This window comes from Streptomyces canus, assembly GCF_001514145.1.
In the GTDB taxonomy this organism is placed as follows: domain Bacteria; phylum Actinomycetota; class Actinomycetes; order Streptomycetales; family Streptomycetaceae; genus Streptomyces; species Streptomyces canus.
This window is the reverse complement of record NZ_KQ948676.1, coordinates 125,963-172,369: the sequence shown is the minus strand read 5'-3', so window position 1 is coordinate 172,369 and position 46,407 is coordinate 125,963. Positions and strand designations below refer to the sequence as shown.

Genomic DNA, 46,407 nt, shown 5'->3' with positions numbered 1-46,407 from the left:
CCGCCTCCTTCGACGCTGCCTTCGGAGGTGCCGACAACTAGGCGCTCCGCAACAGGAGGCGGAAGCCGGAACCGCCCACTCCCGGTGGGAGTGCTGACGAACTGTAACGGGAGAGCCGCCGGGCCCATCCGGGCTGCCCGAACACGGCTTTGTCCTGGATCTGGAAGAAGTTCGTTGTTTCGCTGCGCAAGGGGTTCCGGTCGAGGACGAACGGGGCTACGGTCCAGTTCGTGCACAGGCACCACACAGCGGTCCGGGACTGACGGCCCCTCAAGGCCGTACGGCGCACCCTTCGTTCGACCGACCAACCGAGGACGACCCTGCACAGCGCAGGGCCAAGAACCCCTCAGGCACCGCGCATTTCTCAGCGGCGGCCCGTTGCCGCCCCTCGCACGCCGCAACCGCGCGCATCACGGAGCAGCTCTCCGTGCCGCGGCCAAAGCCGTCCCAACGCCGACGGTGGGCGGGAGGCCCTCGAGCCCCTGCCACCGTCCTCCAACCACATCGGAACCTCGACATGGCAGGGAGGCAGCCCGTGGACCACGACGGGAACGCATCGGAGCCCCAGACCGGCGGGCGGACCGCACGCACCGGTGTCTGGTTCGTCGGAGCCCGCGGATCGGTCGCCACCACAGCCGTCGCCGGATGTGCGGCGATCACCGCAGGGCTGCAGCCGCCGACGGGCATGGTCACCGAGACCGCACACTTCGACGGCACAGGCCTGCCGCCCCTGCCCTCACTCGTCTTCGGCGGCCATGACACCGCCCACTGCCCGCTGCCCAAGCGGGCCGAACACCTCACCGACGCGGGCGTCCTGCCGCACGGGCTCGTCCCCGCCGTGCGCGCCGAACTCCAGGCCGCGGACGAGGAGACACGGCTCGGCGGCCCGCTCCCCGGCGACACGCGAAGCGACGAGGAACTCATCGCGGACTTCGCGGCCGACCTCACCTCGTTCCGCGTGCGCAACGCACTGGCACGGGTGGTGGTCGTCAACGTCTCCTCCACCGAGCCGCTGCCCGCCCCCGACGCCTTACGACTGCCACCCAGTTCCCTCTACGCGGCCGCCGCCGTGCGAGCGGGCTGCCCCTACGTCAACTTCACGCCGTCCACCGGGTTGCGCACCCCGGCCCTCACGGCTGCCGCCGCGGCGGGCGCACTGCCCTACGCGGGCCGTGACGGCAAGACCGGCCAGACCCTGTTGCGAGCTGTGCTCGCCCCGATGTTCGTCCAGCGTGCCCTCGAGGTCCGCGCCTGGTCCGGCACCAATCTGCTGGGTGGTGGTGACGGGGCGGCCCTGGCCGACCCGGGTGCGGCCGCGGCGAAGAACGCCGGCAAGGAGCGCGTCCTGGCCGACATCCTCGGGCACACACCGCAGGGCGAGGTGCACATCGACGACGTCCCGGTGCTCGGCGACTGGAAGACCGCCTGGGATCACATCGCCTTCGAGGGCTTCCTCGGCTCGCGCATGATCCTGCAGACCATCTGGCAGGGCTGCGACTCGGCCCTGGCCGCACCGCTCGTCCTGGACCTGGCCCGCCTGGTCGCCCGCGCCCACGAGGCGGGCCTGTCCGGCCCGCTCACGGAGCTGGGCTTCTACTTCAAGGACCCCGACGCGGGCCCGTCGGGTCTCTCGGAGCAGTTCACCGCGCTGCTGTCGTTCGCCGACCGCCTGCGGGAGGCGCGGTGATGCGGTTCCTCCTGGCCATCCTCGCCCCATCCGCAGCGGCACGCACCCAGAAGTCCGCCCGACCCGGCGACGACCAGAACCCCGCAGCCCCCCTTGCCGGGCGCGGACGACGGGCACGGTTGCTGGACCGGCCTGAACTGATGTGCATCTCCGCGCCGTTGGCCATGCGCGGCGACGCGCTCGCCGATGCCGCCGCCACCGGTCTGCGGCCCGACCGGGGCACGGGGATTCGCGCCATGATCCCGCTCCAGGCGACGCTCGCCGCCCGATCCGGTGCGAGCCTCACCCCTCCGGCCGTGCTGGGACTGGTACCCATGGCCCGCGCGCTCGCCCGGAAGGGCAGCCCCACATGAGCGGCCGGCGGCGGCTCCACCTCGGTCACGGCACCTACGGCGTCACCGGCCTCCGTCTCGACGACGCCCTCGGCCTGCTCGCGGACCTGGGCTACGGCGGCGCCGGACTCACGTTCGACCACATGCACCTCGACCCGCTCGCCCCCGGTCTCGCGGCCGGCTTCCGCGAGCGCGGCGACGTACCGCTGTGGCGGCAGCGCAAGGGCCCGGTCGCCGGCGGCAAGCTCCCGGACGCCACGACCCGATCGAACCGTTCATGGACCCGCTCGACCCCTGCTTCTGGATCCAGTAGGTCCAGGCAGGCGGCTCCCGCGCCGGCCCGCAAGAAGCACCGCCTGCCTTGTCGCATGGCGGTCGTACTCCCCGGCCCGTCACCCGTTCGCGGCAGCCACGGCCGCCTCCCCACGAGCGACGACAACCGTCCGCTCGTCCTGCTCTCCACCCCCCGCGCAGTATCCGGCCGCGGAGCGGCCGCCGAAGTGAAGTCCCTTCGCCTGCGGCTCGCCGGCCTCGCCGGAGGCGAAAGCCGTAAGGCACCCGCAGCACCGCGACGACGAAAGAGAGAACCACTGTGACCGCGTTCAACGACGAAGCCGTCACCGGCGATGCCCTGCGCCGCACACTCGGCGTCAGCCGCCGCCGCTTCCTCAGCACCTGCACGGCCGTCACCGGGGCGGCGATCGCAGCCCCGGTCTTCGGCGCCGCGCCCGCACTGGCGCAGAACAGATCGGAATCCGCCGGTCATGACCGTGGCCGTTCCGCCCTGGTCCCACCGCACAAGCGCGGCATCATTCTCTACACCGTCCGGGACGCCATCGGCCGCGACCCGCTGGCCTCAGACCTGCCCTCCGGCTTCCGCGAGGTGTTCAAGCAGCTGTCGCGCTTCGGCTATCGCCAGGTGGAGTTCGCCGGCTACGGCCAGCACGCCAACGCGCCCGGTGGCGCCGATCTGGGCACGGTTCAGGGCGCGAAGCTCCTGCGCTCCTGGCTCGACGAGTACGGACTGCGGGCGCAGGGCAGCCACGGTTACATCCCGCCCTCCTGGCCGCTGACGTCGTCCGACCGGGACACCTTCAAGCGCTGGCTGGAGATCGCCAACCTCCTCGGCATGGAGCACATGGGGACCGGCGCCGACCCCACCAACACCCCCTACCGGGCCGACTGGGACGTCGCCGCGCAGAAGTGGAACACCCTGGGCGCCCTCGCCTGCCGCGAGGGCATCAAGCTCTACACCCACAACCACGACAGCGCCTACGACTTCCTGCTCGACGGTGGCCCGCTCGACTCCCAGGGCCGGCCGACCCGCAGTTCCGGCATCAGGAAGCTGGAGTACTTCCTGAAGGTGACGGACCGCAGGAGCGTCTATCTGGAGCTGGACGTCTTCTGGGCGCACGTGGCGCAGTACAAGTTCCACACGTACACCGCCCACGACGGCTCGCAGCGCGAGCGCGTCTTCGACCCGGCCGCACTCGTGGAGCGCAACAGCACCCGCTTCCCGCTCTTCCACGCCAAGGACGGTGTCGTCAACCTCCAGAGCGGCCTGGGCTACGACATGGTGCCGTTCGGCACGGGTGACATCGACTACCGGCGGTTCTTCACCCGGGTAGGGGCGAAGAACTACCGCAACCCGATGGTCGAGCAGGACAACGCGCCCAGCGAGAGCGTGCCCGGCCAGTCCCTGGACTTCGCCCGCATCGGCTACGAGAACCTCGCGGCCCTGCGCGCCCGCCACTGACGGAGCGTCATCCGCGGTTGCCCGCCCGGCGTCCTGGCGTCGGGCGGGTCCCCGGGCATGCCCGAAAGGACGGGAAACAACCAGGACAAACTTTCCTTGGGATTATTGAAACTTTGTCCTTGACGAGTTGAAAGTGGGCGTCCTAGCGTCCAACTCACGCATTCCGCCTGGCTTTTCACCCGCCGGCCAGACCAAAGGAGTTCTGAATGCGCAACAGACGGATCGTCACCCTCGTGGGGGCGGCTGCGTTGGCAGGAGCCGTCGGGCTCCTGCCCCTCTCCCCAGCGCAGGCCGCCAAACCGGACCCCGCACCGCCGGCTTCGTCAAACTTCCAGAAGGTCACCCTCAACGACCGCCCGGGCGAGCCCATGGCCCTCGCCGTCCTCCCCGACCGGCGGGTGCTGCACACGGCGCGCACGGGAGAGGTCCGCATCCACGACCCCAAGAGCGGTGTGAACTTCCTTGCCGCCGACATGAAGAAGAGCCCCGCAGGGCTCTACCAGCACGACGAAGAAGGCGTACAGGGCATCGCCGTCGATCCCGGCTTCGCCAAGAACCACTGGGTCTACCTCTACTACTCGCCCCGCCTCGCCACCCCCATGGACGACCCGGCCACGCCGGGAGTCAACGAAGGGGACGCACCGCAGTTCGGCACGGCCGAGGACTTCGCCAAGTACAAGGGCGTCACCCGCCTGTCGCGGTTCAAACTCGCGGGCGACAAGCTCGACTTCGCCACCGAGCAGAAGGTCATCGACGTACCGGCCGACCGCGGCATCTGCTGCCATGTCGGCGGCAAGATCGACTTCGACCGCAAGGGCAACCTCTTCCTGTCGACCGGCGACGACTCCAACCCGTTCTCCTCCGACGGCTACGCCCCGCTCGACGACCGCCCCGACCGCAACCCGGCCTACGACGCGCGGCGCACCGCGGGCAACACCAACGACCTGCGCGGCAAGGTCCTGCGCATCCAGGTCAAGCCCGGCGGCGGATACCAGATACCGCGTGGCAACCTCTTCGCGCCGGGCACCGCGAAGACCCGTCCCGAGATCTACGCCATGGGTCTGCGCAACCCGTTCCGCTTCGGAGTGGACGACAAGACCGGCGAGGTCTACGTCGGCGACTACTCGCCCGACGCCAACAACGCCAATCCCGACCGCGGCCCCGCAGGCCACGGGCGCTGGATGGTCATCGACCGCCCCGCCAACTACGGCTGGCCCTTCTGCGTGACCCAGGACATGCCGTACCAGGACTACGACTTCGCCACCCAGAAGTCGAGCGGCGCCTTCAACTGCGCCAAGCCCGTCAACGACTCGCGCCACAACACCGGCCGCAGCGAGCTGCCGCCGGTCACCGACGCGGAAATCGTGTACGGCTACGGGGCCTCGGCGGAGTTCCCGGAACTCGGCACGGGCGGCATCGGCCCCATGGGCGGCCCGGTGTACCAGTACGACCAGCGCAACAAGGCCCAGAACCGCTGGCCCCAGTACTTCGACGGCAAACCGCTCTTCTACGAGTGGACCCGCGACCAGATGAAGGCCATCACCCTCGGCAAGAAGAACCAGGTCCTCAAGATCGAGGACGCGATCCCCACGATCACGACGGACGGCCCGATCGACGCCGAGTTCGGCCCAGACGGCGCCTTGTACGTCCTGGAGTACGGCACCGGGTACTTCGCGGAGCTGCCCGAGGCCCAGCTCTCCCGCATCGACTTCACCCGGGGCAACCGCACCCCGGAGCCCAAGGTCGCCGCGGACCTGGTCAACGGCACCAGCCCGCTCACCGTCCAGTTCTCCAGCGCCGGCACGAAGGACGCCGACGGCGACGCCCTCCGCTACGCCTGGGACTTCGACGCCGACGGCACCGTGGACTCCAGGGAGGCGAACCCGAAGCACACGTTCACCAAGAACGGCGTCTACGACGCCACGCTGAAGGTCACCGACAGCACCGGGCGTTCGGCCTCCGCGTCCGTTCCCGTCGTCGTCGGCAACAAGGCGCCGGTCGTCTCGCTCACCACCGACCCGGCCCCGCACGGCGGCACTGCGTTCCACTGGGGTGACACGGTCACCTGGCAGGTCACCGTCACCGACGACCAGCCGGTGGACTGCGCGAAGGTCAGCGTCTCGTTCATCCTGGGCCACGACTCGCACGGACACCCGCTGTCGACGAGCAACGGCTGCTCCGGATCGTTCAAGACGTTCGTGGACGGCGGTCACTCCGGTTCGGACAACCTCAAGGCGGTCTTCAACGCCACCTACACCGACACGCCCCCGGACGGCCTGCCGTCCCTCTCGGGCAGCGCCGAGGTCGCCCTGACGCCGGCCGACTGACCGGCGACGACGACACCGCGACGGGGCGCCACTTCGCGGCGCCCCGTTGTCGCACGAAGACATGGCAACCGGTGCCGGTGCACAGGCGCATGGTGGCACCGCCAGAAGCCGTCGTTTTGGGAAGGAGATCCTCACCGTCACCAGCAGCGGCACCAAGGCCCGCGCGATGCTGACCGTGGCATTCCCCGGCTCGCCGCCCGGCCCACCGCGCAGCGGATCCTGCTACGTCTGCAGCGGCTTTCCAAGCCGTTCGGCACGGAGATCACCATCCGGGAGGGCATCGGACACCTCGGCCTCTGATCCGTCGATGTGACCTGGGACTGGTGAACCGGTCCTTTACACGGCGTAGTTCGTTGGCCGGGTCCGTGAAGTAGGAGCGCGGCTCCTGCAGTTCGGAACGTCCACCTGTCGGGAGTGCACCGGCCGTGAAGCGCTTCGGGTCTGATGGAGGCTCCGGACGGTCCCGAGTTGGGTGGGGCGGAGTGGGGACGGCCCGCCGCGATCGGCTGCAGCGGCAGTCCGGCCGCGTCCGGGCCGCGCTCCCGGCCGGAGTGCGGCCCTTCGCCTCACGGGGCCGCAGCGGCTATACCCAGCCGCGTTGAGAAGCCCGCATCCCCAGCTGGAACCTGCTCGTCGCCCCCAGCCGCTCCTGCAACTCGCTCACCCGCCGCCGCAGGGTCCGCAGACTCACTCCCAGATGGCGAGCCACCGCTTCGTCCTTCATTCCGGCCGCCAGCAGCCGGGTCAACGTTCTGTCGCTCTCCGAGAGTTCACCGTCGTCGGCCGCCTGGCCCAGCGGAATCGCCTGCTGCCAGGCCATCTCGAACAGCTTCTGCAGGGCCTCGGTCACCGCGGAGTGCCACACCACGACGGCACAGTAGCCGCCGGCCACGGAAGCGGTCAGCGGCAGCAGCGCCCGGCACCCGTCAACCACCAGCAGCTTGAGCGGGACAGACGGCAACACCCGGGCCTGCTCACCGAGTTCGACCATCCTCAAGGCGCGGGACAGGGCGTTGGGATCCTCCAGGGCGGACGCCGCGTAGATCCCGCGGGAGACGATCCCGCGGCGGAGCAGATCGGCCTGGAGGTCCACCTGCGGACCGGCCGGGGCGAGATACGGCGGTGTGTCGAAAAGGCACACCTCGTGCTCCGCGCGCGCGTACATCTCCTCCAGACGTGCCGCGATGGCGCCCTCGCCGGAGGCCACCTCGACCAGCCGGGACGGTTCCTCGCGCAGCAGCCCCGCCTCGTACGCGGTCGCCATCTCCTCGGCGGTGGCGGCCAGCAGCTCGGACTCGGTCTCGCGCCGCCGGATCAGCGCGCGGATCGCCACCCGGGGGTCGACGGCTCGTAACCCGCCCATGGAGTCCGGTGGTTGCAGCAGCCCGAGCGTGAGCAGCCGGTTGCAGGCCTCACGGACCCGGCCCGGGGAGGCACCGGTCAGCAACGCCCAGCCGGCCGCGCCGGCGTCGGGTTGGTTGAGGATGGCCTGGTACAGCAGCTCGTCGAACGCGGAGACCCCCACCGCGGCCCAGGGGCTCGCGGCAGGGGTCTGGTCTGCCGTGTCGTACGCCGTGTTCACCATGGCTCGGCACGGTAGGCGATCTTTGTTAAGGCCGTTTGTCCCGGCCTGGGACGCCGTTCACTTCAGGCCGTCTCCTTCAGGCCATCCACGTCGGTCCGTCTACCTCAGGCCGAACGCCCGCAGCACGGTCTGGTCGACCGCGTTGCCGTTCCGGTCGGCGGCCCGCACGCGCAGCGACACGAACCCGGCGCCCTTCGGGTGCTTGAGTTCCGCCTCGCCGCGCTTCACCTTCACCTCCTTCCAGGACGTGCCGTCGTCGTAGGAGACCCAGGCCTGCAGGGAACTGGCGGTGACGCTGCCCGACTGGTTCCGGACGGAGAGCCCGAGCTTCGACGTGTGTCGCACTTCGGCACGGCCCAGGAGGTCGAGCCCGTCCACGTCGTAGTCGACCGAGAGCAGCGGCAGCGCCGTCCGCTGGTCCGTGTGCGCCGAGGCGAAGGACCACTCGGTGTGGGTGCCGGTGGAGTACGCGGCCCAGTCGGCCGTGCGCCGGGCGTCGAGCACGAGGCGGTACGAGGCCTTCGCCGCCGGGACGTCGAAGGTGCCGAGGCCGCCGAGCGCGGTGTCGCCGACCAGCTGTCCGTCCGCGTACAGCGTGCCCTTCGCGGTGTCCTGGACGTTGTCCACCGAGCCGTAGTGACCCGGCGTGGAGTCACTCAACTCCGGGATCGAGAAGGTGAGTTTGTCGCCGGTGCGCTGGGAGAGGCCGTAGTTCTCACTGGCCGCCGGGCGGACGACCGGGCGCAGCCAGTCCTCGGTGGGCAGCCTGCCCGCCTTGTCGAAGGTCTGCAGGGAATCCCACTGGGACTTGGTCGCGTTCGAGTCGGGATAGACCGTGTGCCAGATCCGAGTGTCGGAGACGTTGTAGTACTCGGTGCGCTTCGTGCCGAGCCGCACGTTGTTGGTGGTCGCGATGTCGGCTTTCTGCCAGGGACGGTACCGGTACACGGCGTCCTTGCCGACCTGGCCGGCCCGGCCCGCGTGGTAGCGAACCGTCTGCTTCACCGTGTTGGAGCCGTTCAGGTTGTACGTCTGGTTGGCCGAGACGGCGCCCGTCTGCGGGAACATCACGCTGTACACGTACGGGCTGACCGCGGTGCCCTTCAGCCTCAGGTTGACCTTCTTCCCGCTCTTGAGCAGGGCACCGAGCTTTGCGCCGTCCTCGCCGGTGGCCGTCATCAGCGGGATGGTCGCGCTCTTCACCCAGGAGATCCAGTACCCGGGCGTCTCGTGGTAGGCGAGGACGTAACCGGCCCCGGCCGCGGTGGCGTTGGCCAGTGCCTCGTCCGCCGTCGCGCCGGCGCCCACCCGGACGACCGCCACCTTGCCCTTGACGTCGAGTCCGTCGAAGTCGGCCGCGGTGCCGCTGCCCGCGTCCACCGCCCGGACCGTGCGGTCACCGTTGATCTTCACCGGGAAGCCGGTGGACGTCTGCGCGTAGTCGAGGGGCAGGGCGTACTTCTCGGGGCTGGTGACGCTCGCCGTCAGCTCCTTCGCGTACAGCCGGAACTTCGGGGCGAACTCGAACATGCCCTGGGTGACCTTCTTGGTGGGCGCCACGTAGAGGTGGTCGGTCCACCAGCCCTGGCTGTAGGTCAGCCCCCAGGCACCGCCCGGGCCCTCCCGGTGCCAGTTGGTGCTGAAGCCCTGGAACTCGGAGTCCTCCTTGGTCTTCGGCTTGATCTCCACCGCCGTACGGGCGTCGAGGACGACCGCGGTGTCGCCGTCGACCTTGATCTCCGGATCGCCGACGACCGAGGTGGCGACCTCCAGTCCGGCCGCGTCCCGCTGCGAGATCCAGGACGCCATGCTGTACGTACCGGCCGGCACCTTGAAGGTGTAGCCGCTGCCCAGGAACCCGTACGTGTCCGGGTACGCGCCGTTCAGTTCCTGGAGCATGAAGATCGACGCCCCGGTGGACGGCTTGCCGTCCCGGCCCACCAGCGACACCTTCAGGTCGTAGGTCTTCGCCAGCTTCTCGAAGCCGATGGCGGTGGTGACCTGGACGCCGTCGGCGCTTGCGGTGACGTGGCCCGTGTACCGGCCCGTCGCCTCCTGGGCCGGGTCGACCGTGACGCCGACGGTGGCGGTGCCCTTCGCCGGGACGGTCACGGTGTCCGCGTTCAGGGCGACGTCCGGGAGCGACGAGGAGACCTTCAACTCCACCGCTTTGTCGGTGGTGTTGGTGTAGGTGATGTCCTTGCTGTCGGTCTCGGTGTCGCTCTCCTCGAACGTGCCGAAGCTCAGCGCCGGTGTCGCGAAGACGCCCTGGTTGACGGCCCGTACGGCGTCGACCCGGCCGTCGCCCTGCTCGAACACGGAGTTGACGGTGTTCGTCTTCGCGGTGGTCGCCAGCGCCTGCTTGAGCTGCTGTCCCGTCCAGTCCGGATGGGCCTGGGCGACCAGCGCGGCGGCGCCCGCGACGTGCGGGGTGGCCATCGAGGTGCCGCTCGACGTCGTGTAGTAGTCGTCGACCGGCGTGCCCATGGTGGTGCCCGCCGCGCGGGCTGCGGTGATGGCCGCGCCCGGTGCGGTGATCTCGGGCTTGACCGCGGAGTCGCCGAGGCGCGGGCCTCGGCTGGAGAACGAGGCGAGCTTGTCGGACTTGTCGACCGCGCCGACCGTCAGCGCCGAGTCGGCGATGCCCGGGGTGCCGATGGTCTGCTCGGACGGGCCGGAGTTGCCTGCCGCGATCACGAAAAGGGTGCCGGTGGACGCGGACAGCTCGTCGACGGTCTCACTCAGCACGTCCGAGGGGCCGGACGCGTCACCGCCCAGCGACATCGACACGATCTTCGCGCCGGAGTGCGCGGCCCACTCCATGCCTGCGATGATCCAGGAGTCCTGGCCGCGGCCGTCGTTGCCCAGCACCTTGCCGACCAGCAGCTCCGCGCCCGGTGCCACACCCTTGCGCCTGCCGTCCGAGGCCGCGCCCGAGCCGACGATCGTGGACGCCACATGGGTGCCGTGACCGTGGCCGTCCTGCACTGCCTGGCCCGGCACGAAGCTCGTCGACTCGGCGATCCTCCCCGCGAGATCCGGATGACCGGCGTCCACGCCCGTGTCCAGGACGGCGACCTTGACGCCCTTGCCGTCGTAGCCCGACTTCCACACCTCGGGCGCGCCGATCTGCGGCACGCTCACGTCCAGGGATGCCTCGACCCTGCCGTCGAGCCAGATCTTGTCGATGCCCTCGCCGAGTTGCTTCGCGGCCTTCGTGGTGGGTCCGGTGCCGAGCGCGGGGGCGATGTCCGCCCAGAAGGCGGTCGACTTCCGGGCGCTGAGCGCGGCGCCGTCGATTGTGGGCAGCTTGAGTATCCGGCGAGCGCCGTCGGGGGTCGCGTTGCCCTTCGTGTACGTCGCGATCACCGGGGTGTCGCCGGTCTTCGCGTCGGCGTACCCCTGCTTCACCAGCTGGGTGACGTTGAAGAGGGCCGGGTCGAGACGGCCCGCGTTCACGAGCGGGACCGCGTCCGACGGTAGGACACTGACCTCGCCGTCCTTCTCGCTGGACAGGAAGGTGGCGGCCTCGCGGCCCTTGCCGCGCCGGACGTCGACGGCGTACTTGCCGTCCGGTCCGGCGCTGAGGGACACGGTGTCACCGGTGATGAGGGTGACGGTCTGCGTACTCGTCGCACCGGTCCCGGCGCCGCTCCGCACGGGCGTGGATTCCGGTGCGGTGACCTGCGATCCGGAACCGGCCGCGGCGGGCGTGATCGCGCCCGTGAGCAGTCCGGCCGCTCCTGCCACGGCCCAGAAGGCGTGGTGTCTTCGCATGGGTGGCGTCCTCCCCTTGAACACTGACGACGCTTCCGGCCTGGTGAGCGGAAGCCAGTGATCAGAGTGAGCGTTGCGCGGAAAGCGGTTCAAGGGAATCCTGTGGCCGGGGAGTGCCAATGCCCCCTTCGGCCACGGGAATAGGCGGTTTCCGCAGGCCGGACTCACCGAGCCGCGCACCGTCGGCCTCACCGTGCACGGGACGGGGAGACGGCCGCGGACCGCGGTCAGGGCGCTGTCCGGACCGGCCGCCGAGGGCGTGGACCCGAGACGGTTGCGTGGGTGCCTCCGCGACACGGTCCGGCAGGCAAGGGCGCGGCACCGCGGCGGCCTGGGTTCCGCACCGTGCGCGCCCTGCGGCTTCCGGACAGAACGTCCCCCATGGAAAGGTCTGGTGAGATCGTTTCGCCCCGTACAGTGTTACCGGGCGTCCACCCCGAATTCATAGGCGACTTCCCAGCGGGCGTCGGGGACGGTGATGTCGGCGGTCTCCACTGCGCGGCCGTCGCCGTCGTAGTAGGTCCGCTCGATGACGAGGACCGGATCCCCGCGGCTGACACCGAGCAGATTGGCCTGCTCCTGGGTGGCCCGGCCTGGGCGGGGGACTTCCGGGGCCTCCCAGCGCGCGATCTACGCGAAGCTCAAGGTGGCCCCCAACACGTGGCGCGAACGCGATGCAGATGACGGTCAGCGGCCGCCACACGGCGGAGCAGCTCCTGGCCATCCACGGCACTGACCAAGCCGCCGACGCCAGCCCCGTTCATTGCGGTCGCCGATAGTGGTGCGGGAAGACCCGCACCACAGGGTGCGGGTCTTGGTATTCGCGCCAGGTCCCTCGGCTCAAAGCTTGAGGGCCGCAGAGCAGTTTCCGATTCCGGTCCGGCATATGCGGACGGACCAGCCCGATTGCACGATACTTACCCACTGTTCCGTGGACGTGCAGACCATGTCGTCGTACCAGCGCCAACTGGTGTCGTCCCAGTCTTTCACCTGAAAGCGAGCACAGTGGCCGTCGGTGAGAGTGTCGCGGGCGTAGATGTCCCACGTACCGTTGGCAGAGTAGTCAACTGCACCCGCCGCGCCGGTTGTGCTCAGGTTGTAGGTATGAGCCTCGGCCGGAGCGGCCGTGAGGCCAATGAGGGCAGCGGCGCTCGATACGGCGAGTACTGCCAGCCTCTTCGGCCTTGAGGCCCGAGTTTTGATCTTCAAAATCCCTCCCCGTTGCGTTGAACACTCCCTCGCCTGTCCAGGCGAGGGCCGGTGGTTAGCCCCGGGCCACATCGGGGCCGGGCCTTGGTGCGATCAGCTCGACGGCCAGGTCTCGAAGATGCCGCTGCACTTAGCCGGCGTGGACCGGATTCGGATCGCCGTTACCGTGACAGATGCGTCGTTGTCCACGGCGCCGTTCGGGTTGAGGCAGATGGCGTTGTTTGTGCTGCCGACCCGGAGAAGGACCGTGTCGTCGTTGCGCGAGTTGTAGACAACGTCCGCCCCTTTGCTGTTGGAGCCGAGCGTCTGGTTGTAATCCGCATCCTGGTAGGCGGCCGTCGGGCTGTTGGCGTTCCATTGGGCTTCCGTCAGGTAGAAGCACACCCGCGGATAGGCACACCCGTGCACAGCCGGCTCGGCAGCCGCAGATGGGGCACTGGCCACGACGATGCCTATCGCTGCGAACGCCGACCATCCGGACACGATCTTCCGTATCGTCATGCTGGCTCCTTCCGGCCGCGGGCCGGGTTCCCCGTTGGGCCCCCCGAACAGCCCGCGGACCGTGTGGCTCCGCTGGTCGGGCGGTGCCGGTATGCCATGACGGTAGAGGCGGCGGCGCAGCTGTCGCGTCGCACGCCAGGTGGAACTCCCGCTCCACCGTGCGCGGTAGCCGCGTAGTGCCTGCAACTTCCGCGGTAGCCGTTCCTTCAACTTTCGTGGTACTGCGGAGGGTTGACGCCGCGGGGTGAGTACCGGCGTTACGCTGCGGTGATGCGCATGCGTACGCCCCGGCCGGTGGTCGTCGACTCACTGATCGCGCTCGCCATGGCTGCGGCGGCCGTCCGGCTGGGACAGGGGTCGGTGACGCAGGGCTGGCCGGAACCCGACACGACCGCTTATGCGCTGCTCATCCTGGCGCAGTTGCCCGTCGCCCTGCGGCGCAGGGCACCGCTGGTGGTCTTCGTGGCCGTACAGATGGTCGGCGTCGTCTATATCGGCCTGGGGTACTGGCCGGTGGCGTCCGCGTTCGGCTCGCTGCTCGCCCTGTACACGGTGGCGTCGGTGTACTCGGTGCGGATCGCCGTCGGCTGCGCGGCGGGGATGACCGCCAAGTGGGTGTACGCCGGTGTGGTCAGTGACCAGCTGTCCTTGGGGGTGGTCGTGGGTCAGGCACTGCTGTACTGCTCGGTGCTGGTGTGGTCCGGCACGCTTGCCCGCCGCTCCCAAGAACTGGCCGAGCAGTTGCGGGCCGAGCAGGCTGAGCGGGCCCGCCAGGAGGTCGCCGCCGAACGCGGGCGCATAGCGCGGGAACTGCACGACATTGTCGCTCACCACATGTCGGTGATCTCCGTGCAGGCGGGCCTGGCCCGGTTCGTCCTCGACTCCGATGCCGCAACGGCCCGGGGCGCGCTGGGCACCATCGAGGACACCAGCACGGAGGCGCTCGAGGAGTTGCGGCGCATGCTGAAGGTCCTGCGGGAAGACGACCTGGGCGGCGCCGAGTCGGCCGCGCCCATGCCCACCCTCGCCCGGCTCGACGATCTCGTGCAGCGCGTCCGGGCCGGCGGTGTCCCCGTCGAGCTGAGCGTCGAGGGCATTGTGCGTCCGCTGCCGCCCGGCGTCGAGTTGTGCGCCTACCGCGTCGTCCAGGAGGCCCTGACCAACGTCCTCAAACACACCCGCCATGCCGGCGCGCAGGTGCAACTCCGCTACACCCAGCACGGACTGACCGTCAGCGTCACCAACGACGGAGAGGGGGTCATTCCGGCCAGAGTGTCGGAGGGTGGCGGCCAGGGCTTGATCGGCATGCGGGAGCGAGCCAAGCTCTACGGCGGGACGATCCGCGTCGGCCCACGCGCCGAGGGGGGTTTCGCGGTCCGCCTGACCCTGCCGACGTCGGCGACTGCCGCACGGTGGAGGGGCGAACTCAAGGGATGACCAGAGTCCTAGTCGTCGACGATCAGTTCCTCATCCGCGCCGGGCTCGTCGGCCTGCTCGATGCCGCGCCCGGTTTCGAGGCCGTCGGCGAGGCGGGAGACGGCCAGGAAGCGGTGCGACTGGCCGCCAAGACGCGGCCCGACGTGATCCTGATGGACATCCGCATGCCCGGCATGAACGGCATCGAGGCCACTCGGCGCATCCTCGCCGAGTTGGCCGCCCCCGTACCCCGGGTGCTGGTCCTGACCACCTTCGACCTCGACGAGTATGTGTACGGGGCGTTGCGGGCCGGAGCGTCGGGGTTTCTGATCAAGGACTCAGGTCCCGAGCGGCTGCTGGCCGCGGTGGCCGCGGTTGCCGCCGGCGACGCCCTGTTCGCGCCCACCGTGACCCGGCGACTGGTCGAAGCCTTCGCCTACCGGGCCTCCTCCGAGCCGCGCGCCCAACCTCCGCCGGACCTGGGCGCATTGACCACCCGGGAGGTCGAGGTCCTCGAACTCATCGCACGCGGCCTGTCCAACCCGGAGATCGCCGACCGGCTCTGCATCAGCGAGGCGACGGTCAAGACCCACCTCAACCGCACCATGGCCAAGCTGGACCTGAACAGCCGGGCCCAGGCCGTGGTGGTGGCTTACGAGACAGGGCTCGTGACACCGGGACGGTAGGTGCTCCAACCGACGTTTCGAGGTGCCAACGATGTACTCGGGAAAGAGGGTTGGCCGAGATCTTTCTGTCGTCACCGACCGCAGATGCGGGAACAGATGCTCCTGCAGGCAAAGAAGAGCAAAGACGTCATGATCCCTGGTTCAACGCGCGGGTCAACTCCCGGTTCGCTGCCCGTGCTGCATCAACTTTCTCCGTCCGCTCTTCGAGCTCGCCCCGCTTCTCAGCGAGGTCCTGTTCACGGCGGGCGATCCGCCGTTGGAGCTGGTCGATGTCGACCGCTGCGGGCGCGCTCCATGGCCGGCTGTCCCGGCGATCGCCTGCCCGACCGCACCCGCCGAACGGCGGTGGCCCGGGAGGCAGGGCGGCAGTCGTGGAGGGCCCGATCAGCTCCCCAAGCTGAGGTCTGACAGCTGACCGGGCCCGTCAGTCCAACCAGACGAGCATCGCGGCGTCCGCCCTGGCAGCAGCCTCGAAGAACTGTGTGAGGCCGTCGTACCAGGGACGTCCCCATTCCAGTCAGCTGAGCTCAGACGCCATCCGCTGGTGAGCACCCATTCGTCGCCCGCCTCAACCCGCCGCTGTCACGCGGGATACGGCTCCTGACAGGCTCTTGACACTGAATCGATGGAGGATCAGCATGCAGAAACCTCCCCGTCTTCGACTCGGTAGCCCCACGTCAGGACGGATGTTTACGTAAACATCGAGCAATCGAACAATGGAGTTCGTGTGAATCGCCTCCGCTCTCGCGCCCGTCTGCGGGCCTTCCTGATCGCAGCACTCCTCGCGCCACTGCTGACGGTTTCCCATGGCGCATCCGCCGCCACCAACTCCTTCCGCGGAGTCAACTGGGCGGACAGCCGCGACAATTACGTGGACGGCTGGGTGATCCCGACCGGCCTCACGGCCGGCGACAGCTACGACAGCGTCCGCTCCAAGGCCGACGGCATCATCAGCGGCTTCCAGCAGCAGCTCGGCGCGAACACCGTGCGGCTGCCGATCAACCCGCAGAGCGTCAACTCGGACTGGTGGGGGCGGTACAAGGGCGCCGCCGACTCGGCCCTGTCCCACGGCATGAAGGTCATCTTCGGCTACTGGGAAGCGAACAAGGACGGCAAAGTCGATGACATGAACGCGTGGAACACCATGTGGGACAAGGTCATCAGCGACTACGGCAGCAACGGCAACGTTTACTTCGAACCGATGAACGAGCCGTTCGGTTACAGCCTGAACGACTGGGTGTCGCTCTGCTCGTCGTGGCTGTCCCGGCATTCGAGCACCCCCCGCGGGCGGGTCCTCATCAGCGGCACCGGTTACAACGACAACGTCACGGGCGTCGGAGCGGCCAGCGCCCTGAACGGCACGCTGCTGTCGCTGCACTTCTACGGATACTGGGCCTCGGACACGACCCGCTCGGCGTGGACCACCAACCTGAGCAACCGGCTCGGCTCGTACTCGTCCCGCACCATCATCGACGAGGCCGGTGCCCCGATGACGACCGGGCTGAACTACTACGGCGGGAACCAGGACGGCAACACCTTCACCGCGTACTTCGCCGCCACCACGGACCTGACGAGGTCCCGTCAGATGGGCGTCGTCTACTGGCCCGGCCTGCGCTCGGGCGACAGCTATTCGATCACCCGGCAGAGCGGCAGCGGACTGGCGGTGAACAACTCCTCGGGCGTGGCACAACTGCGTTGGGGCTGGGGCCTGTAACCGGACAGACGGCCGAGGGGGCTTTCGGCTCCACCTTGACGTTCTTCGTCACGACCGTGCGCCCCGACGGATGCCTGCACTCGGCAGCCGTCGGGGCCGTGACTTCCTCCTGGTGCCACCGGCGCGGCACGGCGGGCGTCTCCCGCCCCGGCTCGGCGACCCGCATCGCCGCCGCGTCGTCCCGCTCGCGCAGCGAACCGTCGTCCAGACAGCGCCGGGGGAGGGCGGCGGCTGCCCGCTCCAGCGCCGTGGACAGGTCCGGGGCATGGTCGGCGAGCACGGTCAGTCCCTCGTGCAGATAGCGGTAGGCGGTGGCCACCGAGATCTGGTTGGCCCGGGCGAGTTGGGCCAAGCGGGTCCCGTCGACGAACCACCGCAGGACGAGGATGCCCTGCTTGAAGACGCCCAAGGCCCGGTGTTCTTGCGGGTGCCGAGCCGGTCGTGGTGCTCGCGCACGAGCCGGGTCAGAGCCTCGGCGGTCTCCCTGCCGACATCGAGCACGGCGGTGTAGGTGATGCTGGTCAACGCGTGAAGCCGCTGGCTGTACGGAACTTGATCTTCGCAGACCTGTTCCTACTGGGGCTTCACCCCTATCTGACGCCAGGTCACCCGGCTCGGAGCGCATCGACCGCACGCATCGCAACCGTCACGTTGCCGGGAAGAATTCAATGGTTCCCAGCCTCGTACGAGTTGGCCACCAGGCAGGTGGCACTGGCCTTCCTCTCCCTGGCCTCGCGGAGCAGCGTCTTCACCGATCGCGGTCTGCGCCGGCTGAGAAAGATGGTTGCTGAGTAGATCTTCTTGCTCGTATTGACCGGTCAATTATCTGATTGTACGGTCTAGAGAAGGTTGCTGGTCGCGTGTAGATCGGGCGGGAGACCGACATGACGAATCAGGCAAGGGTCCAGCCCTCCGGGGCTCGATTACCGGCTGAAAAGGATCTCCACCGTGGGAACGGCGCCGGCCGTGACGGCGCCCGGCGTATCTTCAGCGAATCGGTGAAGGCGGGGCCGATCGCCCGTCATTGGCGGTCCGGCAGGCTCCAGGCGCAGCCGCGCCGGCACCGTCGTCGGCTCGGCTCCGTGGTCACCGTCGAACCCGCCCGGCACCTCTGCGGGGCAGATCGGGAACAGCACCCCGCCCATGAGGCTCGGACGCTGAAGGCTGGGCTGGTCAGCTCACTCTTACCAGTCAATCGAGTGAATGTACGGTCTAGCCATGACCGTGCCACTCTATGTACAGATCAGGCGAGAGTTCGAAGCGAAGATCCTGTCCGGGGCCCTCCCGCCTGGCTCGCGTCTGCCAAGCGAGATGGACATCTCCGCCGAGTACGGCGTCAGTCGTGCCACCGCCCAACGGGTCCTCAACGACCTGGCCGAGGCGGGGCTGGCAATCCGCCGGCGGCGCCACGGATCGTTCGTGGCGGACGTGACGCGGCAGATCAATCTGCTTAACTTCGTCACTCCTGCGGCAGCCGCAAAGGGTGCGCCGGGCAGACACGAAGTGGTTTCCGCGCGGATCGTCAGGGCCGCCGACGCCATCCTGACCCTCCCTGGCGCCTCCGCCGACACAGCCGTAGTGGAACTGGTCCGCCGCAAACTGAACGTACGCGAGGAGCCGCAGTCGGTCGAGCGGCACGTCGTCCTCTTCGCGGCCGCCCCCGACCTGCTGAACGAGAACCTCGAAGACCTCGTCACCCTCCCGTATCTGCAGCGCAGGGGAGTACCGATCGACTCGATCCGGCTCTTCCTCGACCCGGTCGCCCTCGACGAGCACGACGCCGCATGGCTGCACAGCGAGACCGGAACGCCCGCGCTGATGAGGCGCAGGGAGTTGCGTGCCGATGACGGCAGCACCGTGGAGGTGGTGACGACCCTCGTCCGTCCGGGAACCGCCGAGTTCTTCCTGGAGTTGCCGGTCCCCGCCATGTGAGCAGCATGCCGCTGCCAGAAAGGAAGCGCACACCATGAAGGTCATCATCGTCGGTGCCGGCGTGCTGGGCGTGAGCGTCGCGAGGCAGGTTGCCGTCGCCGGCGAGGACGTTCTCCTGCTCGATCAGCGGGGAGCCGGCACCGGCACGACCGCGACCACCTTCGCCTGGACCAACTCCAGCCGGAAGCCCGACCCGGACTACCACCGGCTGAACCTCGCGGGGATGGAGGAGCACGCGAGGCTCGCCGGGCAACTGCGCGGCGCGCCGTCGTACTTCCCCAGCGGAGCGCTGCAGTGGGCGGACGCCGCAAACGAGCAGCGGCTCGCCGACAACGTGGAACGACTGCAGGCACTCGGCTACCCCGCACACTGGGTCACCCCCGACGAAGCGGCGCGTACCGCAGGCGGCCTCCGCATCCCGGCGACCATCACGTCCATCGCACACTTCCCCAGCGAGGGATACGTTCTCCCGGACCGTTTGGTGAACAGCCTGCTGGCGGACGCCGAGCAGCACGGAGCCACGTTCGCGATCGGCGAGGTCGTAGCCATCAACGACGGGCCTGACCGAGTATCCGTCACCCTGGCCGGGGGCGAGGTCCGCACAGGCGATCGAGTCGTCCTGGCGGCAGGCCGTTGGACAGAACGTCTCGCCGCACGGGCCGGGATCGACGTTCCCATGGTCACGGATGCCGGTCGCGGAGCGCAGACCGTCGGCCTGCTCGGGTACGCCAGGTCACCACAACTCGACCTGCGCTGCGTGATCCACAGTCCCGGCCTCAACCTCCGCCCCGAGGCCGGCGGGCATACCGTCCTGCAGGCTCTCGATCTGAACGCCCACGTCGATCCGGCAGACCCCCCGTCCGCGGACGGGGACATCGCAAGCACCCTCGCCCGACGGTTCTCCACACTGCTGCCCGACCCGGGCCGGGCACCGGAGATCGACCTGCGCATCGGCCTGCGGTCACTGCCCGCGGACGGCCACACCGTCGCCGGCTATGCCTCCGCGCAGTCCCGCGTCTACTGCCTCGTCTCGCACAGCGGGGTCACCCTGGCGCCGATTCTGGGACGCCTGGTCGCGGCCGAGATCACAACCGATCAGGAGCAGGACCTCCTCGGGGCCTTCCGGCCCACACGATTCACCGGCGTACAGCGCTCGGACATCGAGGTGGATCAACACGCCACCAGTCTGGGCGAGCAGTAGCCGACCCGATGTGTGCTGGCCCGGACGTTGGCGTCGTGCACGCATTCACATGATGCAGACCCGCCACCCGTGTGCGGCCGGGCTTTGCGCTCGGCGGGGCGGTAGTCGGACCTCTCATCGGCGTCACCGCCGATGTCGACTTGGCGCAGCACGACACCGACCTCACCACCCTTGCGCACACCGGTGGTGGGACAGCCCCTGGGCGTACTCGACGAGGCCGGGCACCCCCTCGCCGTAGGGGCACAGCACCATCCCGCAGCCCCGCGCCTTCACTTCGCCGGATACACCAATCCCCTCACGGGCGTCCTTCGCCAGGCGGGCATCGAAGCGCGCGCCATCGCCCACGCGTTACAACGTGGGAACACGCGGGCCACCCTTCGCACCCCCCAGCTCGGCGACCGCACGGCCGACGCACTCAACAAAGGGCACGCTCCGAGCTGACGGGGCTTCGGAACCATGACCCTTCAGCGGTGTGCCCTGCAGGGCGATGGGACGCCGCGATGACGGACGGAGACAGGCGTGGCCGCCTCGGCGGAGAACAGCGCAAGGGCGTGGTTGGGGTGGCCACGTCGATCGGGGTTGCCCGCTTGTGTCGCTTCGGTGTGACGGCGGAGTGAGGGGCGGCTTGCGTGATGACCCACTTGGAGGCACATGCTCTGGTGGCGGAACACCGGACATGTCTGACCGATGTAGCCGTGATCGGCCCGAGGACGGTCCGCACCATGCTGCCCGCCACAGCGGCGGGCAGCACGGTATATGCAGAGCGTGGGTTCATCGGGTGATCGGCGTGGCGCCGGTCACGGCGAGAGACAGGGCCCAGGGCCGGGCCGCCTCGTCGGGGTCGATGGCGTATGCGCGGACGCCCCCGTCATCCATGGGGGTGCCGGGTGCGGAGACATGCGCAACGTCGCAGTCCTCCAGATAGAGGCCGCCGCAGCCGGCGAGGAGCGGGGACGTGGCGGCCCACAGGCCGGTGGCGGCTCCCTGGGAGGCGGTCTTGAAACCATCGCCGATGACGTTGCCGTGCTCGTCCACCCAGCCGCGGTCGATCTGCTCCTGGAAGGGCATCTCCCGCTGGAGCCCAGTGATGATTTTGCCGGGATGGAGGGCGAGTGCCCGGACGCCGTCGTCTTTCCCGAGGGCGTCGAGGTGCACGGCCCAGAACCTTGATCTATCATGCCCGCGGCACCGCCGCCCTATGGGGCGAACAGGAGAGCGTCCCCAGACCGGATGCCCTGACCGCTCTCGTCGGCCGGGCCCGAGCCCGGCTGCTGTTGGCGTTGGACGCCCCGGCCAGTACCAGCCACCTCGCCCGAAGCCTCGCCATGGCACCCGGCGCGGTAGGAGACCACCTCGCCATCCTGCGAGGCGCGGGACTGCTCGTCCGCGCCCGGTCCGGACGGTCCGTGCTCTACCGCCGCACCCCGCTCGGCGAGGCACTGGTCGCTGGTTCGGGCTGAGGGCTGTGCGGACTTGAGGGGAGGGGACTGTCAGTGCACGACGCGGACCAGGCCTGGCGCCAGGCTGTTTGCCTGGGTCATGCCCCCAGATCCTCCGTCACGGGCAGGCACTCGGCGAGCAGGTCGACGACGTCGCGCCAGGCTCGCTGCGCGTGCTGTGGGTGGTAGCCGACGCCGGGGACCACGGGGTGGTCGACCGGCGGGTGATGAAAGGCGTGCAAGGCGCCGCCGTAGACAGCGAGGCGCCAGTCGACGCCCGCGGCCTGCATCTCGGCGGTGAACGCGTTCCGTTGCGCGGGCGACATGATCGGGTCTTCCGACCCGACCCCGGCCCACACCGGGCAGCGAATGCGCGCTGCCTCGCCCGGTCGACCCGTGGTCAGTGCGTTGACAGTTCCGATCGCGCGCAGGTTGACGCCGCCGCGCCCGAGTTCCAGCCCGATGGCGCCCCCGGTGCCGTAGCCGACGGCGGCGATCCGGTCGGGGTCGGCCCGCGATTCGGCGCGCAACACCTCGAGCGCCGCATGACCGATGCCGCGCATCCGGTCGGGATCAGCGAGCAGCGGCAGGCAACGGGCCAGCATCTCTTCGGGGTCGCCCACATAGCGCCCGCCGTGAAGGTCGAAGGCCAGCGCTACGTATCCCAGCTCGGCGAGAGCATCGGCCCGGCGGCGCTCGACGTCGCTAAGCCCCATGCCCTCTGGTCCGAGCAGCACCGCGGGCCGGCGGTCGACACCGGCCGGGAGCGCGAGGTGCCCGATCATCGTCAAACCGTCCGCCGGGTACTCGACCGTACGCGTCGTAATCGCCGTCATGAGACTGGACTGTAGTGATCGTCGAGCCCGGCCAGGCCGCTGTTCTGCCGCTGGCAGATCAGCGCGCGTGTCCCTCCGAAATGCGGGGGCCGAGCCCTTGCTGGAGCTGTCCGGGCGTCTGCGGGCGCCCGACAGTCGACAATCCGTCGATCATGGCGACGAGCCGCTTGGCGTCGTTGTCGGCGGCGCCTGACCCCGCCAGCTCGATCCGGAAGCGGTCTTGCCCCGGCTGACCCGGCCCGACCGCGAACGTGCCGACTGGATTGGAGCCGCAGTGCAGCGCGTAGATCTCCCGCGGCGCGGTCCGCTCCAGGACCCCGTCCTCGATCATCGCCCGGGCGCCCTCGCCCGTCTCCTCGGCCGGCTGGAAGGCGAAGACGACCCGGCCGTTCAGCTGCTTCCGCAGCCGTGCGAGGACCAAGGCGATACCCACCCCGATCGCCGTGTGCAGGTCGTGGCCGCACAGGTGGGCTGCCCCCGGGACCTGCGAGGCGAAGGCAAAGTCGAACAGTTCGTCGTCGACCGCGTCCATGTCGGCCCGGTAGGCGACGGTCGGGCCCTCACCTGCACCGTCGAGCACCCACCACACCATGGCCGCCCACGCGCGCCGCTCCTCACCGGCAAGATCGGGCGGCCGGTGGATGTCGCGGCGCATCCCGATCAGCTCATCGTCGATCTCGGCCGCAATCTTGTCGATCATCGCGCGGTCCAGCGCGGAAGACATGCGCCGGAGGCTACACGAGCCGATCTCCAACCCGGCCTTGAAGTTGGTAAGGCTCATTGTCGAATTCCGCGAGATCCGGAATCCCGCCCGTGGCGTCATTGCGGATCACCACCGGTTCCTCGCCGTTGGCCTCGGCGATCAGCTGAAACAGGTTGTATGTGTACGAGTCGTAATTGTTGATGAGCAGGGTCTTCACCCGCCCACCTCCCTTGGCTCGCACCGAACCTATGCGGTCCCTCTTTCATATCGTCCACGGAATGCCTGAAGCGGCGGGTACAGCCATTTCTTGAGGAAACGCTGGAGCCGCGGCATGAGAATCCAGGTGACGAGAGCCGTCACACACAGGCACAACAGAAACGTGCGGACGAGCGGATTGAGACCGCCCAGATAAGGAAGAATGATCAGATGGAACAGGAGAACCGGCGGAAACACCGCGCTCGTGTTCACAAACCACAGTTGCCACTTAGCCGGCGGAGTGTCTTCGGTGTGGCGGTCTGCGAGTCGAACCACACCTTGGAACCCCGCATGCTCCTGTGCCCGGTCTGCCGGGCGAAGTCCGCGGCCTGTACGTCCCACTGGGCCCGCGCGGTGGAGTCCTCCCAGGACCGGACGGTTCCCTCACTGGCGAAGCGATGGACGACATGCCACTCCGCCTCTCCGTCGACAAGTACGCCGCCTCCCGGAAAACCTCGTTGCTGGGCACTCGCGTTCGACATCCCCCACGCCCACGGTGGGAAGTCGGGCCCGCGGCCCGGCGCCACTTGAAAGGCCACGGTGACGGTGACGTGATTACTGGTCACACGGACAGGTACGCAAAGTCTTCACGGCACGTTCAAATCTTCAACGAAGTTTTTCGATTGTCCGTATCGTGGCTTTTATCTATTTTTGGTTGCCTTGGTGCAGTCTGTTGAGCCGTACTCGAGGTAGCACTTCCCGAATTCCGGAAAGTGCTTGCAGGGTGGTCTTCAAGGGCTGCAGGATCGTTCTCCCGACAGAAGGAGAATCATGTCCAGGTACGACTGGGATATGCGGCACGAGGGAATCGACAGGGCTCGTTCGGTGATCGAATCCGCGCGGAAAGAAGTGACCGCGCACCCGATTTACCAGCGCATCGACAGCCGCGAGAACATGGCGACGTTCATGACTCACCATGTCTTCGCGGTATGGGACTTCATGTCCTTGCTGAAGTCCCTGCAACGCGAACTGACCTGTGTCGACGTCCCCTGGGTGCCGCGCGGCTCGGAGGTCAGCCGGCGGCTCATCAACGACATCGTGCTGGTCGAGGAGAGCGACGAACTGAACGGTGGTTTCACGAGTCACTTCGAGCTGTACCGTGCCGGCATGACCGAGGCCGGCGCCGACATCACCCGGATCGACGCATTCCTCGCCCTGCTGGCCGAGGGACACGGTGTGCAGGCGGCGCTGCGCGGGGCCCAAGTCCCGGACCCCGCCGCCGAGTTCGTCCGCACCACCTTCGGCATCATCGAGAAACGTCCGCTGCACTGCCGCGCCGCCGCCTTCGCCTTCTCCCGCGAGGACCTGATCCCGGACATGTTCGACCAGGTGATCAAGAAGGAGGGCACGGAACGCTTCCCGCTCTTCTGCGACTACCTCGCCCGACACATCGAGGTCGACGGCGAGGAACACACCCCCATGGCCATGCAGATGGTCGCCGACCTCTGCGGCACGGACGACAAGCGCTGGGAGGAGGCAGTAGAGACGGCGACGCAGGCGCTGGAGGCACGGTCACGTCTGTGGGACGGCATTCTGGGGGCTATGGAGTGAGGGGGAGGTCGGAAGTCGGAGCCGGTCCAGGCCGGGAGTTGCCGGGCTCCAAGGTGGGAGGTCCATCGCTCGGGAGCGTCTCACCCAACTCTGGTGAGGCCGCTACCAGAAACGTTCCGCAGCCAAGCCGAGGGCTGGCCGCCGTGCTCGCCGAGGCTGATTGCCGGCGCCCGATCACGCCTGCCCCAGTCTGGCGCGACACCCTCCGGGCGGCCGCGTGAACTCCGCATCATGCGGAGGGTGTTGGGATCCCTGAACCGGCTCCGAAAAGCCCCTGACCCGCGGTTCCGCGCGTGCGCATGATGTGCGTTACGGACGGTATCGTGATGAGTGGTGACATAGAAGCCTCCAACTCATAGGCCTCCGTTAGGTTGCGTTGGCTCTTGGGTTTGGGCTGACCCCGGCCGGTCGCACCCGCAGGGACAACAAATGCGAACGCATCGGCCCGCGGGAGCCTTCCCGCCAGGTCACCTCAGTGAAGGCCTGCCGCCCCTGGTCCGCCCCGAGCGCGGCCACCGGGGACGGCTTGTCGCGGTAGCGGGGCCGGGGCTTGCGGCCGTTGCCGGACCAGGGCGGGGCAGTGGGCACGGCATCGTGCGGGTGGACGGTCACATCCGAGCGGATCGCCATCACGTAGCCGATGCTCCGACGTTCCAGCCCGTCGCGGAAGTCGGCGTTCTGCCCGTAGCCGGCGTCGGCCACCACCACCGGCGGCACCAGACCCCAACTGGCCGGCTCGTCCAGGACATCCAAGGCCAGGCGCCACTTCTCCCGGTGCCCGAACTCCTCAGGGACCCCCGTCTCGCGTCGGCGGGCCGGGTCGTCCGCCCACTCCTGGGGCACGAACAGGCGCCACTGCAGCGGACAGGACGCGGTGTCGGAGACCGCGTGCACGCTCACCGCGACCTGGCAATTGGCCTGCTTGCCCAAGGCTCCGCAGTACTGGGGCGCGACCGCCACCGATATCTTCCCGTCCTTGGGGAACGACATGTAGTCGATGGCCCAGGCATCCGGGCCGATTCGCGGCACCATCCGCTCCGCGATCCGCCGCCGCACCGGCACCGGATCCCACGTCGACTGGTTCACGAACTGCTGCAGGTTTTCTGCTCGTTGCCGTCCGCCAGCCGCTCCGCCATGGCCTGGATGGACTTGCGCCACCCATCCACCATCAGTCCCCGCAGATAGCAGTCGCTCTTCGCCCGTGCATCAGGTTGGTGTGCCGGGCCTGTTCGACGTAGGGGCAGGATCCTCTTGCGCAGCCAGCTGCCGTCGCGGTCGGCCCGGTCCCGGCTCGCGGACCTCGCAGCCGCAACCGGATCTCATCCCCCGCCTGTTGACACCCTTTCAGTCGTCTACTGTCGCACCAGAGGCAGGCCGGCTGCAGTGGCCGCCACCATGCGTTTCAGCGTGGGGCGGAACGGCGGGAACGCCCGCGCGATCTCCGGCTCGCGCGCGTACAGTTCACGCAGCGCCTCAGGCGGACGGGTGATGGGAAACAGCTTCGCGACGAAAGCGCTGGCTGTCATCACGAGTGCGGCGCCATCGGCGGGGGTCAGTTCCGGGCAGGCGGCGGAGATGTGCCGGCCGATCGCCCAGTAGGTGTCGATGGCCCACCTCTTGAAGACCTTTAGCACCTCCACGGACACATTGTGCTCGAGCATCGTCTCCGCGTGCGTGGTCAAATCACAGTAGAACGGACGGTCCACGAAGGCATCCGCGAGAACGCCGGCTGTTGCCTCGGTCCCACTCACTTCTTGCAACCGGGCACTGACCACGCTCGCCCACTCAGAACCCGCGCTCATCAGCAGATGCAGGTAGATCTCCTCACGCGTGCCGAAGTAGCGCAACACGTTGGACTTGGCGAGTCCGACCGCGGTGGCGATGTCCTGCAGGCTGACCCTGGCCACGCCGGAACGCTCGGCGAGCTCCCGAGCGGCGGTGAGGATGGCCTCACGGCGCTGGTCCTTCTGATCAGGGCGTCGAGCCCGCTGGAATGGCGCTGACATGACCGTTCATCCTAGTCCAGATCTAACAGAACACCCATCTCTTGTTAAGGGACGAGTGTTCTGTTAATGTCCCGGCATCCGACAACCCCATCGCGCTCCGGGAGTGAAAGACCATCTCCGTCACCTCGACCAACCTCAGTCAGACCATTGACGACTTCGTTGCCGCCTTCAACGAGCCGAGCCCCGATCTTGACAAGGTCATGTCCTTCTTCGCCGACGACGCCGTGTACCTGCCCGGCCACCTTCCGGAGCGACGTGGCATCGCGGCGATCCGCAAAGAATTCGAGCCGCACTTCGCCGGGCGCTACGGCGCCATGCACTTCGCCGTGTACGACAAGATCATCGACGAGCCGAACCGGCGCGCCACGATCCGCTGGGCCTGCCGGCTCGACATGAGCGGAGAGTCCGGCCAGCATGTCCCGTTGCCGCTGCGCCTGTTCGCTCGTGCGCGCTACGGCGGCCGCATGCAATGGCACGGTGTGGACGTGTTCCACTTCGACACCGCAGGGCGTATCAGCGGCAAGTTCACCTACGCCATGTTCCGGTTGCCGCTGTGGGAGCGAGGCTGACAGGGCTCCCCGACGGTCCGAACCACCCGCCCGTCATACCTCCCCTGGGGAAAACCGTCTGCGAGTTCTGCGGGGTAACAGGACGCCGCCGACGACGCGATGACACCCCGCACGGCTGGATCAAGGCCGTGTGCAAGTCCTGTCACGCCGATTGGTCCCGCCACACCATCATGATCGTCAACGGTGCCGTGCGCCGCCGTAGGCCATGGCGGCCCCGCCGCCAGGCGGCGGCACATCCGGTGGGGACAACGCGCCGACGCGCTGACGAGAGTGCGGTGCTGCGCCTACAAGTGGTGCTACCGCGACTGCTGCTCCAGCCGGTCCAGTTCACGCTCGGAAATGGATGAGTCCCGGGAATGTCTCCGAGAGTATCTTCGACCGCTACGCTCAGGCCGGCCGTCCCATCCCGCACTATCGCCGCGCTACCGACTGGACAGCGGAGACCGGCGCGAGATCGCCACCGGCGCTGTGATCGACGGCAGCGCATTGTTCACCGAGTACGGCCTGGTCCGCGGCAGATGGAGCCCGGGCGACGGCGCCTCCCTGACCACCTACTTCGTCGGTGCCACACTGCGCTCGTTCCGCCCGGTCTGCAATCGCTGGTATGACGACCGTGTCCTGCGGTATACCGAACTGCATCGGGCACCAGGACGTAACGCCCGGGAGACGCCCTGACGCAGATCCCCGTCCAGCCCGGCACGGACCCCGTCAACGCTGCGGCTGTGCACGACGAATGCCTGCGGCTGCTGGAGCAGATCCACGATCCACAGGTCCGCGAGGCACTGTGCTTGCGCGCGATGGGATACACCCAACGCGAGGCGGCACAACGCGTAGGACTCACCGAGAAAACCTTGGAACGTAGGACCAGCCGGATCCGTATCCGGCTGACGAAGACCTCTGCACAGCCCATCCAGCGGAAGGGAGAAACGCGATGACCGCTCGGAGGTACGACACGGAGGTCCAGCCCGCGGACTCCATGCCGACCGACGACTTCGACGCACTCCTGCGGGCCTCCAGCCTGGGCGCCCCCCCACGTGCTGGCCCGAATGGGCCGACGCCATGCCGTTCTCAACCACACGGAGCTGACCGCGCCGCGGGTGGTCCCAGCGCAAGCCAATTCCCGGGGCCACTTCAGGACGTCGGGAAGCTACACAACCTTCACCAACTGGGGCCGCTCGAAGTCAACATGCCTGGGCCGCTGAACGACGTCGCAGCCACCTGGCCTGGCCATCGGCTCGATCGGCGGCGGGCCTGATCTATGTCGCGGGGCCCGATGGGGCCGTTTGCCGGACGCGGACGGCGTCGCTGGACGAACCGGAGCTCGACAAGGTGGCCGATGACCTAAGGCAGTTTCTGAGCTGCTGGAGCGCTCCCTGACAGGGTCCAACGCCGACGGCGATCCGGGATACCTGTAAGCGCAGGCCCCAGCGCCCCTTCTGTTAGCCGCTGTAAGTCCTGTGTGCGCCAGCCCTGTAGGCCCTCAGCGGGGCCGGGCTTCTGGGATGTTCCGGCGCATGACGTCGGTAATTGGGCATACCCAGGCCGCTCCTGGCGTCTCGGGTTCGATCAGCGTCAATCCGCACGCTTGGAAAAACGCACGTCGGCCGAGCACATCGGTGCCGTCCTGAGGAGCCAGAGCGAGGAACGTGCGGCCGGCTTCCTGAGCCCGCTGGGCAACTTCGGTCGGCAACGCCCGTCCGAGACCGCCGCGCCGCTCAGAGGCAGCAACCATGACGCTGTAGATCCACGCCTGCTCTCCGAGATGACCGGCCCGTCCCTGTTCCCGCCCGAAGTCGCAGGTAAGGTCGTACTCCACCACTCCCATGATCCGACCGTTGTTGTGGGCCACGAGGACGTCTATTCCATCGGCGCTGAAGAAGTCGCCATCGGGCCCAAGGCCCTCCGATGCCAGAAGGTCCGCGGTCATCGAGCGGTCGGCCCCGGACATCCTGCGGATAAGCGCCATGCGCTGAGTATCTCAACACAGCCGGGTGCACTCACCAGTCATTGGGAGCGCTGCCCACCCACGCGATCGGCTCGCCGCCGCCGTTGTGTCCCCAGTGCGGATCCTCCAGTGAGGTGCGCCACACTCAGAAAGTTGACGGTCGCGATGCGCTATCCGGCCGCCCGGCCGCCCGGTTTCCCTGAATGTGGTCACATGAGTGGTTTCTGGAAAATCTCCAGTGTTCAGCCGGGAAGACAGCACGGAACCGGCCGCCCGGCCGGGTAACGCTGTGCTGATCGCAGTCCCAACCCAGCGTTCCCAAACGGCCCATGAGAGTCACTGACGCCATGTAAGTTGGTCCTGCTTCCAAGAGAAGAACCTTCGGAGGGGACCGCACTGGCGGGCTGCCCGGCCGGGGGTCCGACAACAGGTGTCGGTCCCACCGTCCCGAGGGGAATTCAATGGGGAAGCACGCACGGCCAAGGCCGGTGAACTGGAAGAAGATGCGCAGACGCGTCCGACTCTGGATGGCGCCGGTGTCGGCCACTGCGTTCTGGGTCGGGCAGATGGTTCACACATGGGCCTGGCCTTACAACTGACGCCGCCCCCAGCTCATTCTCACTGAGCTGGGAACGGCGTCTGAATATGCGGGGCCTCTGCCGTTGCTGCGGCGGGGGCCCCGTTTTCTAGGCACAGACCCGATTGAAAACAAAGCCTGCAACTAAGCCTGCGACCCCACCCTAACGCACCCGTAGATGCAGAAGGGTGGGGTTTCGCGTACGCAGTTGCGTACGCAGATGACCGGCATCCACGAGGACAACGCCGTCTTGGCGCCGCTGCGCCGCTGCCCCATGGAGGCTGCCGTCGGCACCGGTCCGCGGTCCCGGCGAGGGCCGTCCGCAGGTGTTACTGGGCGTAGAACGTGGCGTCCGCCCGGTCCGTGGCCGTGCTCGGCGTCTGCACGTACAGCAGGTAGTTGAAGTGGCGGACGTAGCGGCCTGGTGAGCCGTAGGACTCGTAGGAGACGCCGGCGGAGTCGGACAGACCCGCCCGCTTGGAGAAGGTGGCGTCGGACGCGAACTGCGCCGTGCTGTCGTTCTTCTCCAGCCGGACCTCGAAACTCGCGTTGCTCCGTAGGTAGTAGCCGGGGAAGTTGGCCGACTCGAGCGACACGGTGCCGCTGCCGGTCAGGCCCGTGACCACGCGGAACTGCGAGTCCGCCAGCGGGCTGACGTTGGCGTCGATGCGGCCGCGGTAGTCGAAGTGGCGGATGAAGCGGTCCGCGAAGTTGTACGACGAGAAGCGCAGCGGGGTGACTCCGTCGGCGACCGGGATGCCGAAGTCGGGGGTGCCGTCGGCCTTCCAGGACACCTTCTGCACGCGGGTGCGGCGGTTGGGGTCGTTCAGCGGGTCTCCGGTGATGTCCTTGTAGTTGCGGTCGTGGTAGACGAGGATGTCGGACTTGCCGTCCTCGGAGACGGTGAAGGAGTTGTGGCCCGGTCCGTACTGCGAGGTCGCCTCGCTCGTCCTGAGCACCGGCTGGGAGCCCTTGGTCCAGGACGCCGGGCTGGTCAGGTCGGCCGTCGCGGAGGCGGTCAGCATGCCGAGGCAGTAGTTGGCGTCGGTCGCGCTGGCCGAGTAGGTCATGAAGACCTTGCCACCGTGCTGGATCACCGCGGGGCCCTCGTTGACTTTGTAGCCGATCGTCTCCCAGGACAGGGTCGGCTGGGAGATCTCCGCCGGAGTGCCGGTGATCGTCCAGGGGTTGGCCAGCTTCGCGATGAACAGGCTGGTGTTGTTGTTCTCGGCCGGGTTGCGCTGGGCCCAGGCGAGGTAGCGGACGCCGCCCACGGCGAAGGTGGTGGCGTCGAGGGAGAAGCTCTCCCACGTCGTCTTGATCTGGCCCTTCTCGGCCCAGGCCGCGGTGAGCGGGTTGGCTCCGGTGCCCTCCAGGACGTACATGCGGATCGCCCACTGGTCACTGGTGGAACCGGCGGCGAAGTACACGTACCACTTGCCGTCGATGTAGTGGATCTCCGGCGCCCAGATGTGGTTGCCCATCACGCCGCTGGCGTGCTTGGTCCAGATCGTGGTCTCGGGGGCCGTCGACAGGCCCTGGATGGTGGTGGCGCGGCGCAGCACGATGCGGTCGTACTCGGGGACGGTCGCGGTGAAGTAGTAGTAGCCGTCGGTGTGCTTGAAGATGTGCGGGTCGGCGCGCTTCTCGGCGATCGGGTTGGTGTAGGTCACGGCGGGCGAGTCGGGCCCGGCCGCGTGGGCGGCGGTGCCGGGCCCGGCGAGACAGCCCACCAGGGCGAAGAGGACGGCCGTGAGCAGCCGTACGGCGTTGCGTCTCAAGGAGTTTCTCCAGATCACGGGGTGCGGAGGGAGGTCAGGTCGTGGGGACGAGGCGCCACTGCTGGCAGTTGTTGTTCAGCCAGGTCCACAGCCGTACGTCGGTCCCGTTCGTGGTGCCGCAGTTCGCGACGTCGGCGACCTTGCCGCTGTTCTCGTTCACGATCCGCACGTAGTCGCCGGTGGCCGTGTAGACCAGTCGGAACTTCTGGCAGTTGTTGTTCAGCCAGGACCACTGGGCGATGTCCGTGCCGTCGGCCGTCGCGCAGCTCGCGGTGTCCATGACCTTGCCGGTGGCGACATTGACCAGCCGGCTGGTGTCGTTGCCGAGGTCCTCGACGCGCCACTTCTGGTTGGCTCCGCCGGTGCAGCTCCACTGGAAGATGTTGGTGCCGTCCGTGGCGTTGCCGCCCTCGACGTCCAGGCACTTGCCGCTGTTGCGGTTCACCAGGGTGTACGCGGTCGGGGTCGTCGCCGTCTCGCCCGAGGGGCCGGGCAGCGTGGTGCCGAGCGCGACCGGGGTGCCGAAGTTCGGCGTGCCGTCCGCGTTCCAGGTGAACTTCTGCGCCCGCGTCGTACGGCCGTTGCCGCAGCCGCCGTTCGCGGAGTCGTTGGCGTGGTAGACGATCCAGTTCTCGGTGCCGTCCGGCGAGGTGAAGAAGCCGTTGTGGCCGGGGCCGTAGACACCCGCCGCGTCATTGCGCTGGAAGACCGGCGTGGACTTCTTCGACCAGGAGGCGGGGCTGAGCGGGTCGGTGCCGGTGAGCTCCAGCTGGCCCAGCTTGTAGTCCGCGGTCTGGCAGTGGCTGGCGGAGAAGGTGAGGAAGGTGCGGCCGTCGTGGTAGAGCGGCTCGGGTCCCTCGTTGACCGCGCCGCCCGATGTCTCCCAGCTCGCGGTGGGGCTGGAGATGATGGTGAAGGTGCTGCTGGCCAGCGTGTACGGGTTGCTCATCGGCGCGATGACCAGGCTCTGCTTGCTGCCGTTGATGAAGCCGCTGCCGATCAGGTACAGGTTGTTGTTGTTCTCGAGGACGGTGGCGTCGATGAGCCAGCCGCCGGGGGTCAGGTTGGAGCCGCTGAGCTGGTTCTTGTAGGTGTACGGGCCCATCGGGTCGGTGCCCGCGCTCTCCAGGACGTGGGTGCGCTGGGAGTCGCAACAGGCGACACCGCTCTGCCCGGCGGAGTAGTACAGGTACCAGTGGCCGTCGAGGAAGTGCAGCTCGGGCGCCCAGATGTTGGTGTTGCGGGTGGGGGTGGTGTCACTCCAGACCTGGACGCTGGCGGCGGTGGAGAGTCCGGCCAGGGTCGGTGACTTCCGCATGGTCAGCACACCGGTGAAGGACGTGGTGACCAGGTAGTAGTTGCCGTTGTAGTACTCGAGCCAGGGGTCGGCCCCCTTGGCCGACTTGACCGGGTTGGTGTACGGGCGGCCCTCGGCGGCGGTGGCCGGGGTCGTCGCCGACACCATGGCGATCAGTACGGCGAGCACGCAGAGGATCAGGGATCTGTGGCGCCTGGAGGGGAGCTGCTCTGACATCTTAGGCATGCGGGACCGTCCCTGTCCGTAATTTCGAACCTTGTTCGCAGATTCGATCAGAAGATAAGCAGGGGCAATGATTCCGTCAACGGCTTCGTCACATGCACTTCACCTGCGTGACTTCATCCCGTGAACTGGACCGGCCCATCAGCGCTCCGAGGAGGAAGCCGCGACGTTCGACAGGTGGCAGACCGAACTGAACGGCGCTGCGCCCGCCACGGCGCAGTTTCCCGCGGAGACCGACGGCGCCGCCGGGTCCGACGGGGCCGCCGCCCATGGGTCCAGTGACGCCAACGGGCCGGACGCTGCGGAACGGGCCCGCTTCGTCAAGGGCATGGCCGAATGGCAGATCCGGCCGCTCGACTGGGTCTGCCCGGTCGTCTTCATAGACGCTATCAACGTCAAGATTCGCGATGGCCAAGTGGCACACAGGCCGATCTACGTGGCCCTGGCGGTCACTGCCGAGGGGCACAGCGACATTCTCGGCCTGTGTGGCATCAACGGTCTGATGTGGCCCCACTCTTCCGGCTTGGGTTCTAGAGGTGGTTGCAACACCTGACCCTCGGGGTTGTTGCGATGACCAAGCCGCGTCGGATGCCGAAGAAGCCCGGACCTGCGCCGTTGGCGGACAAGCGTGATCAATACCTTCGCCTCATGGCGCAGGGGATGAGCAACTCGGCCGCGTGCCGAGAGGTGGGAATCAACCGTAAGACCGGGAACCGCTGGAGGTACGGAAGGAAGGTCGTCGACCGGGCCGGCAACGTGCGCGTCTACCTGCCGATCACCGAGGTAAGGGAGTCCGACGCGGTCTCCGAGCGGTTCTTGTCGGAGGACGAGCGGATCGTCATCGCCGACCTGTTGCGGGCCAAGAAGTCCTTGCGCGCCATCGCCCGGGAACTTGGCCGGGACCCGGCCACGATCAGCCGGGAGGTGCGCCGTAACCGCGACCCGCGTACCGGTATGTACCACCCCTTCCAGGCCCAGCGTCGGGCGTCCGTACGCCGCGCCCGTTCCAAGGAGGGGAAGGTACGGCGTGATCCGGAGCTGAAGGAGTTCATCCAGCAGCGCCTGGACCGGCGTTGGAGCCCGGAGCAGATCTGCCAGGCCCTGCGCGCAGCCTTCCCGGACGAACCCGACCGTCACCTGGTGCACGAGACCATCTACCAGGCCGTCTACCTGCCGCACCGCGGCGGCCTGGAGCGCACGGCCGGCACCTTGCGCACCGGCCGGCCCGCGCGTCGGCGTCGTCGGCGTGCTGCCCAGCGCGCCACTCGGTTCATCGACCCGGGAACGCTGATCAGCCATCGGCCGGCGGAAGTTGACGACCGAGCGGTCGCCGGGCACTGGGAAGGCGACCTGATCGTCGGCACGGCCAACCGCTCCGCGATCGGAACCCTGGTCGACCGCACCACCCGCTACGTCAAGCTCCTCCATCTCCCCGACAACCGCTCCGCCGAGAACGTCCGCGATGCGCTCCTGCACGCCTTCGCGGACCTGCCCGCCGGACTCGCCCACTCGTTGACCTGGGATCAGGGCAGCGAGATGAGCCGTCACGACGAGGTCACCCGCGCCACCGGCATTCCCGTCTGCTTCTGCGAGCCTGCCAGCCCCTGGCAGCGCGGCTCGAACGAGAACACCAACGGCCTGCTGCGCCAGTACTTCCCGAAGAGCACCGACCTGTCCATCGTCAGCGCCGAGGACCTCGCCTTCGTCGCCGCCGAACTCAACAGCCGCCCCCGCCGGACTCTCGGCTGGCAGACCCCCGCAGACCTCTTCGCTAAGCTCGTCGCAACACTGGAATGATCACCGTGTTGCGATGATCGCTGGAATCCGCCCAGGTCCCGGGCACCCTGCGGCCGCAGCGGAGCAGGACATCACTGCTACTGATGTCCTGAAGACAGGCCCGTGGCGATGTAGGCAATCTGCTCCCGCAGCCAGCGGTGGCCCGGGGCATTGTTGAACTGCCGCGGCCAGTACAGGTTCTCGTGCAGTCCATTCAGCCGCACAGCGGGCTGCACGATCCGGGCTTCGGTCATCTGCACCACCTTCTCCGCCAGCCGGCGCTGGATCATTGCGAACAACCTGGTGCCGGAAGCAGGAAGGGCGCCGCGAGCATGCTGGTCGTCGACACTTCGGTGTTGCGTTTGATGCCGTGGTCGTCCATCTGTTTCTCCACGATGGACACCTGTCCAGGCGGGTCGAACATGACGTATGGCAGCTCGCTCATCTGCTGACGCGTCAGGCGCTCTCCCACCTCGGGATGCTCGGCCCGGGCCGGCGCGACATAGCTGTCCTCGAACAGCGGCATGGCGGAGAACTCGAACGTCGAGTCCATGACCTCCTGCGGCATCACGGCGAGCGTGGCCTCCGCCCTCCGCAGGTGATCGGCATAGTGGGCACTGACCGAGGTGATGTTGATCCGAATGCCCAGGGCGCGTCGATGGAGATGCGCCATGCCTGAACCCGGACGACCGTGTCGGTCACCTCGACCGACTCCAGCAACACGCCCTCGACCGAGGAGAACAACAGCTCCTCCAGCTGTGGCAGCACTTTGTTCACAGCAAAGGACTGTCGACCACATCACCGTCCAGCCTGGCGATTTCGGACGAGCTCAACCGGCTCCGCGCGAAGATCAACGGTCACCCTGCGTAAGCGACCACACGAAGTGGACCAGAGCCCGCTGTCACCTACGAAGCCACCTCAACCCTTGCCCGGACACACGTCCCGATACGACGCGTCCGGAATGTACGTATACCACTCGGCCACTGACAACCTCGTGTCCGTGTGGGCGCAGATCCAGGTGGCTGCGTAAGCAGGGGTCACCCGGTAGCGCTGGACGGGGGAGTGGAGGCTGGTGGCGTAGAGCGAGGTGCCGTCCGCCGTGAAGGCGAGGGAGGTGATGGCCTCGCCGGGTGTGGTGAGGCCGCTGCCGAGGGGCTGCCGGTTCGCGGTGTCCCAGAGCTGGAGGGTTCCGGAATCTCCCGCGACTGCGAGAGTGGCGCCGTCGGGGCTGAAGGCGAGCGCGGCCACGGCTTCCGGGTCGCCGCTGCCGACGGGGGCCGGGAAGGTGTTGGGCAGGACGCCGAGCCGGTGGCCGAGGCTGCCGTCCCACAGGGCGACCCGGCCGGACGCGTCACCGACCGCCACCCGGGAGCCGTCCGCACTGAACGCCACCGCCTCCGTCTCCTGCCCGAGCCCCAGGGTCCGGGGCGTGCTGCGGCCGGAGGGCGGGGCCGCCACCCGGTCGCCGCCGACGAGCAGGCCGCCGTCGGGGCGCAGTGCGAGGGCCGTGGCGTCGAGGTTTCCGAGGGCGGCGGTTCTGCGGTGGCTCGCGGTGTCCCACACTTCGGCGTCCGTCGTGCCGGCGGTGGTGTCCCGGACGGCCACGAGGAGGCGTCCGCCGGGGCCCAGGGCGAGTTCCTCGACGGCGGCGGACATGGCGGAGGAGGCCGCGAGGTCCAGCGTCGTCCGTACGCGGGCGCCGCGGACGTCCCACAGCGTGACCGGTTGTGCCGAGGTGCCGCGGTCCGGCGCGGTGACGCCGTAGGCGAAGGCCGTGCCGTCCGGGCCGAACGTCATCAGCGGCTGGGCGTCGGCGGCCGTCACCGGCCCGGCGCTGTCGGCGGGCACGGGGAACGCGGCGGTGGGCAGGGTGCGCACGGTACGGCCGGTGGCTGGGTCCAGGAGCCGGAAGACATAGCCGCCGGGCCGCTGTTCGGCGGTGGCGAGCGTACGGCCGTCGGGGCTGAGCAGTGCGTCGGCCAGTGCCGTGTCCCGCCAGGCGGCGGTGACGGCCGGACCCAGGTCGAGGGTGTGGACTGTGCCGCCTTCGAGGTAGCGCAGTGCGGATCCGCGCGGGTCCCAGGCGAGATCGCCCCGGATGCGGCGGCCGTCGAGGGAATGACGGAAAACGGGCGCGCCGGGTGCGGACAGGCGCCAGACGGTGAGCTGTGCCGGGCCGGCGGCGGCGAGGAAGGCGCCGTCCGGGCTGAACGCGACGGACTCGGAGTCCGGGGCGTCGAACGTGGCGGTCTCCCGACCCGACGCGAGGTCCCACACCCGCACGTCCGCGCCGGAGACCACCGCGAGCCGGTGCCCGCCGGAGTCGAACACGAGACGGGAGTTGTCGTCGCCGCAGTTGCCCGCCGCCGTTTTCTTCGTCCAACCGCCGGACAGCGTACGGCCGTTGGACGTGTCGTGGATCTGGATGGTGCCGCGGGTGGGGCAGACGGCGACCAGGCGGCCGTCCCCCGTGGTGGCCACGTTCGTCTCGGAGCCCGCCGCCGCCCGGAACAGCAGGCGGCCGCCGGAGAGGGCGCGCAGTTCGACGCGCGGTTCGTTGACGGAGCTGAGCAGGTAGGCGTCGGCGGCGGCGTCGAAGGTGACGATCTCCGCATCAGAGGCGATCGCCGCACCAGGGTCGATCTCCGCACCCGCGTCGACCGCCGTGCTTCCGGTCCACCGGCCGGTGGCCAGGTTCCACAGCCGTACGCCCGCATCGCTGTCGAGGGCCAGGACCTTGCCGTCGCGGCTCGCCGCCTCGATACGCAGGCTGTCGACGGGCAGCCGACCGGAGGCGATCGCCCGGTGGGTGACGGTGTTCCAGGTGTGCCAGGTGCGGCCGCTGACGCTCAGCAGGACCCGTCCCGAGCGGACGAGGAACCGTTCGGCGCTGCCGCCGCCCGGCCCGGGATCCGTGAACGCGTCGCGCTCGGACTGGGTCGGCGCGGCGAGCAGTGCGGCCCGGCTCTCGGGGAGCGCGGCGATCCGCCAGGCGGCCAGCCCCAGTAGCATGGCGGTGCGGGGATCGGTGGTGCGCATGCTGTCGGCGACCTCGGCGACCCGCTGGGCGGCCGCGGCCCGGGCGTCCCGCAGCTCGGTGTCGTGCTGCTGCCAGGCGACCAGCCCGATCACCAGCGCGAGTGCGAGCAGCGCGGCGGCCGCGGTGACCAGCCGCCGGATTCTTCGCCGGGTACGGCTCACCGCGCGCCGCTCGTCGTCGCGGGCCCGCAGCGCGGCGGTCAGGAAGGCGCGTTCGGGAGCGGTGAGGACGGGACGCCATCCGGTGTCCGGCGTCCCGAACAACTCCACCGCCCGCTCGAGCCGCACCCCCCGGTACAGCGCCCCGCCGTCACGTCCCAGGTCCAGCCACGTTCGTACGTCCTCGCCGAGGCGCCGATGGGCGATCAGCCGCCCCCGGTTCTCGTCGATCCACCGGCCGAGCCGCGGCCAGCTGGTGATGAGCGCCTCGTGGCCCAGTTCCACCGTGTCGCCGTCGAGGGCGAGCAGCCGGGCGGCGGCCAGCCGTTCGACGACCGCGGGAAGTTCGGGATCGCCCCAGTCGTCCAGTTCCGCGCGGGTGACCGAGCGCCTGGTGTCGGGTACGCCCTCGCCGGGCGTGATCAACCGCAACAGCAGCTTCTGCGCGGTGTCCGCCCGACCGGGCGACAGCGCTCCGTACGCGTGCTCCGCGGTCGCGGCGATCGCGCCCTGGACACCGCCGGCCGCCTCGTACGCGGCGAGGGTGAGGATACGGCCGCGCCGGCGCCGCCAGGTCTCCAGCAGGGCGTGCGAGAGCATGGGCAGCGCGCCGGGCCGGTCGACGACCTCCTCGACGATCCGGGCGGTCAGCTCGCGTTCGACGACGAGCCCGGCGACGGCGGCGGGCCCCGTGACCGTCTCCCGCAGCTCGGTCGCGGACATCGGCCCGATGAGCAGCCCGCAGTGGCGCAGCACGTCGGCGAGCCCGGGGTGGTCGGCGCACTGCCCGTAGAAGTCGGCCCGCATGGCGATCACCACGTGCAGCCGGGAGTCCGGCTCCCTGGCCGACAGCAGCAGGTCGATGAACCGGGTGCGCTCGGCGCGGTCCCGGCAGATCGTGAAGACCTCCTCGAACTGGTCGACGATCAGCCAGCTGTCGGGGTCGCCGTCCCCGGGTGCCAGCAGATGGCCGTAGGTGGCGGCGGGCCGCTCACCCGGTGTGAGGATCCGTACGACAGCGGGCCGCCCGCGCTCCCCGGCGGCCTCCTGGACGGCGGGGATCAGTCCCGCCCGCAGCAGCGACGACTTGCCGCTGCCGGACGCGCCGAACACGGCCGCGAACCGGCGCTCGCACACGAGGCCGAGCAGTTCAGCGACGAGCCGCTCACGCCCGAAGAAGAGGTCGCGGTCGCCGGGTTCGAAGCGGGCGAGTCCGCGGTACGGCGAGGTGGTGTCACCGTCGGCCCCGCCGGGAGACGCTTCCTGCGTCTCCGCGGCCTCCTCGGCGGCCGCGCTGCGGCGCGGTTCCCACACGTCCGGGTCCCCGTCGCACGCCTCCACGTAGGCGGAGACCACCGCGGCCGAGGGCAACCGTTCACCCGCGGCGGCGCGCGAGAGCGCGGACACCGACAGGCCCGTACGGTGGGCCATCGCGCGGTACGAGGGGCTGCCCGCCTTCTGCCGCAGCAGGCGCAGTTCATGGGCGAACAGCTGGACCGGACCGGCACCTGGATCGACCGGACGTTCTGGACGACCCAATGGAACTCCCGGAAAATCCCCTCAAAAACAATCTTGGTCACGAACTATGACCGACCGCGCCAGGCGACGACAATGCCCGGCCCGGTGACGTTGGTCACCGGGCCGGGAACGGCACCGCGGGGGTTTACGCGTGCTCGTACACCGAGATGTGGCTCTTCCAGTTGAAGACCGTGTCAGGGATGTAGGTACCGCCGGGCGGGGTGATCAGGAACTGGTCGTCCTTGTTGTTCGGGTTCGCGGCGTAGCTGAGTCCGTCGCAGGAGACCGCCCACCGCTGCTGGTGGGTGGCGTCCTCGGCCAGGCACTTGCCGTTGGAGGCCATGAGCTCGTCACCGTCGGCGTACCACCACTGGCGCGAGTCGCTGTAGTTGCAGGGGGTGAGGGCGACGTTGTAGCTGGTGTTGGTCAGGCACTTGCCGCCCTGGCCGATCAGGTAGCCGATGGCGCCGTCGCTGTTGATGTGCGGGGTCTCGGCGACGTCCCAGTTGTAGTACGGGGTGTTGTAGCTGCCCGAGTACAGGTCGTCGTGCACGTCGCGGCCGGAGGCGTGGGAGGGGATGCGGAACTGCACCCCGTCGGCGATCGGCTGGCCGCGCTTCTCGGCGATGACCGGCTCGACCGAACCGCCGCCGGAGTAGGCGACCGGGAAGGCGCCCCAGTTGTGGATCATGATGTAGTTCAGCGCGTTCTTGATGCTGCCGACCATGTTCGGGCCCGCGCTGCCGATGCGGGCGCCGATGGACTTCAGGGCCTGCCCGGCGCTCTGCAGGGTGGCCCGGACGCCCTTGCCGACGTAGGACTCGTCCAGCTTGTCGAGGCCTGAGAAGGTCAGCATGGAGACGGTCGCGTCGAAGAAGGCACCGCCGACGCTCTTCCAGTTCAGGTAGCCGTCGGTCAGGTACTGGAAGGCCAGCGCGCCGACGAACCCGCCGACGAAGGACGCGAACCGCACACCCCACTTGCAGCCGGCCGGGCCGGTGAGCGAGCAGATCAGCGTGGAGCCGAGGATGGTGATGACCGCGTCCGCGGCGATCTCCACCGCCCGCGCCGACAGGTAGGACCACTTGGCCTGTGTCACCTTGTGCAGCTTGCCCGTGCAGTCGGTGACGGCCTCCTGCTTCTTGGAGGCGAGGACCGTCACCTGGTGCGCGGTGAGCGCGTACGAGGTGGCGGAGACCGTGGCCGTGGAGGAGCCGGAGTCGTAGGCCGCGCTCTGGACGACGGGCCCGTTCGCCACCGGCCGTGCCTGTGCGCGGTAGGCGGCCTCGACCGCGTCGACCGTCCCCTCGCAGAGTTGCGTGACCGAGGTGGACGTCTTCCTGGCCGCGTCGGACAGGCGGCTGCCGAAGGAGGCGTCGAGGAGGGTGGCGGCCAGGGCGGTGACGAGCACCGTGATGATGAGTGTGCGTATCGGCACCCGTTGAAGCGGACGCCCGGTGAACCAGGTCAGCACGAATAAGCTCCTTATGGATGCTTTGTCTGTATCGGGAACGCGGCGGTGTGTGCGGGTGCCGCCCGGGGAACCGTCCCTGCCGGGGCCGGCGTATTCGGGTCGCTGGATCGCCGGGCGGGGCGGAACTCTTCCGATCCTGAAGTGCCCGACGTTGTTGCTCAATCCCTCTTCCGGGGCGGCAACAATCGGGTGACCTGGGGGAACGCCGGACTTCACCGGTCCGATCCGCCGGCATCGTCCCGGTCAGGATGCTGGCCACCCTGACGGCAGCGACTCCCGAAAACGCGGGCCGCGTTCCGGTCCAAGTTCAATGCCGTGACTCTGTTGGTGATCTTGGGCGGTCAGGTGATCGCGAATCCCGCTGTGTTGCAGAGGGTTTGAAAGCGGGGTGCTCGCCGGGCCGATGAGGTGGTGTCGTACCAGTCGGCGAGACGGCTGAGGTTGCAGGCCATGGCGGTCAGGACGTGCTGCACGTGGGTGCGGGCCAGGCCTCGACAGCGGCTTCTGCGCAGGCCGTGAGCGCGGACGTTCTGCGAGAGGGTGTCCTCGCTGCCGGCGCGGATCGCGTACCGGCGTTGCCACTGCTCGGTCTGCTGGTCGAGCCGGTTGCGCATCTGGATCTCGTGCAGCGGCCGCGGCAGTACCGCGACGGAGCGGGGGCGAGTGGCGGAGGAGGTGCACCGGGCACGGTCGGGGCAGGGCCGGCAGTCTCTCTCGGCGAAGCGGGCCTGAAGATAGGTGTGGCCGGAGATATTCAGCCGCGTCCAGGACGCACTCGTCGCACCGCGCGGGCAGATGGCCTGCTCGTTGACCCAGTCGATGGTGAAGGCGGCCTTGTCGAAGCCCGAACCTTCCTTGGCCTGGCGGCTGTGGTCGGCGAGGATCGGGCCGAGCAGCGTGATGCCGTGGACGCGCTGGGCCCGCTCGACCTGGGCGGGGGTGAGGTAAGGCCTTGCAGATCATTAACGCGTTGTCTTGATCATGCTGCTGGTGTCGCTGCTCAGGGCTCGAACCCGAGCCTGGAGGGCTGTGAGGGCAGAGGGCGGAGTAGCCGCCGGCAGGATGACGATGCTGTGCGCCTTCAGCAGCGTCCTGATCTTCAGCAGGGTGCGGTGCGTAGCGGTCCGACTGCTGCCGAACAGCACGGCGAGGGGTTCCGCGGCCAGGGCGGCCCGCAGGTGAAGGACGGCTGCCAGGACCTGGTCGGGGAAGGCGAGCCGGGGCGGGCGGCCGCGCTTAAAGTCGCCGTGGAGGGCCAAAGTGTCGGTGAGATCGCTCCAGATGTGGGAGCAATACTGCGCACTTCACAGCGAGCTGGTCACGGGTCTCGTCCGGGATGCGCAGACCACACCAACGAGCTTCAGGACGGGAAGCAACACCTTGATTCCCTGCAAGCCTTTGGCCCGAACGGACACCGCCCCGGACACCGCTCAGTTTGTCGAACCGTCGGCGTAGGTGATCTCAGGGTCCGGCGGTGCCTCGGATCCGGTCAGCGCGGCGCAGGTGCGAGCAAGGGTCATCACCGACGGCTCCTCGGTCGTCACGCAGGCCAGTAGCCGACTGGCGGCCATGCCCGTGGGCGACGAGGCGCCGTCCGCCCATCGCTTGCTGGTCTCGACTCGTTCCCTGGTCATCGTGACCGTGCAGGTACGCGACCTGTGGCCCTCGTCGCAGCCGTACCAGTAGGGCGTTTTACTTGGCCGGTAGTACGGGTTGTTCTGCTCGGCCAGGTCACCCATCGGATTGGGGTTGGGGCCGCTGACGGCGGCCCGCAGGGTGAGGCGGTCGCCCTCGCGCATCGTGAACCGGCACTCTCGATCAGCGGTCGCATTGGTCGTCGCGGCGCAACGCACCGGCGTACCGCTGACATTGACCGCCCAACCAGTGAAGAGCCCGACCACGAAGGGGTGTTCCGGGCGTGCGGACGTCTCTGGCGCACTGGGGCTGCTGGGTTCCGCCACCTTCCGGGCTTCGTCCTCCTTCGGCAGCATCAGTTTCCGGAGCACGGGGGCGAGAACACGGGGTGTGCTCGCGAAGCGCGGCGCGGGAGCGCCTACGGCGTCCGCGAGCTGCCGTAGGTCGGCCCTCTCGTTGGCGGGCACCTTGTAGCCGACGAACCTGAATTCCAACCGCACCCCGGCGTCCTTCGCCTTGTCGTGCGCGTCCTTGAGTAGCGCACGCTGATCCGACGTGCAGGCGTCCCTGCCACTGCTTGTGACCACGATGATGCGATTGCTCTTCTCTCCCCGGAACGGGTAGGGACCGTCGAAGTCGTCGATCACGGCGGCGATTCCACTGCCCAGCGTCGCCTGTCCGCCGGGAGTCAGATCGCGGACGGAATCGGCGATCTCGCGTCCACGGCCGGTTCCGCTGCGGACGACTTGCGACGTGTTCCCCGAACCGCCACAGACTCCTCCGAACCTGCGCAGCGACAGGGCGTCGTCCTCCCCCGCGTTCTGGGTCGCCGAACCGACGGCACGGGCGACGGCTGCGAAGTCTGCCCCACGGCGCTCCGCAGCGGCGGGCACGGGGACGGACGCGTCGACGAGGAAGGCGGTCCGATGGTCCGGTGTCGAGCGGTACACGAAGAACACGGCGGCCGCCAGAAGCAGCAATAAGACCGTGATAAACGCCGTGATCACCTTGCGCCGCTGGGACGTCCGGGGCACTGCGGAACGCCCCGGGAGTGTGCCGGCCCCGTCCGCAGCGACTGCCTCCACGAGCCTCCCGGCCTTCCCGGTCTCCCCGTCGTTCATATCGTTCATGTCGTCCGTGGATTCCCGGCGCGTCACGAGGCAACCGGGGCTGCGTCACGCAGCTTGGCGAGTGTCATGTTCAAGGCTTCAACCTCCGTGTTGTAGGCGTCAGCGGCTCTCCCGTAGGCCGCCCTGTGGTACGAGCTCCCGGCAGCCCCGGACCGTTCGGCGTCCAATAGTTCACCGGCGGCCGCGATGACGCGCCGTTGCCGGTCACGAAGCCGTGCGGCACGCGCGTGGATGTCGGCTTCGGTCGCCTTCTTGGTGCGGCCGGCCAGGTCCTCAAGCACCGAACTGACGCGGGCGTCCGCCCCGCGTGCGGTACCCAGGTGCTTCTCGGCGGCTTCGAACCGGCCCCCGTCGATCGCTCGCACGGCCGCGTCGACTTGTTCGGCGGCCGGATTGAGCGCGTCGATGACCTTCCGGGCCCCGCGCATGACCGGCTCATCGTTGGCGTACCAGTCCACGGCAGTCTGCAGCTCCTGAGGCGTGTCGGCGAGCACCGGATCCGGGGCCCGGGCGCCCGCGGCGATCCGGCGCAACCGCTCGCGCTGTGCCTTGGGCACCTGGTAGCCGATCAGCCGGAACTCCAGTCGCAGCCCTGCCGCACGGATCCGCTCCCGGATCTCGTTCTCCACGAAAGCGATGTCGTCGTCGCACGCGTCAGTACCGTGACGGGTGATGACGATGACGCGGTTCATCTGTGTGGCGGCGAGATCGAACGGCCGGGAGAAGTCCTGCACGGCTTCCACGATGCCGCGCACCAGGGTGGGTTCCCCGGCGGCGCGGAGACCTTCCGCGGCCCGTACGAGTTCTGGCCGCTCACCGGTCGCGAAGTCGGTCAGACGCCGGGTGTTGTCGCTCTCCCCGCACGCACCGCCGAATGCGCGCAGGGAGAGCGCGTCACTGTCCCCGGAGTTGCCCACCGTCGTCCGCATGGAGGCGGCGACGTCGGCCAATCCGCGAGGGCCTGTGCCTCTCGCCGTGTCGACGAGGAACTGCGTGCGGTACGTGGGGGCGACCTCGGGAAGAATCCACCGTGAGGCGATCCACCCCCCGCCGGCGATGAGAGCCACGCAGAGCAGCAGGAGCAGTACCACCTTGATGCTGCGCGGCAGTTGCACGAGGTACTTGACGAAGACCTTGCGCTGGCGGCCGGTATGAATGTGCAGGTCCCGCTCTGCGATGTTCTGGTCTCGCCCAGCCTGAAAGATGCGGGCCTGGTCCGCTGCAGTGGCTTGCTGTCGGACCTGTGGCTCTTCCTCCGCGGGGTCGCTCGTGTGCGTCATCGCTCGGTGATGTTCTGGTCCCGCCCTGCCTGGTACACCCGGCCGTGACCGGTGGCGGTCGCCTTCATCACCTGTGACGCCACCGCGTGCTGCTCCCGTGTCGGCAAAGCGGGAATGAGATGGTCGTTCAGGAGCACCCGAAGCTGTTCCGCAAGTGCTGGGTTCGCACGCAGCAGCATCTGCAGCCGCGTCTGCCAGTTCGTGATCAGGTCCTGCTCGCGGCCTTCGTTGTCCTCCTGGCGCGCCTCGATCACCTCGGTGTGCGCGTCGGTGAGCTCCCTGTGGACGTACTCGGCCTGGTCCGGTCGAGCCGTACGCCACCACTCGACCACGCGCGTGCGCACCTGCCGCCACGCGTCCGTGGCCATTGCGCCGATCAGAGCCGTCCCAGCTGCCATCGCGATCGGATCCATGACACCCCCCTCGCTGTGCCCGGCCCCTCACGGTACGAGGGAAGCACCTGAAGAGCCGCTCATAGGCCTGGTTCGTTCGCCGTTGGATCCAAGTGGATCGGTTGTGCCAACGCCCGACCGCGCGAGACCGTTTGAAACCAGGCGGGAAGCCACCGCAGGACGTCACATCGGCATCGCACGGCCCGGTTGTCAACGGCCATTTCGTTCTCCCCGTAGGCGGCCAGGAGTTCGCCCCGCCGGCGGCCATCGAGATGTCCCCGGTGGCGGCCAGACAGTTCCCCGCCCTCGGGTCGGTCGGGTCAGCTGAAGGGCTTCACCCCCTGTCCGCTGGTGGCCTGGGTGAGCCGGTAGCTGTCACCCTGGGTGACGACGATGTGAGCGTGGTGCATGAGCCGGTCGACCGTCGCGGTGGCCGGCGGGTGCGTGTGGAGCCGCCGTCGGCAGCGGCGGTCCAGCGGGTCCACGACCGTACGGGACACGCCGCTGATGAGATACACCCGGTGTCGCCCATCGTGTGAGGCGGTGCGCGACCCCAGCATCCGTCAATGCACCTCAGTGCGAGGGACGGCAGGTGTTGCGGTGGGCGATGTCGAGGACGAAGCGCTCGGGGCGGTGCAGCTGCTTCGTCGTGTAGGAGGGCTTGCTGTCGAACGCGGCC

The 46,407-nt window shown here is 68.7% G+C and carries 32 protein-coding genes and 10 pseudogenes; 17 read left to right on the top strand and 25 right to left on the bottom strand.

Annotated elements, in window-relative coordinates:
* The first annotated feature begins 535 nt into the window (after positions 1-535).
* The 6 genes and pseudogenes from AQJ46_RS44020 to AQJ46_RS44000 all read left to right on the top strand — a co-directional run bounded on the left by AQJ46_RS44020 (position 536) and on the right by AQJ46_RS44000 (position 6,102).
* On the top strand, positions 536-1,687 hold the full coding sequence (locus tag AQJ46_RS44020) for an inositol-3-phosphate synthase (protein ID WP_059210965.1): 1,152 nt from the start codon (positions 536-538) through the stop codon (positions 1,685-1,687).
* On the top strand, positions 1,687-2,040 hold the full coding sequence (locus tag AQJ46_RS57845; RefSeq protein ID WP_059210964.1) for a hypothetical protein: 354 nt from the start codon (positions 1,687-1,689) through the stop codon (positions 2,038-2,040). Before AQJ46_RS44020 ends, AQJ46_RS57845 begins: the two co-directional genes overlap by 1 nt.
* Positions 2,037-2,207, top strand: a pseudogene (locus AQJ46_RS59525) (sugar phosphate isomerase/epimerase); the annotation flags it as partial. The gene AQJ46_RS57845 and the pseudogene AQJ46_RS59525, both read left to right, overlap by 4 nt.
* A gap of 59 nt (positions 2,208-2,266) precedes the next feature.
* Positions 2,267-2,615, top strand: a pseudogene (locus AQJ46_RS57840) (hypothetical protein); the annotation flags it as partial.
* The gene (locus AQJ46_RS44005; RefSeq protein ID WP_059210962.1) at positions 2,612-3,775 is read left to right on the top strand and encodes a sugar phosphate isomerase/epimerase family protein; all 1,164 of its coding nucleotides are present in this window, start codon (positions 2,612-2,614) and stop codon (positions 3,773-3,775) included. The pseudogene AQJ46_RS57840 and the gene AQJ46_RS44005, both read left to right, overlap by 4 nt.
* 206 nt (positions 3,776-3,981) lie before the next feature.
* Complete coding sequence (locus tag AQJ46_RS44000; protein WP_059210961.1) at positions 3,982-6,102, top strand: PQQ-dependent sugar dehydrogenase; 2,121 nt, start codon at positions 3,982-3,984, stop codon at positions 6,100-6,102.
* Between the two features lie 583 nt (positions 6,103-6,685).
* Here the strand turns inward: AQJ46_RS44000 and AQJ46_RS43995 are convergent.
* The 4 genes and pseudogenes from AQJ46_RS43995 to AQJ46_RS43985 all read right to left on the bottom strand — a co-directional run bounded on the left by AQJ46_RS43995 (position 6,686) and on the right by AQJ46_RS43985 (position 13,174).
* Positions 6,686-7,687, bottom strand: coding sequence for a LuxR C-terminal-related transcriptional regulator (locus tag AQJ46_RS43995; RefSeq protein WP_059210960.1), 1,002 nt, complete (start codon positions 7,685-7,687; stop codon positions 6,686-6,688).
* Positions 7,688-7,786: 99 nt separating this feature from the next.
* Entirely contained in the window at positions 7,787-11,464 is a 3,678-nt protein-coding gene (locus AQJ46_RS43990) for a S8 family serine peptidase (protein WP_059210959.1), read from the bottom strand.
* 420 nt (positions 11,465-11,884) lie between these two features.
* A pseudogene (locus AQJ46_RS53265) lies at positions 11,885-12,073 on the bottom strand (UTRA domain-containing protein); the annotation flags it as partial.
* 693 nt (positions 12,074-12,766) lie between these two features.
* Complete coding sequence (locus tag AQJ46_RS43985; RefSeq protein WP_059210958.1) at positions 12,767-13,174, bottom strand: hypothetical protein; 408 nt, start codon at positions 13,172-13,174, stop codon at positions 12,767-12,769.
* Positions 13,175-13,444: 270 nt separating this feature from the next.
* Here AQJ46_RS43985 and AQJ46_RS43980 point away from each other — a divergent pair, with 270 nt between their 5' ends.
* From AQJ46_RS43980 to AQJ46_RS43970, 3 genes are all read left to right on the top strand, one after another.
* Positions 13,445-14,611 (top strand): sensor histidine kinase, encoded by a 1,167-nt coding sequence (locus tag AQJ46_RS43980; protein ID WP_404828523.1) that lies wholly within the window; start codon positions 13,445-13,447, stop codon positions 14,609-14,611.
* A complete protein-coding gene (locus AQJ46_RS43975) occupies positions 14,608-15,276 on the top strand; it encodes a response regulator (RefSeq protein WP_059210957.1) in 669 nt (222 codons plus the stop codon). The genes AQJ46_RS43980 and AQJ46_RS43975 overlap by 4 nt, the downstream gene beginning before the upstream one ends.
* A gap of 727 nt (positions 15,277-16,003) precedes the next feature.
* Positions 16,004-16,990: a cellulase family glycosylhydrolase gene (locus AQJ46_RS43970; RefSeq protein WP_057614887.1), complete on the top strand. Its 987-nt coding sequence runs from the start codon at positions 16,004-16,006 to the stop codon at positions 16,988-16,990.
* 145 nt (positions 16,991-17,135) lie between these two features.
* Here AQJ46_RS43970 and AQJ46_RS59195 read toward each other — a convergent pair.
* A pseudogene (locus tag AQJ46_RS59195) lies at positions 17,136-17,515 on the bottom strand (IS5/IS1182 family transposase); the annotation flags it as partial.
* Between the two features lie 693 nt (positions 17,516-18,208).
* Between AQJ46_RS59195 and AQJ46_RS43955 the strand changes: the two are divergent.
* Entirely contained in the window at positions 18,209-18,922 is a 714-nt protein-coding gene (locus AQJ46_RS43955; RefSeq protein WP_059210954.1) for a GntR family transcriptional regulator, read from the top strand.
* Positions 18,923-18,956: 34 nt separating this feature from the next.
* Complete coding sequence (locus AQJ46_RS43950; protein ID WP_059210953.1) at positions 18,957-20,123, top strand: NAD(P)/FAD-dependent oxidoreductase; 1,167 nt, start codon at positions 18,957-18,959, stop codon at positions 20,121-20,123.
* Between the two features lie 771 nt (positions 20,124-20,894).
* Here AQJ46_RS43950 and AQJ46_RS43940 read toward each other — a convergent pair.
* A pseudogene (locus tag AQJ46_RS43940) lies at positions 20,895-21,284 on the bottom strand (oxidoreductase); the annotation flags it as partial.
* On the opposite strand from AQJ46_RS43940, the pseudogene AQJ46_RS53245 reads away from it, so the two are divergent.
* Positions 21,281-21,583 (top strand): annotated as a pseudogene (locus AQJ46_RS53245) (ArsR/SmtB family transcription factor); the annotation flags it as partial. The pseudogenes AQJ46_RS43940 and AQJ46_RS53245 sit on opposite strands and share 4 nt — an antisense overlap.
* A 77-nt stretch (positions 21,584-21,660) precedes the next feature.
* Here the strand turns inward: AQJ46_RS53245 and AQJ46_RS43935 are convergent.
* Genes AQJ46_RS43935 through AQJ46_RS43925 form a run of 3 tightly spaced genes read right to left on the bottom strand, consistent with a single transcriptional unit; the run spans position 21,661 to position 23,318 of the window.
* A complete protein-coding gene (locus tag AQJ46_RS43935) occupies positions 21,661-22,398 on the bottom strand; it encodes a dienelactone hydrolase family protein (RefSeq protein WP_059210951.1) in 738 nt (245 codons plus the stop codon).
* Positions 22,399-22,456: 58 nt separating this feature from the next.
* The gene (locus tag AQJ46_RS43930; RefSeq protein ID WP_059210950.1) at positions 22,457-23,122 is read right to left on the bottom strand and encodes a M20/M25/M40 family metallo-hydrolase; all 666 of its coding nucleotides are present in this window, start codon (positions 23,120-23,122) and stop codon (positions 22,457-22,459) included.
* Positions 23,123-23,132: 10 nt separating this feature from the next.
* The gene (locus AQJ46_RS43925) at positions 23,133-23,318 is read right to left on the bottom strand and encodes a hypothetical protein (RefSeq protein ID WP_059210949.1); all 186 of its coding nucleotides are present in this window, start codon (positions 23,316-23,318) and stop codon (positions 23,133-23,135) included.
* A gap of 809 nt (positions 23,319-24,127) precedes the next feature.
* On the opposite strand from AQJ46_RS43925, the gene AQJ46_RS43920 reads away from it, so the two are divergent.
* Positions 24,128-24,907 (top strand): DUF3050 domain-containing protein, encoded by a 780-nt coding sequence (locus AQJ46_RS43920; RefSeq protein ID WP_059210948.1) that lies wholly within the window; start codon positions 24,128-24,130, stop codon positions 24,905-24,907.
* Between the two features lie 372 nt (positions 24,908-25,279).
* Here the strand turns inward: AQJ46_RS43920 and AQJ46_RS43915 are convergent.
* Positions 25,280-26,115, bottom strand: a pseudogene (locus AQJ46_RS43915) (IS701 family transposase); the annotation flags it as partial.
* A 144-nt stretch (positions 26,116-26,259) separates the two neighbouring features.
* A complete protein-coding gene (locus tag AQJ46_RS43910) occupies positions 26,260-26,913 on the bottom strand; it encodes a TetR/AcrR family transcriptional regulator (RefSeq protein WP_059210947.1) in 654 nt (217 codons plus the stop codon).
* A 113-nt stretch (positions 26,914-27,026) separates the two neighbouring features.
* Between AQJ46_RS43910 and AQJ46_RS43905 the strand changes: the two genes are divergently transcribed.
* Positions 27,027-27,482: a YybH family protein gene (locus tag AQJ46_RS43905; RefSeq protein WP_063803926.1), complete on the top strand. Its 456-nt coding sequence runs from the start codon at positions 27,027-27,029 to the stop codon at positions 27,480-27,482.
* Positions 27,483-28,204: 722 nt separating this feature from the next.
* Entirely contained in the window at positions 28,205-28,417 is a 213-nt protein-coding gene (locus AQJ46_RS59190; RefSeq protein ID WP_159064167.1) for a sigma factor-like helix-turn-helix DNA-binding protein, read from the top strand.
* Between the two features lie 545 nt (positions 28,418-28,962).
* Here AQJ46_RS59190 and AQJ46_RS43895 read toward each other — a convergent pair.
* From AQJ46_RS43895 to AQJ46_RS43885, 3 genes are all read right to left on the bottom strand, one after another.
* Positions 28,963-29,448 (bottom strand): GNAT family N-acetyltransferase, encoded by a 486-nt coding sequence (locus tag AQJ46_RS43895; RefSeq protein ID WP_059210944.1) that lies wholly within the window; start codon positions 29,446-29,448, stop codon positions 28,963-28,965.
* Positions 29,449-30,333: 885 nt separating this feature from the next.
* Positions 30,334-31,785, bottom strand: a complete 1,452-nt coding sequence (locus tag AQJ46_RS43890) for a family 43 glycosylhydrolase (protein ID WP_079072709.1) — start codon at positions 31,783-31,785, stop codon at positions 30,334-30,336.
* A 34-nt stretch (positions 31,786-31,819) separates the two neighbouring features.
* A complete protein-coding gene (locus AQJ46_RS43885) occupies positions 31,820-33,250 on the bottom strand; it encodes a family 43 glycosylhydrolase (protein WP_404828526.1) in 1,431 nt (476 codons plus the stop codon).
* A 403-nt stretch (positions 33,251-33,653) separates the two neighbouring features.
* Here AQJ46_RS43885 and AQJ46_RS43880 point away from each other — a divergent pair, with 403 nt between their 5' ends.
* Both AQJ46_RS43880 and AQJ46_RS43875 read left to right on the top strand, forming a co-directional pair.
* Positions 33,654-33,878, top strand: coding sequence for a transposase (locus AQJ46_RS43880; protein WP_059210942.1), 225 nt, complete (start codon positions 33,654-33,656; stop codon positions 33,876-33,878).
* A gap of 107 nt (positions 33,879-33,985) precedes the next feature.
* Positions 33,986-35,122 carry an IS30 family transposase gene (locus tag AQJ46_RS43875; protein ID WP_404828525.1) on the top strand — a complete coding sequence of 379 codons (1,137 nt, stop codon included), beginning with the start codon at positions 33,986-33,988 and terminating at the stop codon, positions 35,120-35,122.
* Between the two features lie 77 nt (positions 35,123-35,199).
* Here AQJ46_RS43875 and AQJ46_RS43870 read toward each other — a convergent pair whose 3' ends face one another.
* The 11 genes and pseudogenes from AQJ46_RS43870 to AQJ46_RS59520 all read right to left on the bottom strand — a co-directional run.
* The gene (locus tag AQJ46_RS43870) at positions 35,200-35,391 is read right to left on the bottom strand and encodes a type 2 periplasmic-binding domain-containing protein (RefSeq protein WP_059210940.1); all 192 of its coding nucleotides are present in this window, start codon (positions 35,389-35,391) and stop codon (positions 35,200-35,202) included.
* A complete protein-coding gene (locus AQJ46_RS43865; RefSeq protein WP_059210939.1) occupies positions 35,388-35,774 on the bottom strand; it encodes a LysR substrate-binding domain-containing protein in 387 nt (128 codons plus the stop codon). Before AQJ46_RS43865 ends, AQJ46_RS43870 begins: the two co-directional genes overlap by 4 nt.
* A gap of 245 nt (positions 35,775-36,019) precedes the next feature.
* Positions 36,020-39,838 carry an nSTAND1 domain-containing NTPase gene (locus AQJ46_RS43860; RefSeq protein ID WP_059210938.1) on the bottom strand — a complete coding sequence of 1,273 codons (3,819 nt, stop codon included), beginning with the start codon at positions 39,836-39,838 and terminating at the stop codon, positions 36,020-36,022.
* A 124-nt stretch (positions 39,839-39,962) separates the two neighbouring features.
* Complete coding sequence (locus AQJ46_RS43855) at positions 39,963-41,291, bottom strand: RICIN domain-containing protein (RefSeq protein WP_059210937.1); 1,329 nt, start codon at positions 41,289-41,291, stop codon at positions 39,963-39,965.
* A 341-nt stretch (positions 41,292-41,632) separates the two neighbouring features.
* A complete protein-coding gene (locus AQJ46_RS43850) occupies positions 41,633-42,088 on the bottom strand; it encodes a transposase (RefSeq protein ID WP_225887575.1) in 456 nt (151 codons plus the stop codon).
* 165 nt (positions 42,089-42,253) lie between these two features.
* Positions 42,254-42,568 (bottom strand): annotated as a pseudogene (locus tag AQJ46_RS43845) (ISAzo13 family transposase); the annotation flags it as partial.
* A 153-nt stretch (positions 42,569-42,721) separates the two neighbouring features.
* Positions 42,722-44,056 carry a vWA domain-containing protein gene (locus tag AQJ46_RS43840; protein WP_159064166.1) on the bottom strand — a complete coding sequence of 445 codons (1,335 nt, stop codon included), beginning with the start codon at positions 44,054-44,056 and terminating at the stop codon, positions 42,722-42,724.
* A 23-nt stretch (positions 44,057-44,079) separates the two neighbouring features.
* Positions 44,080-45,336, bottom strand: coding sequence for a hypothetical protein (locus AQJ46_RS43835; protein ID WP_059210934.1), 1,257 nt, complete (start codon positions 45,334-45,336; stop codon positions 44,080-44,082).
* Positions 45,333-45,749 carry a hypothetical protein gene (locus tag AQJ46_RS43830; protein ID WP_059210933.1) on the bottom strand — a complete coding sequence of 139 codons (417 nt, stop codon included), beginning with the start codon at positions 45,747-45,749 and terminating at the stop codon, positions 45,333-45,335. The genes AQJ46_RS43835 and AQJ46_RS43830 overlap by 4 nt, the downstream gene beginning before the upstream one ends.
* Positions 45,750-46,048: 299 nt before the next feature.
* Positions 46,049-46,162 (bottom strand): annotated as a pseudogene (locus AQJ46_RS54805) (ATP-binding protein); the annotation flags it as partial.
* Between the two features lie 139 nt (positions 46,163-46,301).
* Positions 46,302-46,407, bottom strand: a pseudogene (locus AQJ46_RS59520) (AMIN-like domain-containing (lipo)protein); the annotation flags it as partial.

Bases quoted from the DNA above. Each gene is read 5' to 3' on its own strand.
- AQJ46_RS43835 (WP_059210934.1), bottom strand. From the start codon at position 45,336: ATGACGCACACGAGCGACCCCGCGGAGGAAGAGCCACAGGTCCGACAG.
- AQJ46_RS43985 (WP_059210958.1), bottom strand. From the start codon at position 13,174: ATGACGATACGGAAGATCGTGTCCGGATGGTCGGCGTTCGCAGCGATA.
- AQJ46_RS43865 (WP_059210939.1), bottom strand. From the start codon at position 35,774: ATGGCGCATCTCCATCGACGCGCCCTGGGCATTCGGATCAACATCACC.
- AQJ46_RS43980 (WP_404828523.1), top strand. From the start codon at position 13,445: ATGCGCATGCGTACGCCCCGGCCGGTGGTCGTCGACTCACTGATCGCG.
- AQJ46_RS43830 (WP_059210933.1), bottom strand. From the start codon at position 45,749: ATGGATCCGATCGCGATGGCAGCTGGGACGGCTCTGATCGGCGCAATG.
- AQJ46_RS43910 (WP_059210947.1), bottom strand. From the start codon at position 26,913: ATGTCAGCGCCATTCCAGCGGGCTCGACGCCCTGATCAGAAGGACCAG.
- AQJ46_RS43875 (WP_404828525.1), top strand. From the start codon at position 33,986: ATGAGCAACTCGGCCGCGTGCCGAGAGGTGGGAATCAACCGTAAGACC.
- AQJ46_RS44000 (WP_059210961.1), top strand. From the start codon at position 3,982: ATGCGCAACAGACGGATCGTCACCCTCGTGGGGGCGGCTGCGTTGGCA.
- AQJ46_RS43990 (WP_059210959.1), bottom strand. From the start codon at position 11,464: ATGCGAAGACACCACGCCTTCTGGGCCGTGGCAGGAGCGGCCGGACTG.
- AQJ46_RS43920 (WP_059210948.1), top strand. From the start codon at position 24,128: ATGTCCAGGTACGACTGGGATATGCGGCACGAGGGAATCGACAGGGCT.
- AQJ46_RS43870 (WP_059210940.1), bottom strand. From the start codon at position 35,391: ATGATCCAGCGCCGGCTGGCGGAGAAGGTGGTGCAGATGACCGAAGCC.
- AQJ46_RS43930 (WP_059210950.1), bottom strand. From the start codon at position 23,122: ATGTCTTCCGCGCTGGACCGCGCGATGATCGACAAGATTGCGGCCGAG.
- AQJ46_RS43880 (WP_059210942.1), top strand. From the start codon at position 33,654: ATGGCCGAATGGCAGATCCGGCCGCTCGACTGGGTCTGCCCGGTCGTC.
- AQJ46_RS43840 (WP_159064166.1), bottom strand. From the start codon at position 44,056: ATGAACGATATGAACGACGGGGAGACCGGGAAGGCCGGGAGGCTCGTG.
- AQJ46_RS43995 (WP_059210960.1), bottom strand. From the start codon at position 7,687: ATGGTGAACACGGCGTACGACACGGCAGACCAGACCCCTGCCGCGAGC.
- AQJ46_RS43935 (WP_059210951.1), bottom strand. From the start codon at position 22,398: ATGACGGCGATTACGACGCGTACGGTCGAGTACCCGGCGGACGGTTTG.
- AQJ46_RS43950 (WP_059210953.1), top strand. From the start codon at position 18,957: ATGAAGGTCATCATCGTCGGTGCCGGCGTGCTGGGCGTGAGCGTCGCG.
- AQJ46_RS43975 (WP_059210957.1), top strand. From the start codon at position 14,608: ATGACCAGAGTCCTAGTCGTCGACGATCAGTTCCTCATCCGCGCCGGG.
- AQJ46_RS43895 (WP_059210944.1), bottom strand. From the start codon at position 29,448: ATGGCGCTTATCCGCAGGATGTCCGGGGCCGACCGCTCGATGACCGCG.
- AQJ46_RS43955 (WP_059210954.1), top strand. From the start codon at position 18,209: ATGACCGTGCCACTCTATGTACAGATCAGGCGAGAGTTCGAAGCGAAG.
- AQJ46_RS43885 (WP_404828526.1), bottom strand. From the start codon at position 33,250: ATGGTGTCGGCGACGACCCCGGCCACCGCCGCCGAGGGCCGCCCGTAC.
- AQJ46_RS57845 (WP_059210964.1), top strand. From the start codon at position 1,687: ATGCGGTTCCTCCTGGCCATCCTCGCCCCATCCGCAGCGGCACGCACC.